The sequence below is a fragment of the Kitasatospora sp. Root107 genome, from assembly GCF_001424875.1.
GTDB lineage: Bacteria > Actinomycetota > Actinomycetes > Streptomycetales > Streptomycetaceae > Kitasatospora.
On record NZ_LMCT01000021.1, the window covers coordinates 1 to 55,281 of the forward strand.

Consider the following 55,281-nt stretch of genomic DNA (forward strand, 5'->3'; position numbering starts at 1 on the left):
TCCTCCGGGTTGAACTCGGGCATGGTCCAGGTGCCAGTGCCCCGGTCCCGCAGCCACAGGTCCCCGTCACCGTCGACCACAGTCGGCGGGACCGGTACAGGCTCGGCCTGATCGGTGGGATCCCAGGTGACCCGGCCCGGGTGGGAAACGCGGCGCAGCTCGGTGGTGGCCAGCCGCGCGGCCAAGTCACGGGTGGACTCTTCGGCGTCCTTGACCGATGCGAGTCGGAATGCGTCGTCAAGTACGGGAAGGGCTGGATTCTTGCTGCGCTTTGAACTCATACGCTGACGACCTCCGGTGGGGGCGTCACATCCGTTATGGCACCCCGTAGAGGAACACGGTATCCGAGGCGGGAGCCGGGCCGGCTACGACCACTGTGCAGGTGGAGGCGCTGGAAGACACCGGGCGGTAGGGCTAGTGGCTCGTCTCGGGTCCTTGTCCAGGTAACTCGGTAGGCTGCCCGGGTTGCGGCCGTGTGGGAGGGGTCGCGAGTGAGCGAGTCGGATGCTTTCGGCCGGCACGGGTGCCGCGGTGGGGCGGGCAGGGAGGTTGCGCCCGCCCGCGTTGCTACGACTCGAGGCCTTGGTCCAGCGCCAGGCGCAGCAGGGTGATGGGTCGGTGGGGTGGGCGGAGAGCAGGGGCTGGTGGTCGGCGGCGTCGACGACGACGGGGCGGGCGTTGATGAGGGTGAGCCTGCGGGTGGGGCGTTGATCGCACGAATGTGCCCGAAGCTTCCCCGGCGCTTGAACGCAGAGGAATTCAGCTGCAGCGTGAAGGGCCATTGTCTAGCCTCGGGCTCCATGAACCGTCCCGCTGCGCCCCTCCAAAGAACCCCTGCTGCTGGACGACGGCACCACCGTCCAGGTCAGCCTCGGCCTGTTCATCACCAACAGCCGCACCCGCCGCGCCGACATCCCCACCGCCCGCGCCACACGCCTCACCCAGCTCGGCATCCGCTGGCAACAGCCGGTCCCCCGGGGGCGGCAGGCAGACGGCCTACCGCCCCGCTGGTCGTTCGACGGCAGCACCTTCGCCCTTCACTCACACGCTGTCAGGGCCCCTCAGTGAACCGGTTGGTCCAGACCGTCGACCAGCCCGACGGGCTGTCCGCGTCACGCCGGAAAGTGGGGCCGGACGGCGAGCACCTGCGCCTCCGGTGGTTCCTCCAGGGCATGGAGCCGGGCCAGCGCAACGCCGAGTTCCGAACCGGCTGGCGTTGGCCGGTGGTGCTACAGCCAGACGGCCCAGTCCTGGACAGCGGGCCAGGACGAGTTGCAGGTCCACAGGGTCATCTGGGTGCCGTTCGCGAAGCTGTTGCCCTCGTTGGTGATGCACTGGCCCGAGTTGAACAGCGGAGTCGTCCGGTTGTTACCCCGGTCGTAGTGGCTGCCGACGTTCCACTTCTGGACGCTGGCGCCGGTGCAGTCCCAAAGGGTCAGGACAGTGCCATTGGAGTAGCTGTTGCCCCGAGGAGTGATGCACCTGCCGCTCTGGACGTGCTTGACCTCGCCCGAGCTGAAGAACTGGAACTTCTGGACGCTGGAGCCAGTGCAGTCCCAGAGCGTCAGCGTCGTGCCGTTGGCCGTTCCGTTGCCGTAGGGCGTGGCGCACTTGGGAGTTGCGCCGTACACGATGAAGTCTTGAGTGCCGGAGACGGCCTGCGAGGACCCGGTGTTCGCCAGGCTGAGAGCCAGGGTGGCTGCGGCGACCGCCGCTGTGCGACGCACGGTGTTCTTCATGACAACCTTTCAGACAACAATGGACTGGGAACGGGCGGCTCGCCCGAGAGGAACGGCAGCCGACATCACCTGTCGACAGGGGGATGCGGGTCGGTCCGGTTCCTGGTCGTTGTGGTACCGACTCGGCTCTGACCGCGCCGTGGGCGTGTACGAGCGTTGACGCTCTCCCCGTGATCCCGTCGGCCCCGACGGCAGTGACCCACTCAGCACCATGTCCGAGGTCGGCCACAGCAGCCGGACGCGCGCGGCCCTCAGCTTCCCCATCTCCCCCGGTGCTGCGCCAGGCCGCCAAAGCACCCGCGGAGGTGACGTGCAACCGGACGTATTTGATCATGAGCGGTGCAGCATCATCAACTCCCCGTGCGGCTGCGCTGCGACAGTGGGCGCTGCCGGATCTGCTCCACTCACAGCGAGCCGGCAACGATGACGACCCGCGTTCCCATCGCTCGACCGCGGTCAGCACACCAGCCTGAGCGCAGACGATTTCGGCCGTGCACCGGTAGTTGTCATCTTCAAGCCCCCGTAGGCCACCTCCCGGATGCGCTCGCTGATCCCGGGGATCGGTCCGCTAACAGTCCTCCAACTGCCCCACAGCGACCTTCCCCGCCGACCAGCCCCGGTGCGGACCGGTGGCCGTGGCCGGTGTGGGGGCGGTATCACGGCCGGCCCATCCGTCCCGCGTCTCCAGCGGCCGCCCGGGGTCGGCGGGCAGGACCAGGGCCGGACGATGACCGGGCATCAGCTCGGGCCAAGGCCTGCCCAGCAGGCCCGGCCCGCTGATCGTTTCCACGCCCACACCCTCCCCCCGAGCCGGCCCGTTCCGAATCCGCCCCCTCCCGGCCTGACCCACCGCCGAGCAGCCCCGGGTCCTGCCACCCTCGAGGCCGAGCACACGGCCGGCAACTGCCGGCCCGGCACCACCGATGCTGAAGGTGGTCGGGTACTCAGCCGTACCCCTATGCCGCAGCGGCTGGTGTAGAGGCGGAAGCTAACGCGAAGCAGCGGATCCTGCGGTGACCAGACGCTGTGCAGGGGGTTCTGCACGGCGTCCGGCTCGGCGGCAACCAGTGCCGAGCCGGACGCCATCTCCTGTCTGACCGTCTGCTGGAAGAGCTCCCAGCGGCTGCCCCGCGGCCCGCTACCGAGCCTGTGGCCGGGTGTTACGTCCGTGATACCAGGGCTCGCCACGATGGCGCCAGGGGTGCCGAGGCTGGCGGTCATGCCGTTAGCGGCTGCGACTCCTCAGTTCGTCTGGTGAGTAACGGGAATGGAGTAGGACAGATCATGAGGAAGCTCTTCAAGCGCATCGCCATGAGCGCAGCGGTCACCGCGATGGCGGCGGGCGGTGTCGCGGTCATGCCGAGCGTGGCCGAGGCAGCCAGTTACAACGGCGCATGCGGCAGCGGGTACTCCGTTATCGACTCGCTGCCGCTGGCGGAGGGGACCGTATTCCTCACCTACAACAGCTCCAACGGCTACAACTGCGTGGTGACCGTCCGCAGCAACCCGAGCTCGTACCTGAAGTCGATGGACGCGGGCATCCGGCTCTCCGGCGGCACCTGGATAGAGGACGGCGGCTTCTACACGACCTACGCCGGCCCGGTGCGCCTCCACGCGCCGCACTCGTGCATCGACTGGCGGGGCACCATCAACGGCGAGGTCAACTACCAGTACAACTCGCACTGCGGCTGACTACGCTCGTGACCGCTTGCGGTAGCTGTCCAGGATGTCCTGCCGTGCAGCGCATGCCGTCCCCGTCGTACAGCGCGTTGTCCCGCTGCACGGGAGGTTGTCCCTGAGGTCCGGTCATGGTGTCCCGCCGAGACGGCGGTGCGCGGCGGCGAGCGGCAGCCACACCACCGGGCCTGGCCGGGGCCGTCCTGCCCGGTGCGGGCGACCGAGCGGTGAAGGGAAAGAGCGGCCGTTCCCGGTGCGGGCGACGGCCCGGTGGAGGACGTCCGGCAGGTGGGTGTCACCAACAGCCGGTGACACCGCCACCCGGCCTGGGCGGACAGGCCCGAGGCCCGCGCCTCGGGTCGTGGACCCATGTACGGCGTAACCGGTGCGGACACCCGACGAGTTCATCTTCAAGCTGACCGACGACGCCAAGATCGAGGAGGCCCGCAAGATCCTCAGCGGCGACGAGCAGAACAAGGCCCACGTGATGGGCCGGATCATCAAGCGAGCTGTCCCCTACAACCCGGGCTGGAGCTACCACCTGGACCCGAACACCGTCGGCTGGCCGGGCCTGAAGGGCACCGCCTTCGCCTCCGGCATCGACGCCGTGTGCGGTGTGCCGGACAACGCCACCGACCTGTACCTGTTCAAGGGTGACCAGTACCTGCGCTACAAGGTCGGCGACGAGAAGATCGCATCCGGGCCCAAGAGCCTGGCGTCGGTCTGGGGAGTCGACGGCGTCTTCGCCAAGGGCGTCGACGACGCCTGCTGCGTTCCCGGCGGCACCGGCGACCTGTACTTCTTCAAGGGCGACCAGTACGTCCGGGTGCGCTAAATCCTTTCCTGGTGCGGGCGGCGACGGTGTCGGCGGGGTTCTCCCGCACGGTGAGCAGCGCGCGGGTCGCCACGAGACGGGCGCCGGGCGGGGCGACGTACCGGTCGGTAGGTGCCGGTGGCGGCGATGTCCTGGACGAAGGGGAGCACCGGCCAGGCGGGCAGGTCGTCCAGGTCGACGCCGAGTTCCTCAAGGAGCTCGCGGCGCAGCGCGGCCGTCTCGTCCTCTCCGGGCTGGACCAGGCCTGGCCGGTCTCGGCGGATCAGGCGCAGGTGGCCGTCGTGGACCAGGACGGCGCACATCCGCACTGGCACCGGCGCCGCGGCTGTCACCGCAGGGCCTCGGCGGGGACGTGTTCGGCGTCGGCGGGGAGTTCGGGCAGTGGCCAGGCCGGGTGCGGGGTCCAGGTGGGCCAGCCGCCGGCGAACGGGCCGGTGCGGTTGTCGAGCATGGTGATCGCCCGGCCCTGGGCCTGCTCGACCTGGCGGTGCAGGTAGTCGTCGATCACACCGAGGCGGCGCAGCTGGGCGTACTCCGCGCGGTCCTTCCAGTGGTGGCCGGACAGGTCGGGGGTGACGACCAGGTCCAGGCACAGGTCCATGGTGTCGATGCCGACCCCTGGCCGACGGAGGTACGGCTTCTCGAAGTTGACGTACCAACGCAGCGGCTCGCCCGAGGCGTCCTGGAAGCAGTGGACGGAGAACCACTCGCCGTTCAGGAAGTGGCTCAGCAGGGTGGTGCCGGTCCAGCGGTAGCGGTCCAGGGCCCAGGTGCCGGCCGCCAGGTCAGCCAGCATTCGCTCGCGCTGGGCTTGGTCGCCGGTGCGGGTGGAGGTGATCCAGGTCGTGGGGGCGAGGCTCTCGATCCCCGGCCAGTAGGCCAGGGTGAGCACGTGGCCGGTGTCGGCGACCACCCGCTGCGGCATCGCGGTCCACACCCGCCCCGCGTGGACGTCGCGGCGCACCGCCGTGGTGCCGGGCAGAAACAGGTCGGTGTCAGTCACCGCAGGATCCTGCCCGTTCGCAGGGCCGGGAAGTCCACTCGATGGTGTGAGCGCGGGCCTGGGCCGGGAGGCCGGGGCGGCTGCTCCCGGCCCCGGATCAGCGGTTGTACGCCAGAGCGGCCGTGCGCAGCCGGGCGAGGATCGGCAGGACCCGCTCGGGGTCGCCGTCGGGGGTGAACGCCAGGATCACGCTGATCACGACGTGGGTCAGTTCAGGTCGAAGTCGTCGGGGTCGAAGGTGAAGTCGTCCGTGGTGAAGCCGCCGTAGGCGCCGCCGTTGAAGTAGTCGGCGAGGGCTTCGCCGATCACCTGGCGCACGTCCTCCTCGTTCTCGGCGCGGGCCAGGGCGGCGGCCTGCTCGCCCGTGAGGTTGAGGTGGATGTCGCGGGCCCGGACTGCGTCGGAGCCCTGGATCTCGAACGTCATCGTGCGTCCGACCCGGGCGTTGATGCCGGAGATCGTGCCGCGCTGCGCCAGTTGGCGGGCCTTGCGTTCCCGGCCGCGCTCGGTGGTCTGCACCTCGAGAGCCTCGCGCTGCAGCCGGTCGACGTGCTTGGTGGGATGGCGGGTGCCGTCGATCCAGCGCTGCACGGTGCGCGGCGCGACGCCGTAGGCGGCGGCCATCGCCTTGGTGCTGCCGCCGTACTTGCGCTCGCGCACATGCCCGGCCTGCGTGGTGGCCTGCACGGGGGCCTGGCGAGAGGGGAACAGCGCCTCGCGCACCCGCCCGAACATTCCCCGGATCCCGGAGCTGGCCATCAGCTGGTGCCTTCCTCATCGTCATCGCCGGTACCGGCCGGAGCCGCCTCGGTGCCGGGCTCGGCATGGTCGACCGGGGTGCCGTCGGTGGCGTACTGGTGGGTCAGCTTGGAGGGGTGCTCACGGCGGCCCATCGCCTCGATGGCGGCCTGCAGCGGGACCGAGGACTCGTGCTTGTGGCTGCCCGGGGCGATGCCCAGGCGCAGCGCTCCGGGGACGGGGGTGCCGTCGTCCTTGACCGGCAGGAACTCGATGGGTGACGGCTGGTCGGCGGCGTAGAGGTAGGAGTCGACGTTGACCGCGAACGGGGCGCGGCCGGTGAGCTGGAGGGTCTTGCGCAGACGGCGGTGGGCGGCGATGCGGGCGGCGGCGATGATGTGGAAGCGGATCTCCGGTCGGTAGGACCAGGAGGCGGCGACCTTCGCCTGCCACGTCTGGTCGTCCAGGTGGCGGGCGGAGTCGGCCCACTTGCCGATGCCACCCTTGTAGATCGACTTGTAGAGCCCGGCGAGGACCAAGGCGTCCGCGCGGACCGGGTCGATGCCGACGTCCTTGTGCACGGCGTACGCGTTGAGGAACTCGGTCGGGCTCTGGCCATCGGTCAGGCCGAGGTCGGCATAGGCGCGCTTGTACCCGGCGCGGATGCGGCCGGTCCACTCCTTGAGCAGCGGGACGGTGTGGCTGGACAGCAGGGCGTCGGTGATGGTGGCCGGGTCGAAGCCGTAAGTGGTGGCCATGTAGGCGACGGTGGGGGTGGCATACCAGCCCGGCCCGGTGGGCGGCCGGCCGTGGAAGGTGGCCGGGTGCGGCAGCAGCTCGTCGACCGCCGTGGTGGTGAAGTCGCACCACCACAGGCCAGCGGTCTTGCCGCCGTCCCAGGCCGGGTTCTTCACCGGCTCCAGCGGGCCCGACGGCAGGCGCAGGGAGTCGGTGACGGACAGGTAGGACGCGCAGACGTCGACCGCGACCGCGAAGGCACGGCCGGTCTCCTCGGTGGTGAGCTCGCGGGCCCACCACTTGTAGTCCTCCTCCTCGCACACCGTCCCACCCTCGGAAAGCAGCTCGCGCGTGAGCAGGTGGCGGGCCCCGGCCGCCGGCGGCACGCAAAGGTCGCCCTTGGGGAGGGCGCCCTCGCGCGGGTGGGAGGACCGCTCCCCCGTCGCCACGTCCTTCACCCACTCCTCGCGCGGACGCACCGCCTCCAGCAGGCCCATTCCGGTGGTGGCGGTCGTCGCGCCGGGCGCGACGCCGAGGTCGGTGGTGAAGGCCCGGAAGCGCCGCGCGAACGTCGCCCCGTCCTTCGTGCCGTCGGGGGCGGTGGCCAACGGGACGGCCAGCGCGCTGGTGGCCTGCTGCCGGGCGTCGCCCTGCCCGAGCCACGGCGCCACCGTGATACGCACCGAGGTCTTCTGGCCGCCGACCGAACCCTTGCGGCGGAAAGCGTGGAACGTCGGCCCGACCTGCTCGGAGACCTCCATCCCGACGCTCGCGGCAGCCTTCGCCAGCTTCGCCTGGAGCGCGGTCAGAGCCTTCTCCGTCGCGGGGAGGGCGGCGGGCAGGCCCAGCTGCTTGAGCGCGGCGGCGGTCAGGCACACCGTCCCGTCCCCGCCGCGCCCCGAAGGGTGGGCCCGCTCGACGCGCAGCGGCAGGCCGGTGCCCAGCCACGCGAACCAGTCGCCCGGCTTCGGCCCGGCCGGAGCCGGGAACTGCGGCACATCCAGCGCCCAGGTACCGTCCTCAGCGGCGTCCAGCGCGACCACCGGCCACCACCTGGCGGCAGCAGCCGAGACAGCGGGAGCCGCGGGCCGCGCCACGGCGGGACGGCTCGGGGTACGGGCCACAGTGGGGCGCTGGCCCGAGCGTGCCGGGGCCGACGGCGCGGCGGGCGCGGGCCAAGACGGCGGTGCGGTGACCGGAGCCGGGGCAGCCGCAGCGGCCGCAGCGGGCGCGGGGGGTGCGGGCGGTGCGGGCGGTGTGCTCGACGCGGGCTGGACGACCGGGGCGGGGGTGAGCTGCTCGGGCTGCGGCGCGATGGCCACCGGCACCTGGGGGGCGGGGCGGCACAGGCCGCCGAGGTGCATCGGGCGGCCCTGGGCGCGGTAGACCGAGGGACGTCCGCACTGCGCGCACGGCGCCGCCTCGAACAGCACCGGGGAGCCGTCCGGGTTCTGATCCGGCGTCACCTGCTGCTGCGGCGCCGGGTCGGCGGAGGCCTGCGGCGCGGAAGCCGCCGGGGCCTGCACCGGAGCGGTGGGCTGCTCGAGGGCGGGGAAACGTGCGGCCAGGCCGTCGAGGAGCCGGGCGTAGGCCGGGGTGATGTCCGGCCCCGGAACGGCGCTGCCGTCCTCCCAGCCCCGCACCAGGGTCGAGTCCACCCGCAGCGCGACCGCGATCTGAGTGATCGTCAGCCCGGCCGCCAGGCGCAGCCGCTGCCGCTCCGCCGGGTCCGGCAGGCCCGTGCGCACGGTCGAGAGCAGGGCGTCGACCGAGTTCAGCAGTTCGTCGGACATCGGGCGTCGCTCCTCAGCGTCCGTTGGAACGGGTCGGGTCAAGGCGTCGGTCGCCGAACAGCGCGTCGAAGACCGGCTCGGTGACGCAGGCGATCAGGCCCAGCCCGTCGGGGCGCAGGGTGTGGCCGGCGCTGCGGCCGAGGTCGGCCCGCGCGATCGGAACCTGCGGGCGGTAGTAGAAGATCAGCTCCCGACCGGCGAACTCGCGCGGTGCGGTCTCCGTCGGCGCGGGGTCGACCGGCAGCGTGAACGAGTTCAGGTCGGCCACGTCCGTCTCGTCGGCCAGGTGGAGCGTGCCGTCGTCGGTGGTGCGGAAGGCGACGACCAGGTCGACGCCGCCGCTGCGCCGGTCGCGCGGGAGGCCGTGGCCCTCCAGGACCCGGCCCAGCTGCGAGGGGGACATGCCGGCCGCGTCGCCCAGGGCGCGGCGGTTGGAGTAGCCGCCGGTGGCGTCCGCACGGGACAGCGCCAACTCCTTCACCGTGTTCAGGTGCCGGGTCACGCCACCGATCCGCTCGACCAGGCCGGTGAGTTCCTCGAACGTCGAGGCCTTCGGCGGCTCCACCGGCTGCTCCTGCAGGGCCGCCAGTAGCGCCCGGCCCAAGTCGTCGGGCACGTCGACCCGTTCACCGCCGAAGCTGATCCTCACCACAGAACCCCTAAACAGTAGACCCTACCCAAATACTACACCTGTCTACTGTGGGTGGCGCAGAAGGAAGGGACGCGCGGCAGTGCGGTGTCGGTGCCTGCCGTGCCTGGTCAGGCCGCTTGCTGGTCGAGTGCTCAGGTCACGGTGCCGGACAGGCCGAGAGCGGGATGGCCGCACTGTCCGGAGATCGGCGCGGTGACGCGGAGAGCCCGCACGGGCAACCGGCTGCCGCAAGGACTCACCCGGTGGGGCCGGTCAACACGGACCACCCGATCCCGGACTCCCGGCTTCCTGAGCGGTTCAGTTCGCACTGGTGCAGGCGGTGGCCCAGCCGGCTGTGGTGCGGTCGCCTCGGGTGAAGACGGCGGCTCCGGTGCGTCCTGCTGACGGGTCGTCGGGCCGCGGGGACGGGTAGGGGGCTTCGACAAACCCGTCGGCGGTGGTGTGCCGGGCGGTGGCGGCGCCGTTCCAGGTGATCAAGGTGGCCGAGCGCGGTGCGCGGATGTGCGCCCGGTCGGGGTGCAGGGTGATGGCCGTGCCGGTGGTGCGGGTGTTGAGGAGGGCGCGGTAGTCGGCCGGGTGGAGGCGGCAGACGCTGGGTGGTGTGGTGCCGGGCCAGTCCGGGGAGTCGATGCCGCGGGCCCGGGCTGCCTGCCACATGCCGGGGACCAGCTGGTGGGTGTGGGCGGGGGTGGCCATCTGCTCGCACATCCACAGCAGCCGGCCGGCGCCTCGTGTGGGGGCGAGAGTGCGCCGGCGGATGCGCTGGGCGAGGTCGGCGGCGGTGACGGCGGTCCAGGGGTGGACGGTGGCGAGGGGGCCTTGTGCGCCGAGCCAGGCGAGGTAGCGCTGGGCGTCGTCGAGGACGGGTGCCATGGAGTCGGCGGGGATGCCGCGGATGTAGGCGGGCCTGCCGCGGAAGGCCCGGGGCGCGCGGACGACCAGAAGCAGGACGGCGCGGGCCAGGTCGCCCGCGACCGGCTGCCACTCCTCTTCCTCCTCGTCTTCCTGGCCTTGGCCGTCGGGGTCGGCCGCCAGGCCGGCCCAGGGTGGGTTGTGTCGGTTCAGGGGTGTCCAGCACGTCGAGTTGGTCGTGTGGGCAGACCTTTTGGTCGCACTGCCCGACCAAGCCGGTGCCGGCGGCGGGCAGCGCGGTCGACTGGAGGCCGTCGGACGGAACCAGGTGGTGAGGTGGGACCGGCTGCCTTGGGCAGGGCGCGCGAACCGCGCTGCGAAGTCCTCCGGCATCTACCGGGTGGTGAATATGTATCGCGCATCAGACATGTACCGGCCGAGAGGGTTTCGGGCCGTGGGGTCAGAAGCGGGTCAGCCGAGCCGGACGATCTCGATGACGTACAGCCGCCCGGCTAGGGCCTGTCTCACAAGTCGCGTCGGATCAGGCCGGGTCGTTCGGTGCGTGCGATCGGCGTGCGGCCGGGACGCCCTCGTAGCGGAGCTACTTGGGTGTTTCGGCCGTGCGGCGAGCGTGCGTGCCGGGCGGGCCGGACCCGACGGGACTTGTGAGACAGGCCCTAGGCCTGTCCGGACGAAATTTCTGGACGCACGCAACCGGCACCTCGTCGGAGCTCACCGACCGCCCGGGACTGTTAGAGGCGGTTGACGGCCCGTTCGACGGTGTTGCGCTTCTTGTAGCGGTCTTCGTCGAAGCCGGGTGGCCGTCCGCCGCGTGAGCCTCTGTGCAGGCGGGCGGCCTGGCTGTCGGTCTTTCAGGCTTCGTCGCGGTGGGGCGAGATCTTGTCGATGAAGCCCGCCGTCGCGCGTAGCCTGAGATCGGGCGATATATCCGGTTTCGGGCCAGCGACGAGGGAAGACCGTGATGAGCCAGGTCATCCGCCATCCTGAGGGAAAATCCCGACCACCGAGCGCGCCGCGCCAGGTGCGCGGCAGGCGCCTCTGGTCCCGGGCGACGGCCGCGGTCCGCCGGATGTCACGGATGCGGCGGGTGCGGCGGGAGGCGCGCCGGCGAGTCGCCCCCACCCAGAAGTGGCGCCGCAGGTGGACCCCCGGCACCTACGTCTGGCTGTTATCGATCGTCGGCACGGTGCTGTTCCTGTCCTGGATCGGCCTCGCCGTGTACGTCATCGTCGACGGGAGGCCCGGCATCGTCGAGCGGACCTGCCGGACCACGGGCACCTCCTGCAGCACCGTCATCAGCTTCTCCACCCCGTTCCTCGCCCTCGCGCTGAGCACGCTGGTCTTTCTCGTGGTGCGGCGCTGGAAGATCGTCCGTCCGGTCCGGCGGACCGCGAAACGGGCCCCACGGGAGCTGGTCCCCACCGCCGGGTCGATCATCGAGGAGGTGGTCGGCCGCCAGGAGCTGTGCACGGTGATCGCACAGGCGCTGCGGGACCGCCGCAGCCGGCGGCCGTACATCCTGGTCGGCAGCGTCGGGAGCGGGAAGACGGCCGTGCTGGTACAGCTGACCCAACTGCTGGCTGAGAAGGGGGCGGTCCCCGTCCCGATCCACCTCCGGGCTGCCGACCTCGACCGGGACGACTTCAACTTCGGTGAGCTGGCCAAGCGGCGGTTCTGCGACGAGGTGGACCCCGGAGTGATCTCCCGGGCACAGGCGGAACGGGTGTGGCGGCAGATCTGCATGGACGACAAGGCCGTGGTCATCGCGGACGGCCTCGAAGAGGCGTTCATCGAAGGGGACCAGCAGCGGAACCGCGACAGCGTGATCCGCCGCGCCATCAAGCGTGCGGAGAAGCAGAAGCTCCCGCTGGTGATCGCCTCGCGCCCGCACGCCGCGCTCGAAGGCACCCAGGCGGCAGTCATCGACCTGGAGCCCCTGAGCGAGGAGGCCGCGCTGGTCTACCTGGAGCAGAACGACCCCGGGGTGGACGGTCGGCGGCTCGACTGGATCGTCGAGACGGCCGCCGTCACGGAGTCCCCGCTGTACCTGCAGATCGCTCGCCAGCTGAGGAAGCATCAACTCCTGGAGCACTTCGAGAACACCAAGGAGTGGGACCAGATCGAGACCCGGGACAGCGACCGGTCGGGCATCCGGCGGAGCCTGCTGGCGTCCTGGCTGAAGGCCATCGTCGAGGGGCATCTGCGGGCCCAGTTCGACCTCACCGAGCAGGAGCGGCGCAGAACGGTCTCGGTGATCTCGGCCCTGGCCTGCATCGGCCTGCTCAATGACCGGCTGGAGGTCAGGTTCGACGAACTGATCGACCGGGCGTCATCGGTGGCCTGCCCACGTATCCTCGCGGAGCTGCGGGAGCGCATCCCCGACCTGCCGAACGACGACGAGCAGGGCTGCTGGTCCACCAGACTGTCGCGCTACGCCGCGCAGGGCGAGCAGCTGGGCCTGGTCGAGGCCCACAGCAGCAAGGTCAGATTCCCGCACAGCATTCTCCAGGCCTTCCTGGGGTCGCACTTCCTCGACGCGGTCCAGGGGAGCTGCACCGGCGACCTCGAGAAGGCGCTCGCCGAGCCCGGCCGGGAACTCCTCATCGCCTTGATCATGCGCTCCCGGTCCAGGCGCGCCACGACCCCTCAGCGCGCCACCGTGCGACTGCTGCTGGACAAGGCCGAGGAACGCCAGGACGACAAGGCGCTCGATCTGTTCGCCGCCGCGCTGGAGATCGACACCGGCCGGGCCGGTGACTCGCTCCACGCGGAGGCCGCCGACCGCATCCTGCAGCGATGGCCGGAGATCACCGCCGGGGACCGGCGGACAAGGGACGAGGCGAAGCTGCGGCTGGTGCACCGCTTCGGCGAGGCGCTGCGCCTTCTCGACCGGTCGAGAAAGCACGACCCCGACGCCTGGGAGGCACCGGCATACGGCGAGCTGATGCGGATCAGCTGGATCGAACCCAGCTATCCGATCCGGCTGGCCATTGCGCAGGAGATCGGCGCGGGTGGTGACACCGCCTTCGACGAACTGCGCAAGCTCTTCCCGTGGCCGACCGAGCGGGACGACCCGGAGGCCGGCCAGTACGACCCCTGGGAGCAGTACGAGAAGGCCATCGCGGACCAGCAGTACGCGGAGAACACGGAGCGCGAGAAGCGGATCCTCCGGCCTGACGAGGCGGCCTCGGCCCGGCGGGCGGAGACGGCCAGGAGTGAGATCTGGCGGCAGTTCGTCACGAGAGCCTGGCTGGTCCCGATGATCGTGGGCTCGGTCGGCAGCGACCGGCGCAGCCAGGCCCGGGAGCGGCTGGACCTCTGGCTCCGGCACCTGATGCCCAACCCCGCGACCGGGCGGGCGGACCTGCCCATCTCGCTGGAGATCGCCCTCGCCCAGGGCTTCAAGAGCGCCGCCAACCGCCGAAGGCGGCACCCCGCAACCTCCAGCGAGGCCCGCGAGTACCTGATCGAGCGCGCCGAGCACATGCTCGCCCATGCCCGCTACTGGTACTCCCAGCTCACGCTCATCCACGCCCTCTGTCTCTGGGAGCTGCCGGACAGCACCAACGAGGGGCCGGACGGCGGCGACGGCGGTGACCCGCTGCAGGCGGTGGAGCGCTGGCTCACCATGGCCGGCAGCGAGCAGGCTCCTGCCGACCGGCCCGCCGACGAACTGACGGTGGAGGGCCTGCGCAGGCTGCACCCCTTCGTCGCGGAGGCCGGGGATCTCGCGGCGCTCGCGCTGGAGACCCGGCACCCCGAGCGGTTCATCTGGATCGACGAGAAGGGAGCCACCGTCAACATCGGCTCCAGCCCCGCCGATCCCACCCTCTACCGCAAGCACAACCTCTGGATCCCGCCCTCGGTGGGCTGGAGCACGCTGCACCCGCGGGCCCAGCAACTCCTCGCCGACGTCCTGTTGCTGCTCAACCTGACGGAACGTGACGGACTGCTGGTCGACGACCGCCTGCACCGCACCAACCGCACCACCCTGCCCCCGTGTCTGACCACGGACCGCACCTCGCTCCACCCCGAACGCACCGTCGGCATGCCCGGCGCCGCCGAGCCCGGCATCACCTGCCTGCGCAACTGCCGCTTCGAGCTGTGCCCCTACCCCGCGAAGGGAGAACAGCCGGGCGCCGAACTGCGGGAGTCTTTCTGCCGCCAGCAGCAGGCCCTGCTCAAGAGCCGTACCTTCCGCCGCCGGGCCGCCCCCTGGCAGGGCATGACCCGCACCGAACTCGACCGCTTCTGGGCCGCGCTGGCGGAGCGGACCCGCACCCCGAAGGTGTGAGCCGGGGCCGGCGCGGGCGGGCGCCCCATCCCGCGCGGGGCGTACGCGAGTTGACACCGCGTACGCCCCACTGCGGTTGTGCCGCCGTGCGCCTCACTCGTTCCGGGTGTGGCGGGTGTCGGTCCGCGCCGGGCGGTGGGATCGGGACATAGCCTCCGTGCGTAGGCGAACCGCCATCCCGGTTCGCATCCTCTCCCCGTTGGAGGCATCGCTTCATGCTCGACGAGGTCGTCCGTGCCGCAATCCATCCCGCGATCGGAGTCGCCCGGGTGGGCAACTCGCCCGAGGAGTACTACCTCGGGCCCGAGGTACCCGACCCGCTCCCGGCCGAGCCGGGCTTCTACAAGGACCCGGCCGGGGCGATCAAACGCGAGGTGGCCCGGTTCCGGCTCTACGGGTACAACGCGCAGGGCGAGGCCGTCGTCGAACTCACCCCGGACAACGCCGACATCACCTGGTCCGCGCAGCTGGCCAACCAGAAGGCCGCCTGGTACCAGTTCCAGCTGGCCCTGGACATCCCGGACGCCGCCGACGCCAAGGAGTCCGCGCTGCGCAACGGGGACATCACCGGGGACCGCCGCAAGGACCTGGTGATCGCCCCCGAACCGGTCAGTATCGGCGGCCGGGAGGTCTCCGGCCCGGCCTACCACTTCAGCGGCGGCACCTTCGTGGGCAAGGAGGTCTACCTCGGCGAGCTGCGCACCGACCGGGACGGGCACCTGCTGGTCTTCGGCGGCTTCGGCGACTCCGCCTCCTATGACGGCCGGCCGGTCAACACCTTTGCCAACAACGACGGTTGGCACGACGACACGGCGGACGGCCCGGTCACCGCCGTGGTCAGGATCGACGGCCGTACGGTACCGGTGGACCCGGCCTGGGTGATGGTCGCGCCGCCGAACTACGCACCGGCGGTCAAGGGCATCCGCACCCTCCACGACCTGCTGTACGACGTGTTCGTGACCGACGGTCAACTGCCCTTCCCCGACCGGGTCTCCTTCACCCGTCACATCGCGCCGGTGCTGCAACGCTTCGCCGACCACCAGTGGGTCAACCACGGCTTCGCGGGCTTCTACGGCCACCAAGGGCTGGCCGACTTCACCACCCCTGAGGGGATGAAGCGGCTCAGCAGCACCTCCCCCGGCCGCAAGGCACTGCGCCGTCAGGTCTTCAACGCGCTGCGCGACTTCACCCGGGACGGCGCCTCCCCGGTGCCCTGGCCCTGGCTGTACGGGGACGGCATGGCGATCCCGCCGCGCACCCCGCTCCAGCACCTGGCCTTCTCCCCCACCCAGTACAAGATGTTCCAGCTCTGGGCCGACGGCACCTTCGTGGACGACTGGGGCACCATCCCCCCGGTGCACGAGCTGGCCGGCCTCCCGCTCGCCGAACGGCCCGCCGCGCTGGACCGGGCGGCGCTGGACTTCTGCCTCGCCGACGCCTTCCACCCCGGCACCGAGGTCACCTGGCCGATCCGGCACCTGACGATGTACCAGGCGCCGTTCCGGATCAAGCACCGCCCGTCCGGGCAGCCCGAGCCCGACTACGGCCCGGTGCTCACCCCGGAACGCGCACTCGGCCCGGACGGCCCGCTGCACGCCCAGGGCCCCGGCGACCTGACCCGGTGGATGGCGGTGCCCTGGCAGACCGACACCGCGAGCTGCCGCTCCGGGTACGAGCTCTCGCTCAGCCCGCGCAACGACCCGTACCTGCCCACCTTCTGGCCCGCCCGGGTGCCCAACCACGTGCTCGCCGAGGAGGACTACCAGGTGGTGGTGGACACCGGCCGACCGCTCGCCGAGCGGACCGAGGCGTTCGAGCGGCGGGCGGTGTGGCTGCGCGGCCTCAAGGGGAACAACTCCGAGCAGATGAACCAGATGGTCGACGACTGGTACCGGCTCGGCATCGTCGAAGTCCGGGACGGCGCCCAGGACTTCCCGGCCCGGCTCCAGGTCGAGTCCACCCCCGGCATCGACCTGACCGGCATCGGCCACACCAACAACCTGGTCACCCTGCACGTCCCGCAGGCCGCCGACCTCACCCTCGCCGCCGACGCGATCGCCCAGGCCGTCGCCGCCAGTGGGTACACCGAGGACGAGGTGACGGCGGGCTTCATCGACAAGGTCTCGCCCTACCGCGACGAAGCCTGATGCCGGGCCCGCACCGCGACCACTACGACGTGGTGGTCGCGGGCGGCGGCCCGGCCGGGGCCGCCGCCGCGCTGGCCCTGGCGCGGGCCGGCCGCTCCGTGCTGCTCGCGGACACCGGGGCGGGCCCGGCCAAGCTCGGCGAGGCGCTGCCCGCAGTGGCCAAGGTGCTGCTGCGTGATCTCGGGGCAGGTGAACAGCCGCTCTTGGAGGGGCACTTGACCTGCTACGCGAACCAGTCCGGCTGGGGGTCGGCGGCGCTCGGCTCCACCGACTTCATCCGCGACCCGAACGGGCCCGGCTGGCACCTGGACCGGGCCCGGTTCGACCAGGGCCTGCGGGAGGCCGCCCACCGGGCCGGGGCCGAACCCGCCGCGCACACCACCGTCCGGGGCGCCGCCCGGCAGGCCGGCGGCTGGTCGGTCACCCTGCGGGAGCGGGGCGCGGCGGCCCGGCAGGTGCGGTGCCGGTGGCTGGTCGACGCCACCGGCCGCCGCCGGGCGGTCACCGCCCGCCTTCCGGCCGCGCACCGGCGGACCGACCAACTGGTCGCCAGCTGCCTGGAGTTGGCCCCCGCCCCGGCGGGCCTGGCCACCTCGGGCAGCTCTCTGGTGGAGGCCGTCGCGGACGGCTGGTGGTACACCGCCCCGCTGCCCGGCGGCCGGCGCCTGCTGGCCTACTTCACCGACGCCGACCTCACCGGCCCGCTCGGCCCCGCCGAGTTCCGCCGCCTGCTCGGCCGCACCCGGCACGTGGCACCCCGGGCCGCGGCCCACCCGCTGCCCGAGGGTGCGGCACCCCGGCGGGCACCCGCCCACTCCGCCCACCTGGACACCCCGGTCGGCGCGGGCTGGCTCGCGGTCGGCGACGCCGCCACCGCCTTCGACCCTGTCTCCTCCCAGGGCGTCCTCACCGCCCTGCACACCGGTATGACCGGCGGCCTCGCCCTCCACGCCCACCTGGACGGCGACCCCGCCGCCCTCGACTCCTACCGCACCAACGTCCGCGCGCTGCTCGCGGCGTACCGGCGCAACCACCACGCGGTGTACGCGCTGGAACGCCGCTGGGCCGACCGGCCCTTCTGGCAGCGCCGGCACATCCCGTCCACCGAAAGGAACCCCGGATGACCACCCGTCACGAAGAGCACGAGGACCCGTCGGTCCACTCCTTCATCCTGTCCGGCCGGGAAGCCGTCTTCGGCTACCACCTGGCGATGTTCGGCATGGCCGAGCACCGCTACCAGGTGGTGCTCGAGTACAGCCTGCCCGCCGACATCGTCGACACCTACCTCAAGGACCAGGCCGACCACCCGGAGAGCTGGCACGCGGTCCGCAACACCCAGGACATGGTGCTGCCACCGATCGGGGACGGCACAGTCACCGAGTACCCGGCCCGGCTGGACCGGGTCACCCAGACCGGCAACGGCGAGGACCGGATCTGGGAGCCGATCTCCGGCGGCTTCACCGCACGGATCTCACGGGTGCTCACCTTCCGCCGCTTCAGCGCGGAGGACTTCCCCGCCCACGTCACCTACCTGCTCTACGGTCGGGGCGAGGAGGCCCACATCGCCCACCGCCTGGTCGGCCGGCCGCACTACGAGCAGATCCTGACGCTGCGCCACCTCCCCGACGGCGTCACCCAGCAAGACCTGGCGAACGCCGTCGAACTGACCATCCCCACCGTCCCCGACGCCGGCCACAACGGCCGGCCCTGGACCACCCGCCCCCTCCCCGACCCCAGCTACCCCGCCCTCCTCCACCGCACCCCGGGCGCCCCGCCCCTCCCGATCACCCTCGACCTGGCCGAAGAACGCTGGTGGAACATCACCACCCTGAACCTCTGACCACCCCGCTCAACCTGGCCACAGCCCCCACCACTTGAGTGGTGGGGGCTCCGCCGTGCGAGAGCGGCGCCCTGCGAACCATAGGATGATCGGCTCGATGAGCTGGGCGGGCTGCACTCCGCCAAGTGCGTGCTGTACTCGGTGGACTTCGCCGAGATCGAAGAGCTCCAGGTGGCCGGGCGCTGGCGCACCCCGGGTCGGCCTCGCCTGTCGTCCCCAGGTCGCCGCCGTCTCACCGACGAGCACCTGCGCTAGATCGCCTTCACGTACCGTTCGGTGACGGTGTCCCCGTCCTGGATGGCGGCTTCGCGGGCGAGGGTCAGGACCCGGCGGAACTTCTCCAGCAGGCTCTCACTCGCACCGGAGGTCCAGGCCTCGGTGATGTGCGGAGCCGAGGTGAGGCCGAGCTTGTGACAGCGGATCAGCAGCCGCACAGTGGCGTCGTCCAGGAGCACCGGACCAGGGCGCCGATCGGCAGATGCGTCTTGAGGTACCGGCGTTGAGTTCGAGCGTCGGCGAAGACGGCTCCTGGGTCATTTCCACAGCCTCGCCTATGTGTCAAGTCGTAGATTTCTACGACTAGTTGGCGTTTGGGCTGTGGTGGAGGATCTTCTCAGGCCCGAAAGGCGGGCCCAGACTGAGGGAGATCAGAATGACTGAGAACATCGCTGCCGCGAACGTCGCGCTCGACGCCGAGGTCGAGCTGGAGGCCGCGGACACCTCGTTCACCTACGGCGAGCCGCGCGCCCTCGCGCTCGACGCCGAGGTCGAGCTGGAGGTCGCCGAGACCTCGTTCACCTACGGCGAGCCGCGCTTCTAAGAAGCCGGCTCCCGAACGGCCCTGGTCGTCGGCTGCTGAAGCAGCCGACACAAGCGACCTTCGGCCGTCGAGACCGGCTGGGGCAGCCCCGGCTGTCTGCCGCGTACAGCACGGGCTGCCTGGATAACAGCCAGCCGCACCGGGGCGGGACCTCAGGGTCCCGCCCCAGCTCTGCACGTGCTGCAACGCATCGCTCAGTAGCCGAATCATGCAGGAGGAGCAGTGAAGGCCATACCCGCTGACCTTGCCGAGCAGGTCTGCTCGGTCGGTATCGACGTGACCGCGACCAGCAGGATCGCAGCTATCTACCACCGCAGCCTCGCCCGCCGCGCGGTGAACCAGCTAGGTGAGGCCCAGCGGCCGGAGTTGGAAGATCTCGTCCGTCAGACCCGGCGTCTCACACCGGCCGCTGTGCACTCGGTTTACAAGGACGCCGGCAGCGCTGACCTCAACGACATCAAGCACCAGCTCCTGAAGGCCTGCGCGCCAGCGCCGGCAGCGGTCTACACCGGTATGCACGAACAGTCTTGGCTGCGCGAGGGGCTCCAGGAAGTGCTGCGCTCCCTTCACTGGGACGAGGAGAACGCGGCGACTGTGGCCACGGTCCTGCCCCCTGAGGTGCAGAGGTCGCTGGTGCTGGCCCGCCAGGCCCTTCGCGCTTCCTGGCCCGAAGCGTGGAGCGAGCACAACACACTCGTGGAGTACCTCGTCTTCGTTCAGGGCCCTATGCGTTCAGCGACCCTCCAGAGCACCTTCGGTGTCATCTACGCCGAGCTGCAGGAGGCCGGCGACCCGCTTCGCATGTTCGAACTGCTCCTGCACGAGTCGGCGCATCATGCCCTCGCCCTGCGAGAGCAGTTCACGCGCTTCATCGACAACCCCGACGCGGTCGGTACTCATGCACTGCGCCCCGATCCCCGGCCGCTGCGCGGGGTCCTGCATGCCGCCTTCGTCATGTGCCGCATCGCCGAAGGTATCCGCCGCTACCAGCACGGCCACCCGCACGGCGGTCCGCTGGACGGATGCCCCCTTGATGAGCGGCGGGCCTTCGCGCTTCAGTCGCTGCGCTCGGCGCTGGCGCTTCTGGACGAAGCGGCTCGGTGGACCGAAGACGGAGCTGTCCTGAGGACGGCCTTGAAAGCATGCGCAGAGCACGAGGAGATGCAGCCGTGACCACCACTGCTACAGCAGTCGGCGCCCGCTTCGGCGTCGTCGGGCGCAGCACTGCGGAGCGTGCGGTCGTCGAGAGCCGGCCCGGGCAGCGATGGCAGTTCAGCACCCAGTGGGAAATGCTCGAACTGGCCGACGGGTCGCTGTTTTTCGACAGTACTTACGCCGACCATCGGGTGATCTCCGCACCGCCGGAGGCCCTGCGCTTCATCCTGCGGATCATCGAGGACAGCAGGCCGACGCTCGAGGCCGTGGCCGAGCAGGTCGTCGGTGATAGGACGCCTGCCACGGTCGCCCGCATCGAACGGCTCCTGTCGCCGCTGACCAAGGCGGGAATCGTGGTGCCGCTGCGCGATGAGCAGCGTCCCGGCTGGGCGGACGATGCCTTGGTCGAGCGGTTCTCCACCCAGATCGAGTGGCTGGGCACTCTCTCCGCGACGCCGCACGGGCATTGGGACTATCTGGCCCGGCTTCGGGGTGCCTCAGTGGCTGTGATTGGTCTTGGAGGAGCGGGGAGCCTGCTGGCGCTTGCCCTGGCGGCTGCGGGTGTCGGCCGGCTGACGCTGGTGGACGGCGACACGGTGGAGGTCTCCAATCTGACGCGTCAAGTCCTCTACAGCCCTGACCAGTCTGGGCTCAGCAAGGCGGACTGCCTGGCCGAGCGGCTCGAGCGGTTCTCGCCGTACACCCAGTACATGATCCGCCGTCAGTACGTCAGCAGCCCCGAGGACGTACGGGATTGCGTTGAGGGGGCCGACTTCGTGGCCGTGTGCGCGGATGCGCCGCGGTTCACCCTGAATCGGTGGATCGACGCGGTCTGCAAGAAGAGCGCCGTGCCTTACCTGGGGGCGTTCGCGGGATCGGTGGGCCCTATGTACCGGCCGAAGTCGCCGGGGTGCTTCAGCTGTTTCGAGCAGCAGTTGCGCGATGAACTGGGTGGGCGTCACGACATGGTCGTGGACGCGTTGGCCGCCAAGCGCTCCTGGCGCTACCCTGCGTTCGTTTCTGGGCCGCTGACGGTTGCTCACTTGATGACGACGGAGATCGTGCTGCAGTTGACGGGCATCGCGCAGCCGTCGTCGGCCGGAGGTGTCATGCGCTACCAGCATCCGACCACTGTGGTGGAGCCGTTCCCGGGCCACCCCGCCTGTGACTGCTCGGCAACGGCAGGTGCTGCGGGGATGCCGTCCTGACTTGGGCTGACCTTGTCGCGTGTACCCGGTGCGCGGCGCCGTCCGTCGGGCACATTGCTCAGGCGCCTAACGGATGGTGCCGCCCGGCGGGCAGCCGATCCCTTTCGACAGAGCGAGGACACCTTTGAAGACCGCCCTGGTGAAGTACAAGAACGTCGTCGGCCTTTCTGGTGCGCGGAGGCTGCTTGCCGCGGATGCCATCTCCAAGGCCGGTGACTGGGTTCTCTTCGTCGCGATGAGCGCCCTTGTGTTCGAGGCGGGAGGGGCCAGTGCCCTGGCCCTTTTCAGCCTTGCCCGGGTTCTGATCCCCGCGCTCCTGGGCCCCTGGGCCGGCAGCTGGGGGATGGCGCTGGCACCACGCACCCTGATGATCTATGTCGATGTCGCCCGGGCCGTGCTGCTCGTACTTGCCGCGGTCGCCGCGCACACTCATCAGTCGGTGTGGCTGTTGGAGGCCCTCGTGGTGGGTTGCGCTGTCCTGACCGCCTTTCACGGGCCGGCCGAACGGCGCTTTCAGCGCGACGTGATCGCCGCGGATCAGCGTGCCGACTTCAACGCCGTCATCGGCGTTACGGCCACCACCGTCATGGTGGTGGCACCGGCCTTCGGTGCCTTGATGGCGATCACGTTCGGCAATGTCGGAGTGCTGGTCGTCGATGCCGCCAGCTTCATCGCCTCGGCGTTCGTCGTCGCCGGCATCCGCTCGGCCGTGTCGGTGACGGCCGGCGAGCCCCCTCAGCAGCAGAAGCTGCCGGGGGCCGGCCGCCGAAAGGGAGCTCTGGCGACGGTGCGGCGGGTGCTGAAGGAGCAGCCGTTGGTCACCGCCTGCTTCCTCACCCAGGTGACGGCGTGCACGGTCGCCGGCGGTTCGATGGTGCTCCTGCCTCCGCTCAGCAGTGAGCTTCAGGCGGGCAACGGCGGGATCGGGTGGCTGACCACCGCGATCGGTGTCGGTTCCGTGCTCGGTGTGCTGGTCGGCGGCGCGATCGCCCGCCAGGGTCGGATCCTGGTCTGTGTGGGGAGCATCGTGGTGATGGGCGTGATCCTTGGCCTGCTCGGCTCCAGCCCGAGCCTTCCGCTCGCGCTGGGCTGCGCAGCCCTGGTGGGTGTGGCCGCGAACCTGCCGGAGCCGATGTACTGGACCTCGTACGCCAACCAGATCGACGAGTCCGACTCGGGGCCGGTGTACGGGCTGGTCGAGTCGGGGATCACGGGAGGCTTTTCGGTGGGTGGGACGGTTGTGGGGGCAGCTGTGGCCGCCTTCGGTACGTCTACGGCCGCCTGGGCCGTGGGTGGCGCCGCCAGCGTGGTTGCCGCTTCCGCGTTCGTGCCGGCTCTGCGCCACCGTCGGGTCAGCGTGCCGGTGCCGGAGCGGGAGAGTGCCGGGGCCGCGACGTGAGGGCGACGACCGCCTCACGCCCTGCCTCCGGTCCGGTCGGGGCCGGGGTCGGGGTCCCTGTTGTAGAGGGTCGCGGCTGCGTCACCTCGCGGAGCTATCAGCGTGTCGCAGTAGTGGGCACCCGTTCTGGCGGTGCGCTCCGCATCCAACCGAGCCGCAGTCATGCCGAGGAGACCACCGCTTGCTCTGCTGCTCGACGAGGGCGCGCAGTCAGGTGAGAGCGCGGTGGCGCATGCTGCCGTGCATGGCAGCGGCGCCCACGCCGTGCAGGCGGCCGTACGGATTGCTGGCCGACGGCAGCGCGGGCGCGTTCCTGCACGAGGTGTGCGGTCATCTGCTGGAGAGTTCGCGTCAGCGTCCATCGCTGCTGGTCCAGCACCAGGCGCGGCAGGTAGCGCACCATCAGCTGAACCTCGAAGACAATCCGCGTCATGAAGCGGGCTTCGGCTCGCATCGGTACACGGTGCTCGGGGTCGACACGCGCCGCCGCTCGTTGCTCCGCCAAGGGCGGCTTACCGGGTTGCTGGACGACTGCCCCGATGGGCCCTGGCGTGTGGAGGACGCCCGTCACGTTCCTCAGCCGCGGATGAGTCATCTCGAGCTGGCGCCCGCGCCTTCCTCCGCCGCCCTGGACCAGGTTTTGGGAAGGGCTGGTGTGCCGGTCGTACGTGTTCATCGCCTCGGGTTCGGGTCCCTGGACCACCGTGACGGCACCGTTGTCCTGGAGGTGAAGGACGCCACCTGCCCCGGCCGCAAAGCATCGGTCGAGCTCGTTGTCAGTCGATGGCCTGGTAGAGCGTGGTCCAGAAGTCGTTCATGGCACGCGGCGAATCCGGGGTGGACAGTCCGACCTGGGTGAGCAGGACTCCGGTGAGCTGGTTGGTCCTGTCTGCGTAGGCGGTGGTGCCAGTTCCGCCGAACCAGCCGAACTGGCCGATGGGCGCGTAGTCGCCGCGATAGGTGCGCACCGCCATCCCGAAGCCCCAGCCGCCGTTCGACCCCTGGCCGGACGACAGGTGGGCGACGTTGCTGAACATGGCCTCCCGGGCGGCTAGTTGCTCAGGCGAGAGACGGTTGGTGGTCATCAACTCGACGGCGGCCCGGGACAAGATCCGTTCACTCCCGTGCATCCCGTGGTTCAGCAGCATCTGGAAGTAGGCGTGGTAGTCGTCGGCGGTGGAGACCAGCCCGCCGCCGGCGCCCTGGAACGCGGGAGGCACGCTGGACCTTCCCCCTGCCGCCTCGTCCCACACGAGGAACTCGCCGGTCTGCGGGTCGGGCCCGTACAGCGGCGGCAGTCGGTCGATCTTGCTGGTGGGCACGTGGAAGGCGGTGTCCTTCATCCCCAGCGGATCGAGGATGCGTGTTCGCAGGAACGTCTCCAACGACTGTCCCGTGACCCTGGAGACGAGCACACCGACCACCTCGTTGCTGAGGTCGTACTGCCACCGCACTCCGGGCTGGTACTGCAGCGGCAGTTCGCCGAGGCGGCGCATCCACTCGTCCGGCTCGGGCGCCGGCCCGGATGCCACGCTGTAGTCGAGACGCTCGAAGGTCGCGGCCCTGATCGGGGAAGCCATCGACTCGAAGTCCACCCCGAGTCCGAACGTGGAGGTCAGCAGGTCCCGTACGGTGATCGGCCGGTGTGCCGGCACGGTGTCGTCCAGGGGTCCGTCGGGCCGCTTCAGCACCTGCCGGTTGGCGAGTTCGGGCAGCCACTGGTCCACGGGGTCGTCCAGCCGCAGCCGACACTCGTCGAGCAGGACCATCGCCGCCGCCATCGTGACCGGCTTGGACGTGGACGCCATCCGGAAGATCGTGTCCCGGCGCATCGGCGCGCCACCGTCATGACGCATCGTCCCGATCGCTTCGACGTGCGTCCGGCCGCCGCGGCTGACGAGGACGACAAGGCCGGGAATCTTCTTGGACTCGACGTGCTGTGCCAGCACCTCCCGCAGTCGGCGCAGCCCTGCGTCGGAGAAGCCGCTGCTGCTTGTTCCCATGATGAATCTCCTGTTCCCGGTGTGGTTCTCACGGCGGCCCTGGTGGCTGCCTGGCCCTTCGAACGGCCATGTGCAGAGCCTGCAGCCTTGACCCAAGGTCAAGGTCAACCCCCTGTACCGATCAAGGGGTGACCGGCACCGATCGCAGGCGTTGCGGTCCCTCCCGGCAGCAGGGGGTGGGCTGGGAACTGGTGCGCGCTATCCTCACCCCGGTGATCATCCGGACTTCCCGGCCGTCACCGACGCGGTGCGCGAGACCGCAGCCGCCCACGATCCGGAGGTGCGCCGAGCCGATGACAGACGGGCTCACGATCGGTCAGGCGGCGGCGTTCGTCGGTGTCACGATCAAAACCGTGCGGCACTATCACCGGCTCGGCCTGGTCGCCGAGCCGGAACGCGACGGCTCCGGCTACCGCCGTTACCGATCGGACGAGCTGTACCGGCTGGTCCAGGTCCGGACCCTGGCCGCGGCAGGCGTGCCGCTGGCCGAGATCGGTGACCTGCTCGACGCCGATCCCACGACGTTCGCCGCCACCCTGGACGTCGTCCACCACCAACTCACCGAACGGATCGAAGACCTGATCGCGCGCCGCGACAGGCTGCACCGTCTCGACCACGGTGACCGCGCCCTGCTGCCCGACCGGGCCTGCGCGGTCTTGGAGCGGCTCGCCGAACTCGGCTTCGGTCCCGACTACGTGGCCGGTCAGCGGGAGGCTCTGGTGCTGGCCCGGGCACTGGTCCCGGAGATCTTCGACAGCTTCCTGGCCCGGCTCGAACACTCCCTGGACGACCCCGAGTCCGTCGAGCTGACCAAGCGCGGTTGGGATGCGAGGGCCTGGGATCCGGACGACCCGCGGATCGAGGAGTTGGCGTCGACACTGGCCGGCAAACTGCTGACCCAACGGGCGCTGCTGGCGATGCCGACCGGGTTTCAAGACCAGTCCGACGCCGCCGCCCGGTACGCAATGGTCAACCACCACCGGGAAGACCAGTCACCGTCCATCGCCCGGTTGAACACGCTGGTCGAGGCGAACCTGCGCGCGGCCGGCATCACCGTTCCGAGTCAGTGACGGCCGCCCAGCAGATCCGGCACTGCGGCGAGACGCCCGCCTCATCCCGCCGCGTCCGAACCGGGATCTGCCCGGCGGACGGCCACGCGTACAACCATTGACCTGCACGGCCGTCACGGATGCCGACGTATGGCATCCCCCGTACAGTCGTGGCGGCCTCACCGCAGATGTGCTGCCACTGCTGGTAGATGACCGCGGCGTGAGCACGAAGCCGAGCACGCGACGGGGACGGCGAGGGCGGCAATGGCCCAGGCGGAGACTGCGCTGGCCGCCGCCCAGGAGCAGCGCCAGGTCGCGGAGCAGGCGGTGGGCCCGGCTCGGGGTCGTGCCCAGGCCACTGCCAAGACCGCACGGGCAAAACGGGCCGATACGGAGAACCTGCGTTCTGACGCCCCCTCAGTGCGGTTCGCACCCACAGCCTGCGTCGTTGATGTACTGACCCACGGCAAGGGCGTGGTGGCCCGGGCTATGAGGTCAGGTGTCCGGGGTGAGGGCGCGAACTGGCGCCGGACGGCACACCCCGTACCAAGGCGAAGAGGCCGGACTAGGTCTTGCAGCCCCTCCTGACAGGCCGTCAGTGGTGGGTCTCATACTCGGTCTATGCCGGAACAAGGGCTCGATGCCGCCGCCCATTCCCTGCGCGCCTGGCTCAACCGCCAGCGGTTCACCGACCTGTCCACAGCCGAGGTGACGACCTTCTTCACGGACTCGGTGGCCGACTGGGCTACCGGACTCGGCTACCAGGTCCGGCGGGAGGTCGACTTGCCCACCGCTAGCCGTCTGGGCCGGACCGGCCGCCTCGATCTCCAGCTCCAGCACCGCTCGGGAAAGGGGCGGCTGATCAGCGTCGAGGTGGACCGGGGGACCAAGTTGTGGTCCCTGGAGAAGCTTGCCCAGGCTGCCGAACTCGGCCACCTGGCGCTGTGGCTGCGGTGGAGTCGCGCTCCCGTGTCCGTGGCGATCCCGCCCAGTGTCCGGCTCATCCGGGCCCAGGTCAGTCGGTACGACACGCTCACTCGGGCGAAGCTCCACTCGCTTCAGCCGGACAACTGCGGGTAGCAGCCTGCCGGGCCCTGGTCCGGCCTGGACAGGCGCAGCCCGGCTCTGGGGGCGTTCTGGGCGTTGGTGGGGCTGTGGGGAGCAAATGCTCAAGACCTGTGTATCGGTTACTGGAAATGCGTTACGGCTCTACGCCGCCCCACTGACACTATCCATGCCTTTCCAGTAACTCGTATAAGCGTGGCGGGGCTGGCGCCTCGCAGCAGCCGCCGGCTGCCTGCCGGCGGCACCACCTGCACTGCCTCGTGCGGGCTACTCACCGCAGCTGGTGGCGAGCGCCTCCGGTGAAGGGAGCAAAGCCCGCAGGCTGCCGCCGCGTTGATGCGGCCCGCGGTCACGGCGCCGAATCAGTCCTGCAGGACAGTGGCGGTGCGCGGCTCGCCCTGCCAGGCTCCAGGTCCGCCCGCCAACTACTCACCAGCGCTCGCCGGCCAGCCACGGCCCATGACGGGCTGTTGCCGGGTCCGGCAAGCACCTCCGGCTGTCGCGCACCGTGAACCCCGCCAAGGCGACGATCACGGGAATCGCCGACAGCATCGCCTGCAACACGGCCCGGCTCTGGGCAAACACGGAACCTCCACGCGGCCGAGCATCGCCGCCCACCGCCCACCGCCCGCCGCCCGCAGCCCTCCAACCGAGTCCCGCCCGCTCCCCCACGGTCAGGTCCCGCCGGATCACCCGGCGCAGCGTCGTCAGGGACGGCGCACCCGTCGTCAGAGCTGGGGCCGGGCGGAGGTACTGGCTGGTTCGGTGCTGGACTCGGTGAGAGGCTCCGGGGTTGGTGAGGTGTCGTCAGCTGGGGCAGTCGGCTTGGTGGCGCGGGCGGCGAGTTCGCGCTGGACGGCAGCGACGTTGCCGCCCCACAGGGCCAGGAGCTGACGGACCTGCGCTGTGACGGTGAACCTCGTCGTGGTCGGGGCCCGGCCACCAGGAGCCCGAACGGTGCTGGCGTCCTGCTTCGGCTGCGGCCGGCCACCGCCACACCGTCCGCCGCGGACACCTCCAGGCAGGAACAGCCGGGAAACAAAGCCCGCACCCACGGGGCGGGGGGCGGTAGCCGGGGCGGTCAGTGTTCGAGGTCGGCGCGCATGGCGGTGAAGAGGCGGGCAGCATCGGCCGGTGTGGTGCGGGGGAAGAGTGCGACGGCGGCGGTGGTGGTGTCGGCCCAGCCGCAGATGACGTCGGTGGCGTTGGCGGACTCGGGCAGGCTGAGGCACTCGAGGGATCCGCCGAGCGGGCCGGGCTGGTACGGCTCGGCGGTGGTGGGAGTGCCGGTGGAGCCGTTCTGCAGGGCGTAGTCGATCAGGCCGCGCCAGAGGTGCTCTCGGCGCTTGCTCGGGTCCTCGGGAACGTTGTCGACGCCGACGAAAAGGATGCGGCTGCCGGAGGTCTGCCCGGCGCGGTGGTAGTCGGCGACCACCAGGTGCATGTCGTCACGCATCTCACCCGGGTCGACCGGGACGTCGGACACCGCGTCGGCACCGGTGTCCCTGGTGAGCCCGCCGGCAGTGGCGGCCTCGCCAAGCGTGTGCTTGCCCGAACCGGCGGGCGAGGAGAAGGACTCTGCGGGCACTGAGGCAAGGGGGGATGCGGCGGACGCGCTGGGGTCGGCTTCGGCCACAGGGTCGCAGGCGGTCAGCGTCAGCGTGGCGGCGAGGACGACCGTGGTCAGGAAGGTGCGGGGGCCGAGGATGGGCATGGGCGGAGTCTCCCGGTGGTGTGGCGATCGGCTGGACTGCTGGACTCGACGGCCGCACGCTACTGGTTGGAGGGGTGGGCGGGTGACCCGAGCTCAGTTCCCGTACCGCACTGGGACATGGTGGTGACGTGAGCGGAGCAGATCGACAGGCCGGCTTCGACCTCAGCGATGACTCCGCAACCCGTATGCCACCGAGCTGCCGAGGTTGGCGATGGGTGAGCGGATCGCGGTCTGCGCGGTGGCCGCCTCGATGCCCGTCTTGGTGCTGAACGAGCTGGAGCGCGAGCTGCCCGCCCTCGCCGCCACGGCGAACGCGGCCACCACCGCCGGGCTCGGAGCCGCCGGCACCGACCCGCAGTAGCCGCTCAACCCGTCGCCGTGTCCTGCGGAGGGAAGGCACGGTGACGGGCCGTCAGAGGGAAATTCCGGGCCCCGGTGCGGAGCGAAGAGCGCACCACCGGGCCACGGCCGGGGCAGCGGCCCGGCGACGCCCTGGCGGCAGAGCCGGCGGCAGGGGCTCAGTGCCAGACGGTGTTCAAGTTCCAGCCACCGTCTGCGGGCTCAGGCGAGGGCGGTGGCCAGCAGGGCGAAGGCGGCGACGATGACGGCGACGCGGCCGTAGTGGTAGCGGTCCCAGCGGTCGCTCTGCTCCCTCCAGTCCGCGGGCCGGTTCTCGGGGGTCCACGTCTTGCTCCGGTTGTTGATCGGGACGAGCAGCAGGATCGACATGGCCACGCTGAGGACCAGCAGCCCGGCGGCGGTGACGACCAGGCCGGCGCCGGGGCGGTGCCATCCGGCTATGGCCCACACGGTGCTCAGGGCGAGGGAGGTGAAGTACCAGACCGGCATCAGGGCGCCGAGCATCCGGCCCCCGTGGGCGCGGCCGAGCTGGTAGCTGTCTTCAGGCAGTGCGCCGAGGATCCGGTTGACGACGAAGGCGACCGAGAACTCCACCCCCACCATCAGGCCGACGACCACGACGGTGAACACCTCGAGTGCGTTGAGCATGATGACCCCTCCTGGGATCTAGCGCTGCTAGATGACGTGGTAACGCTAGCTCTACTGACGCTCTCTTGTCTAGCACTGCTAGGATCGGGTCATGTCGGTACAGGAACGCAAGGAACGCGAACGGGCGGCCCGCGAACGCCTCATCGTGGCAACAGCCCGCGAACTCGCCGAGCAGCAGGGCTGGGACGCGGTCACCACCCGCCGGCTCGCCGAGCGCATCGAGTACAGCCAGCCCGTCCTCTACAGCCACTTCCGCGGCAAACGCGAGATCATCGGCGCCGTCGCCCTCGACGGCGCCACGGAGCTGGCCGCGGCGCTGCGGGCCGCGACCGCCGCCGCAGACGGCCCGCGCGAGCGGGTGTACGCCCTCGCCCGCGCCTACCTCGACTACGCCGAGCGCCACCCGGCGGTCTACGACGCCATCTTCCAGCTCGACGGCGGCCTCCCGTACGCGCAGGAGGACACCCCTGCGCCACTGAAGGACGCCTTCGCCGCCCTCCTGGAGTCCCTCGGCGAGGTCGCCGGGGACGGCGTGCACCCGGGACTGTTCACCGAGACGTTCTGGGCGGCCCTGCACGGACTGGCCACCCTGACCCGGGCAGGACGGCTCCCGCCACAGCACACCGAATGGAGGCTGGAACTCCTGGTGAACCGGCTCGCCGTGCTCTGACACACATTGGGACGGACGGGCAGCCGAAGGCCTTCCGGCCCGGCTGCCTGCCCGCCTACGCATCCCCGCCCCCGACACGACCCCGAACCCGCCCTGGTCAAAGTCCGATGAGACGAAGCCCGACCGTCAAACCTCGCTGAGACGGGTCGCCCCGGAGCAGCAGCCCGGCGGGCAACGGCCAGGACAAGGCCGCGGCCTGACGGACCGCCACCTCACCCGGCGTGCCCGCCGCCTCCTCGCGCCTTCGGCCGCGTCGCCGATGCGTGCCGCCCCGTCCGGCGAGGTACGAGCAGCGGCGGGCAGGCGGAGCGGCGCGGCAGGCGGAGTACGTGAGCCCCGGCGCAAGGGCTCGGCCAGGGCCTCCTCGAGGCTGGCGACGTACGGGGGCGGGGCCGCACACCGCAGCCGCAGTGGTGGTGAAGAGCCAGCCGGTGCCGACTCGTTGAGCGTGGGTCAGCAGTCGTCGGGCTCCAGGGCACCGAGGGCGCCGGGGAGGATCGGGGCGACGGTGTGGGGCACGTCGGTGTTCACCGCGTAGCCCTGGCCCCCGAGCGTGTTGGAGAAGTGATACTGCAGGTGCGGGTCGGCGACCAGCGGCTTCACCAGCGAGACGAACTGGTAGGCGTCCGTGTGCCCGGCCGCCTGCAGAATGCTGTAAGCCTCGGTCGGCTCCATGGTGACCGGCGGGATGATCGGCAGGACTCCGCCCCACCGCTGCGCGTTCGTCGTCATGCCGGAGATCGTGCCGTCGAGATCAGCCAGCACATCCACGCTGCCGACTGCGCCCTCGGCGGAGTTGTTGATCACGAACTCCCAGTGGGTCACATCCGTCATCACGGTGGTGGGGCCGGTCGGCGACTCACCGCTGGCCAGCATGAGCGTGGTCACCGAGGGGTACTGTGCCTGCACCTCTGCCATGACCTTGCTCGTGAGCTGTGCCAGCGTCAGCTGGCAGGCCGCAACAGCCGCCCGGCCGGACGAGGGTGCCGTCCCGGACGGCCCGGCGGCGTGGGCAACGCTCACCCCTCCTGTACCCAGCACCGCGAGGCTGACGGCGGCGACGACGCTGACGAGACCGTTTCGAACTCTCACTGCAGATCCTCCATGACGATGTCGGTGCCCCCAGACGCAGTGTCGATCACGCAGATCGTCCCGGCTCGCTCACGAGGCATCCGGTGGAACAAGGAGGTCGAACGTGCTCGGACAGGACGAGGGTGGCGCTGCTCCGCCACGTCGTCGCACACCTGGCCGGCGTCTCGCCGGCCCGGGCGCAGCCGGCTGCCCGGCCACGGGGTGGGCCGGCGTGACGGGCCCTCAGGCGGTGCCGGGCAGGGCGTGGCAGGTGCACTGTTGCAGGACTAGCCCTGGTGCCACAGTTGCGCCGAGAGGTGGTGCTGGAGCGGTTGGCCGACTGCCGCGAGGTCGTGGACGAAAGTGAGCGTGCCGTCGCCGGCCAGGGTGTAGCACCGACGTGTGGCGCTGACCTCTTTGGCCGTGGGCGCGAGCGCCACCTGGTGGGTGGCGAGGTCGACTGCGGTGCCGTCCGCCCGGCCGACCAGGATCTCCGCGATGCCGGTGGGTTGGGTGATCAGGGCCTCCACCCTGCCGTCAGGCTGGAGCCGCCACCAGCCGCTCTCCCGGGCCGACGGGCGCAGCGGCACATTGTCGGCGTCGAGCAGCCAGGCCCGGGTCTCGTAGTGGAGGAAAGGCCGGCCGTCGTGGCTGAAGGTGATCTCCTGCGCGTAGGTGAACTCGCCGGCGAGCGTCGGGTACCCGCCGCGTCCCCGGCCGCGCCAGGTTCCCAGGAGCCCGAGCACCGGTTTCAGCAGTGCGTGCGGCGCGGGCGCCTCGTCCGGTCGGTGGGCGTCGGGGTACGGGTGCTCCGGTGCGAGGTCGAACACTGTGCGCGCTCCTCAAGTGGGGTCTGCGGTCCGGCCTGCTGACGGTCCGGGTGGTTTTGGAAGCCTAGGCCTCCCAGTCCACACGGTGACACCAGCAATGATCGAAGGTGAACTACAGCCGGGCACAGCACAGCCCCGGCAAGCGACACGGGCGGTGAAGTCCGTAGCGCCCCAGCGAAAGCACGGTGACGGGCCATCAGAAAAACCCGCGGCCCGGCCGGAGCGGAGAGCACACCACCGGGCCACGAGGGAGCCGCCCGGCGACGAGCAGGCAGCAGGCCCGGACGGGTCGGACAGCCGTCATCCACCTCCCACGACACTGGTGGCGCTGGTGGCCCCAGCCGCCCCCGCGGCCCGACGAGGACTCCTCCGTCGACGGCCCGCTACCCGAGCCTTGGGTGCCCGCCCACCACCTGGGCGTCCTGGACTCGCTGGCCGCACTGTTCGCCGCCATCGCCGATCCCCGGGCCGCCGAGGGCACGGCAGCGGTGCTCGCGGAGACGCGAGCAGGCATCGGCTGACACGAAGCCGGCCGATCCCGCCGCGTGAGAGCGCGTCAGCCCGGTCGAACGCCTCGTCCGGCCGGGCCCGCAGGACGACGGAGCGGGTGGTGTCATCGGCCTGCACCTGGACCGGCTCTCGAGACGAACCGGTCGCCGTCCCGGACAGGGTGATGGTCCGCCTGGACACCGGGGGTACGCCCTGGTGACCGGCGCCTTCGCCGCCCCGTGCGCTCGACCGATCCCTCGGCACAGTGGTGATCGCTGATGTCGGCCCTCTGTCCGGCACTGACGCGGAGCAGGGCTGCTGTCTCTCGTGACCGCTCCGCACCGGCCGCGCCTGTTCGCCGCGGTGTCCTGAGCGTCCGGTCCGCGTTCCTTGAACCCGAGAACTGACTCGCGCCAGGAACGTTGGTGACGGGTCGTCAAGGTCCGTTACCGACCTGGGTCACCGCACGCATCAGCCGTCGCCGGTTGTCGCCACCTTCCACGCGGCCCCACCCGGGACGGCGGCCTGCCCGGGGTGTTCTCCGGTCAGGGCCGGGGCGGGACGAGCAGGCGGCGGCCGGCGCTTGCGCCGCCGTCGACGAAGACGCTGGCCCCGGTCATGTAGGCGAAGTCGTCCGCCGCCAGGCCCAGGACCGCTTGGGCGATGTCCTCGGGCGAGGCGATGCGGTGCAGCCCGTCGATGTTCTGCTCGCCCAGCCAGGCCCTCGCGGTGGCCCAGGTCGCGTCGTCCATACCCGGCGGCCGTACCAGCGCGGTGTCCGTGGTGCCCGGCATGATGGCGTTGACCCGGATGCCGTCCCGGCCGTAGTCGAGCGCGGCGGCCTGCACCAGGCCCTGGACCGCGCGCTTGGCGGCCGAGTAGGCGGCGCCCTGCGGCCGGGCCACCTCGACGGCGGAGGACGAGGTCACGATCACCACCCCGCCACCGCGGGCGATCAGGTGGGGGATCTGGTACTTCATCGACAGGAACACGCCCCGCGCGTTGGTGGCCATCACGTCGTCGAAGGTGTCGGTGCCCAGTTCGTGCAGCCGGGCGGTGCGGCTGATGCCCGCGTTGTTGAAGGCGATGTCCAGGCCGCCGAAGGAGTTGACGGTCTGTTCGACGAAGTTCTCCACGTCCTTCTCGACCCGGACGTCGGCCCGGATGTAGCGGGCGCTGCCGCCGGCCAGGCGGATCTCGCGCTCCACCTGGGCCCCGAGCTCGGCCCGCCGCCCGCAGAAGCCGACCGCGGCGCCCTGGGCGGCGAAGGCCAGTGCGGTGGCGCGGCCGATTCCCGAGGTGGCCCCGGTGACGGCCACCACCTTCCCGGCGAAACGGCCTCGCGGCGCGGGACGCGCCGGGGAGGCGGCGGCGGCCGGTGCGGCGGCCAGGCCTGCCATGCCGAGCAGGCCGGCCGCGCCGGCGAGCACGGCGCGGCGCCCGGGGCCGCCCGGGGACTGTGCCGACGAGGCGTCAGAAGGCCGGCTGGGGCTGCCGTTGGGCTGTGTGTGCTGGTGGTTGGTCATGCCTCGAAGCCTGGCGGACGGCCGCTGCCCGCCGGATCACTCTGCCGGGCGGGGGTTTCGACCGATCGGTCGCGGCGCTCTCCTCCTCGGGTAGGAGGCCGCGTCGTCGGCCTCGGCTACTGTCGGGACGTGGACTTCGAGATCACCGGGCCCGAGCGCCGCCGCACGCTGCTCGCCCGTAGTGCTCTGGTGGTCTGCGCGGTGGGCTGGTTGTGGCTCGGGCGGCCGGGGCCGGCACCGTCCGCTGCCGACTGGGCCTGCGCCCTGGCCGGCCTGGCCCTGGGCTTCGCCGCCACCGCCCGCCCGTTCGCCGTGCTGGCCGGCCAGTCGGTTCTCCTGCTGGCGGCGGAACGCTTCGGCGCGACCACCCCGGTCTGCGCGAAGGTCCTGGTCGCGGTCGCGCTGCTGGAGTTGGCCGCCCGCCGTCGCGGCCGGGCGGTCGCCGCCGGGGTCCTGACGGTGCTGGCCGTCTACACCGTGATCGCGGCGCAGCGGCCGGCCGCGGATGCGGCGGGCATGGCCTACCGGACCGCCGTGGTGGTGCTGGTGCCGCTGCTGCTGGGCGCCTACCTGCATGCCGTGCGGCGGCTCGTGCACGAGTCCCGCGAGCGTGCCGCCGAGGCGGAGCTGCGCCGCCGGCTCGCCGGGCAGGCGGTCCGCGCCGCCGAGCGCACCGCGATCTCGCGGGAGGTGCACGACCTGGTGGCGCATCACATCGCCGCGATCGTGCTGCGGGTGGGGGTGGCGCGGCATGTGGCTCCCGCCGGGGCCGGCCCGGTCGCCGAGGTACTGGAGGACGTGCACGAGAGCGCGCTGCGTGCCATGGACGACCTCAAGCGGCTGGTGGGGATGCTCCGGGACCCGCAGGCCGGCGCCGCGGCGGAGGTCTGGCCGCTGGGCCCGGAGGAACTCCTCCCGGCGCTGCGGGCGCTCGTGCGCGACAGCGTGGCGGCGGGGCTCCTGGTCGAGGCCGAGCTCGATCCGGAGCTGGGCGGGCTGGACCCGCTGCAGGCGCTCGCCGTCCTGCGCGTCGTGCAGGAGGGCCTGACCAATGTCGCCAAACACGCCGGGCCGGGCGCCTGGGTCCGGATCGGGGTGCGGCGGCCGGCGTCGGGGCAGACGGTCGTGGAGCTGGTCGACGGCGGCGGACCCCGGACCGCCGCACGTACGGGCGGGCTGCAGGCGGGCCCCGGTCACGGTCTGGTGGGCCTGCGCGAACGGATGGTCCTGGCCGGCGGTGTCCTGAGCGCCGGGCCCGCGCCCGGCGGCGGTTGGTGCCTGACGGCCACCCTGCCGCTGCCGCCGCCCCGGCCGGCGGGCGTACGCGCCGTCGCGGCGGCGGCCGGCAGCGGGCGGTCGGAGCGGCACCGGTGATCCGGGTGCTGCTGGTCGACGACCAGCGCCTGGTCCGGGCCGGGCTGCGGATGCTGTGCGGATCCGCCGCGGACCTGGAGGTGGTGGCCGAGGCCGGTCACGGTGAGGACGCCGTACGTTTCGCTGCCGAACTGCGCCCGGACGTCGTCCTGATGGACCTGCGGATGCCCGGTGTGGACGGCGCCACCGCGACCCGCCGCATCCTTCAGGAGCGGCCGGACACCCGCGTCGTGGTGCTCACCACTTTCGACGACGACGATCACCTCTACCCCGCCCTGTCCGCGGGTGCCTGCGGCTTTCTCGCCAAGGACGTCACGCCCGACGAACTGCTCGACGGGATCCGCCGCGCCGCTGCGGGCGGCCACCCGTTCAGCCCGGACGTCCTGCGGCGGGTCGTCGTCCGGGCGTCGCGCTCCGCCTCCGGGTCCGGGCCCGTTCCCGGCGCGGACCTCGGCGCGGGCGTGTCCGGACGCGAACGCGAGATTCTCGGCCTGCTCGCCCAGGGGCTGTCCAACGCCGAGATCGCCACCCGCCTGCGTCTCGGCGCCACCACCGTCAAGGCCCACATCTCGGCCCTGATGGACCGGACCGGCTCCCCCAACCGCGTCCGCCTCGCCGTCCTGGCAGCCCAGAGCGGCCTGCTGCCCGGCGGGTGAGGGCGGGCCCGGGAGGCGGCCAGGGCGGGGCTCGGCCGGGCTCGGGTCAGGCGTTGGCGAGGCTGATCTGGTCGTTGAAGACCACCCAGTGCTGGCCCGGGTCCTTGGGGTCGCACGGCTTGGTCGAGATGTCCGGGGTGCCCCACGCGTTGGCGAGGCAGTACGCCGGCGCGAAGGTGAGGGAGATCTGCTGACCCGAGACGGTCCAGTACTGGCCCTGGTCCTTCGGGTTGCACGGCTTGGTGGAGACGTCCTGGGCGTTCCACGTGTTGGCGAGGCAGTAGGCCCTCGCGTTGGTGAGGGAGATCTGCTGGCCGGACAGAGTCCAGTGCTGGCCCTGGTCCTTGGTGTCACAGGGCTTCGTGGAGTCCTTCGGGCTGTCCCAGGTGTTGGCGAGACAGTACAGGCCGGGAGTACGCAGGGACGGGGTGGCGGCCTCCGCGGCCCCGGCCCCCGTAGTGGGCAGGAAAGCGGCACTGAGGGCCAGTGCGGCGACGGCCGGCGTCTTGCGGAATGCGAGTGCCATGGGTGGATCCGTCCTTGCTGCAGGCGTGCGATGCGCGCACGGCCTTGAGGTGCGTTCCCGGTACGTGAGCGGGCGCAAGGCCATTGGTAGCAGCGATGGTTGGTCAACCAACAGTTCCGCCGGGCACGTTCATTCGAACGGGTAACCACAAGTGATGATCCGACCGGCAGCCCCCTGCCGGCAGGACAGCACGACAGCCACCCCCCGGAACCTGACTGCGCCGCACCGGCCACCGGCGGCGACCGGGCGCAGCGGACCGGGGGCGAGGGACGAGGCGGGGCAGGCGGCGGCCTCGGGCGAGCGGACGGACCGCGCCTCCGCCTGCGGGCCCTTGGTGCCGTGCGTGATCGCATCGGCTGCCTTGGTGGCTGCTCTGAGCTGCGCGGATGCCACTGCTGGGCCGGGGTTGGGCTTCTGGCGACAGATCCGCCCGGTGATTCTGAAGGCTTGCGCCGAGCCGACCGGTATCTCCTTGGACCCGCCCTCTTCCGAACGATTGACTGGGGCGCGGCATCACACCAGCCCACCCCCGGAGGAGACCAGTGGAGGACCCGCAGTTCACCGTCCTGCTGACCGACGCCACGCCACGCGGGCCGGCGGCCCTTCGAGCAGTCCGTGCGGTCACCAACCTCAGCCTGTGGCACAGCAGGCAGCTCCTGGACAGCGCACCCGCAACCGCACGCGAGGACATCCCCTTCGACACCGCCATCGCCGCGGCCCGACAGCTCCGCCAGGCCGGCGTACCCGCCGCCGTCCAGTGCGGCTGGTGCCGACGCACTCTCCCCGACGACGGCACCTTGGTGGACCCCGGCCCCTGCACCTCCCGGTACTGGCCCACCGCCCACTGCCAAGCCAATACCCTCACCACCTGCGACTGCCACTGGTGCACCACCCTCGGCCCCTACCCCGGCCACACCACCCACCCGGACGCCTGAGACCAGAGCGGCCAGGCCGGCGTCGGGGCGCAGCACGGCGGCCAGGCGGCAGGCGGACCGGCAGGGCATCCCGCAGTGATTCCGGCGGCAATCGAACCGGCGGCCGGAGCGTCAGTACTTTTCGGTCTGCACCCCGTGCTTCCAGAAGGTGAAGGTCCAGGTGTCATCCGGTGGGGCGGGCGAGGGCCACCATGCCCTCGGCGTCCGAGATCTCGCCCTGGTAGAAGCTGTAGCTGTCGAAATCGGCCATGAGGGTCTTGGCCGGTGCGGTCTCGGCGCAGGGGGGGCTCTCCACCTGCTTCAAGTACCCCTTCAGGTAGACCAGGTAGCCCTTCTTGCCGAAGCTGGTCCGCTGCAGCCGGTGGGCGTCGACCAGGTTGATCACCTGCCTCGCCCCGGGATCGGCCTCCTCGATGTCCTCGGCATCCCCACGCCCGGCGTCGGCGCCGATGTCGACCTTGACCGCCATGCATCGGCCGGCCGCGGCCGAGTGCGAACGGCAGCGGACCGCGAGAATGGACCCGTGTCTGCCGTGCCCATCGAACCTCGTCCCCTGAACGACTCCGAGCGAGCCGTGCTGGAACACCTCCTGGAAGCGGACTTCGCCGGCGCCCCGGCGCTGCGCGGCCAACTGGACCGCACCGAGGTGGTGGCCACCTGGGGAACCGGGTCGGTGAGCGTCCTGCCGGCCGGCGCAGGCGTCTACGACCGCTGCGGCGAGTACATCGGCGAACTACTGCTCTGGGCCGAGGGCGGCACGACCCTGTCGGCCCTGGAGTACGCCTGGGTCACCGCCGAGATGCCGACCTCCCTGCCGTCCGTCGACCAGCTCCAGTGAACAGCTGACGGCTGCTCAGAAGCGGGACGCTGCGCAGCGGGCGGGGTGCTGGGTCGGGCCGGGGCCCGACTGGGGGTGTCGGGGCGGCCGCCGCCCGGTGTGTCGTGGTCGGTGGTCGGGGTGGGCGTGTCCGGGGCCCTGCCGCGTGCTCGGCCCGGCCCCGCTCCGCGGTGGGTGACTCGTGTCGGCTACTGTCTGCTGTCATGCACAAGATCATGCAGGTTGCGGTGGCGATTGCTGTCGTCGGTTCATCGGCCCTGGTGGCGGGGTGCTCTTCCGCCGGGTCCGGGACTGCCGGGCCTGCGCCGTCGATGCCCGCATCGGCATCGTCGTCACCGTCCGTGGCGGACAAGCCGGTGGTAGCCGACTGGGCTCAGTCGGCCGGCGCCGGCGCCGGCGCTGTCCTGAATATCGTGCACCGGGGCGGCGAGCCGTCGGCTGAGACGTGCGCCACCCAGTGGAACGAACTGTCGCCGTCGAAGCAGGCGAGCCTGGACCGCGCCGGCTTCGACGCGGGCTGCTACGGCGCTGCCAAGCCCGACATCGTCACCTTCGGCCCCGACAGCACGCCGAGCCCCACCACGGCTCCCTGACCACCGAGACGCGGCACACTGCTCGCGGCAGCAGGCGGACAGGGAGCCGTGGTGGGGCAGCGGCCTGACGGTCCGGCGGCCCCGGCCCTGAAACCGAAGCGCCCGCCGCTCGCCCGCCGGGGGACCTGGAGCCGGAGGGCAGCACTGCGCCCCGGGCGCCGGGCGGGACGGTTCGCGCGATGCCGATCCGATCAGTGCCGCACGAACGCCAGATCCCCCGGCCGCACGTGCTCGCGCGGCCCCGCCGCCCGCAGGACCACGTCCAGCACCCGCGCCGGGTCGGCGGCGTACGCGTGCGAGAACCATGCCATGTTGGCTTCCACCACGGCCCAGCGGTGGCCCGGGCGGTAGGGGTCGAGCAGCTGTCCGACGTCGACGACAACGGCGCTCGGCATGGTGTGGCCGGCCGCGGCTACCAACCGGTCGGCGAACTCCGTGATCTCCGCTGCCGTTGCCCGGTCGGCGGGATCGGTTCCGAGCGGGCGCGGGTCGAGGCGGCCGAACACCGCGTACCGGCTCGCCGTGGCGATCCGGCCGTCCAGCAGGAACAGCCGGTACTCGGCCGCGAAGGTCACCACCTCGGACAACAGAACCGGTGTCGCCGGATCCAGTCCGGAGGGCAGCCGGGAACCGTCGGCGTGGACATCCGGCGGGAAGGACTTGTCGCGGGGCGGCTTGACGAACGTCGGCCCCTGGAGCGCCCACGCGTCCGCGACAGTCGCCGCCCGGATCTGACGGCCGGTGAACTCCTGCGGCAGCTCGGCCAGCCAGCTGTCCACCGGCTCGAGCAGCGCGAACCCGAGCCGGTCCGCCAGCCTCGCACCCGCCAGGGGCCCGCCGTACCAGCACGCAGGACCCGCCAGGTCGGGCTCGTCCGCCGCCCGCACTGCCATCCCACGGCCCGCCGCCTCGACGGCCAGCAGCTCCATCGTCGACGTCCGCCGCCCCGGCATCACCAGCACCGCGTCCCTCCCCCGCTCCGCAAAACCGCCATGCTAGCCCCGCCGTCCCGGCAGCCGCACCCGGGTATCCGACGGCGCGGGCCACCGACGGCAGCAGGCCAGGGCACCGGCCGGACCAGGTGGGTGGCAAGGTGGCGGTCCGGCCGGCAGCGGGTGCGGAGCCGGGCCTACGGCACCGGCGCGGGCGGCGCGCCCGGAGGCGGAGGCGGGTGGGCTGACGGCCCGTGTCCTGTGACAGCCGGCCTCGGCCGACTGCCGGGTGACTTCGACCGCTGGGAAGGCGGCGGACCTGCCGGGTTCAGCGGCAGAGTAGTCGGGGAACTCGGCAACGGCCTGCTCGGTCACGGCAGTTGCAGGCCGGCGCCGGTCGGGTCACCACGTGCGGCGACGCCAGTCCCGTGCACCGACGAAACCGGCATCCCCATGAACGCGCAGGCCCGACCGGCAACAGCAGCTCAGAGTCTCGGCCGAGGGCCGGGCGCTTCCCGTCAGGCCTCGGTGCAGTGCCGGGAAGTCGCGGTCAGCGATGCCGGCCGGCGAGGAGCTCGTCCAGCGGGACCAGGGCGGCGTCGGCGCCGTCGGCGGTACGCCGCCACAGTTGGACGCCGTCGCCGGGGCGCAGCTGGTGGCTGTTCTCCCAGCCGGTGATGGTGAGTTCGGCCAGGCGTAGGGCGTTGGCGCGGTTGCGGCCCAGGGTGGGGCCGGCGGGGTCGGGGTGGGGCCGGCCGTGGCCGTCGTCGGCGTGGAGGTACCAGCGTTCGTAGGGGCTGTAGCGGCCCTGGTCGTCCGGTGGGCTGAGGTGCTTGGACAGGTGCCAGGTGCGGCCCTGGTGGACGGTCGTGGCGGTGCCGGCGGTGTGGCCGGTCCAGGTGAGCTGGGACTTCCAGGGCACTGTGGGGTCTCCTTCGGGGGTGCCGTCCGGGCCTTGGGGCCGGGCCGGCGCGGGTGGCGCTTGGTGGACAGCGGGCGGTGGTGCGGGTGGCTGGGCGCGGATACGGCCGGTGGGTCGGACAGGCCGGTTTCGCGGCCGGCGGGTCGGTGAGGTGCGGGCCACGTCGGCGTTGCGGCCTGATCGGCACCGGACTCACCTGCAGTCTTTCCCTTTACCGCCACCGATACGAAATCCGTGCCCGCCGCCGGCACCGGAGCCGGGCATCACCGAGGGGAGCGGCTCGGCCGCCGGTCGTGGCCGTACCCGGTACGGCGGGCCGCACCCGGGAGATGATCGTCGGTGAGAATGGTCCGGGTGCCGGCTGCACCCGGCGAAACGGGTATCTGGTGCGAGGAGGGGCCGTGCAGTCGTTGCTCGCCGAGGTGGACCGGGCCGCGGTGGAGCGTTTCCTGTCGGCTGTCGACGTGGTGATGAACAGCAACACCGTTCTGCTCAAGGTCGGTGCCGCGCAGTTTCTGACCGTGGACGACAGGCAGGAGGTGCTGCGCGCGTACCTGCGCAGCGATCTGTTCGAGCAGATGATGTTCGAAGTCGACTGCCGACGGCAGTGGTACTTGCTGAGTAATCCGTACGCGCCGCAGGAGGAGGATCACGTACCGGTCAGGCTGCTGCGCGACGGGTTCGGGGCGGTGCTCGCACCGCTGGGCTATGAGGAGTTCGCCGGGCGGCTGCGCTGGATGCTGCGTGAGGCGTACTCCCCCTACGGCTGCCACAAGCCGGCGCGGGAGGCCGACGTGCTGGTCGCGGACTTCGTCCGCGAGATGCTGGCACCGCGGGGGGGCGGCTCGCGTTCCGCCGTCCAGGAATGGGAGTTCGCGTCCGTGGAGCCCGACTTCCTGCGCTGCACGGAGTACTACACGCAGGAGGTGCCGCTGCACCCTGTGTACTTCGACGGGTCCGCCAGCGACACTGCCACGCTCTTCCACCGCGGTCGGGTGTTCTACCTGCTGCTGACCAACGGTTCGCCCTGAGGGCCGTGCCGGCGCCCGGTAACCCAATCCCGTGCGCCGGCGGAGCCGGCGGAGCGTCACTCCTGGGCGGTCCAGGTGTTCAGGGCGCGGTCGCGGACGTCGGCCTGCGGGTGTCGGCGCAGGGCGTGCAGGGCCGTCCGCCACTGGGCCGGCCACTGCCGGCCGGGGCCGTACAGAGCCACCAGCCTGGCCGCGAACAGTCCGGTGGCCAGGCCGCCGTCCTGCGTCAACCGGCGGACGACCGCCGGCAGGTGCTCCCCCGGCGGCGTCCGGTCGTCGTCCGGGCGCAGTGCCTCGGCCACCTTGCCGGCGAGGAGCGGGCGGTCCGTCAACACGGCTGCCAGGTCGATGAGTTCGTCACCGAGGGTCGCTGAGTTCAGGTCGATGGCGTAGCACAACCGAGGGACGGCCTGCGGGACCAGGGACGGCTCGGCCATCAGCAGGGCGGCCACCGCACGGGCCCTCGCCCGGCCGTCGGCCGTCACGTCCAGGCTGTAGAAGTACCCGCTGCTGAACTGCTCGATCCGCTGCCGGGCCGCTTCGTCCCGGTCCTCGTCCCCCGCTTGCCCGCCGGTCCGGACGGCCTCGATCAGGCGGCTCAGGGTCTGTTCCAGCAGGCTTCCCGGGGCGACGCCGCCGAACGGGTGCGGCGCATCCGACCAGGCGATCGCACTCACCACCCGTGCGGCCGGCCGCCACCGCTCCCGCTCGGCCAGGTCCGTGACCACGGGAACCATCGCGGCCACCGTCTCCGGGGCGTAACGGCCCCACACCGCGAGCCTCCCCGCGCCCATGGCCGAGACCAGGCTGTCCTCGGAAAGGGCCAGCCGGCCGACCAGTTCCGCGTAGCGGCGGCGGTCGTCCGCCGGCAGTGCGTGCGGGCGGAGCTCCCCGGCGAGCACCGTCCGCAGCTCGGAGGTGCCCTGGGCGATCTCCGTCAGCACGTCCCAGAGCGGGAGTTCGGCGGGCCGGGCCACGACCTGCTCGACCACCACCCGCCGCACGTCCTGGTGCTGCTCCGGGGCCCGGTAGGCCGCCTCCAGCAGTGCGGCCGCCTCGGGCAGCGGCAGGTGGGCGGCGGCCAGCCGGACGGCCTGCTTGCGGCAGGTGACCTTGGCCGTCGGGTCGGTCACGATCCGGGCCAGGGCCGGGCCGAGCTCGTCCGCCGGGGTGAACCGGGCGGCGCGGCCGGCCGCGTACACCGCGACCCGGGCGCGCTCGCCGCCGGCGTACCCGAGCAGCACCGGCAGCGCCTCGGCGGGACGGGTGGTCCACGGCAGCGCGGCGAGGGCGGCCTCGGAGAGCACCACGTCGGTGGAGCCGGCACAGCGCAGCAGCAGTTCCCGGCCGTGGCCGGGCAGGTGCGCGGCGGCCCGTAGGGCGGTGGTGCGCTGCTCGGGTGTCGCGGTGGTGTCGTCCACCGTGCGGGCCGCCGCCGCGGCGGCGGCCCGGACCTGACGGTCCGTCCAGCGATCGGCGGCGGTGAGGTCGAGCGGCACCGGGGCGAGCCGGCCCGGCCTGCTGGTCCCGGTGGCGAGCAGCGGGGCGAGCAGGTCGGTACGGACCCGGGTCAGTACTGCCTGCACGGCCGGGAGTGCGGTGGCGGAGGGCTCGGTCTCGACCAGGCGGGCCACTCGTTGCCCACGGGTGGCGGTGTCGGCGAGCAGGTGGGTCACCGCCCGTCCGTACTCCTGGTCGTCGGCCGTCACCCGCTCCAGCAGGGCGGTCAGTGACGGGAGTTGACGTGAAGAGGGGTGCAGTGCGTCGACGAACGCGAGCAGCAGGCGGGTCGACCGTTCGAGCGCCGGCCGCAGCTCGGCCGCCACTGCCGCCTGCCGTTCCCGGGGGAAGGCAGGTGCGGCCGGGGCGGTCCGTTCGATCGTGCGGACGGCCCAGCCGGCCAGGTCCCGGGCGGTGCCGCCGGCGTGTTCGGCCAGCACAGAGCAGGCCAGCAGGGCGAGTTGGGTGCGGGTGTACGGCGAGCAGTCGCGGGCGGTCAGTGCGTCCTCGGTGAGGCGCGCCAGGAGTTCGGCCGTGTCGGCTTCGAAGAGCTTCGGCGGTAGGTCCGCGACCGCCGCCAGGGCCTCGGCCCGTACCGGGTCTTGTTCGTTGCGCAGGCGCTGGAGCAGGACCAGGGCCTCCCGGACCGCGCTCGGCCCGCCGGACTGTCCGGCCTGCCGCACCACTTGGCCCCAGGCATGGCCCCGGTCCCAGGACTCTGCCGTCCTGGTCTGCGCCAACAGCAGGGGCAGCGCCTCGGCGGTCGGGAGGTGGACGAGCAGGCCCAGCGCCTCGGGGTCCTCGGCCAGCCGGGCCCGGGCCCGGGCGGTCCGTTCCGGCGCCGGCATGGTGGCCAGCTCCGCTGCGGAGTACCCACGAAGGTAGGACTTCGGTACGGCCACCACCGCGTCGTGCAGCACCAGCCGGGCGGCCGGCGGTAGTTGGCGCAGCAGCGCCGCATGGTCGGCGGGGCTGCGGTGGGCCAGTTCGGTGAGGAGCGGCAGCGGAGCGGCCGCCAGCCGGCGGGCGAGCGCGGGGCGCAGCACCGGATCGTGCCGGTGGTGCCCGGCGGCCACCAGTACCCGGGCGGTCCGCTCCGGGTCGTGGGCAGCCAGGACCGTGAACCTGTCGAGCAACGGCGCGGGGAAGGTCGGCCGGTACTGCGCGGCGGGGTGCTGCTCCAGCAGATCCAGTGCCCTCCCGGGCAGCCGGGCGGCGGCGGCGCCCAGCCCGACGGCGTTCTGCCGCCAGAATCCCGCCCGCTCCCCGCGGGGCAGCTCGGTGAGCCGGCGTTGTGCCTCGTCCAGCACCGCCGCCGGGTGACGCTCCCCGAGCGACCGGGTGAAGGTGACGGCATGGGCCAGGCCGGGCAGTTCGCGCGTCACGAACGCGGGTGAGCAGACCGGCAGCAGCCGCCCCGCCTCGGCGGCTCCCCACCGTTCCCGGACGACGGGCACCAGCCGCTCGGCCGCCGCTGTCCGGCCGGCCTTCAGGACGGCGCGGATCAGCTCGTCCCGGATCGCGGTCGGGGCAGTGCGGACGGCCTGCTCCACCGCCTGGTCCGGCAGCGGGAGTTCACGCACGGCCCGGTGGGCGTAGCGGCGTACCACCGGATCGGGGTCGGTCAACCTGCCGATGAGATAAGGGAGTTGTTTTCCGGTCAGGGCTGCGAGCGCGGCGATCCGCTGCTCGTACGGGCCGCCGGTGGCCAGCTCGTCCAGAAGGGCGGTGAGTTGGCCCTGTTCGGCGAGGCGGTGGGCGGTGCGGGCGATCTCGCGCAGACGCAGGGCATGGGGCAAGGGCTCGACGTCGGCCAGCAGCCGGTCGGCGGTGAGTTGAAGCATCGCCGTCGATTCTTCCCGCCCGGGCGCCGGCCCGCACCCGATTTTCTGCGAGTGTCCGCGGCAGCCGGCCCAGGGCACGGGCGCGGTGGCCGACCGGAGTGGGGCGGCCGGGTACGCAGTGGTGTGGGGCAGCACCGGTGGGTCCCCGTTCGTGTCGTGCCGCGGTCTGTGTGGTGCTGTCGGTGCGGCGGCCGTCCGCTGGGCGCTGAAGGCTCTGGTGACCGTGGAAACCGGGGCGCACTATCGTTGCTGGCGAACCGCTCGTTCCAGCAGGCCGGAGGGGAAGTTGTGGACGCCGCCAGGACGGAACGGATCGCTGCGATGACGGAGGACGCCCGTCCGGTGTGGGACGCAAGCCATGACCCGCACGTCCTCCAGCAGTTCCTCAAGGATCACGGCTGCCACGGCATCGACGCGGTCCTGACGACCAGGAACCTTCTGGAGTGCAGCATGCGCGATGCGCAGATCGCGTTCTTCACGGCGCCCTGTCGGGCGGCAGAGCTGGATTTCCAGAACCAGTTCTTGGATGCGCTCGAAAGCATCGCTGACGACGTGGTCGTCCACGACTGATCCTGGCCGCTGCGTTGAGCGGCCCGTGTCGTACGGCGCGGGAGTGGTGGGTGGATCCCGTAGAGTCGGCCAATGGCGAAGTACTTCGACGTGCACCCGCAGAGTCCCCAGGCCCGCACCATCGGCACGGTGGCCGACAGCCTCCGTTCCGGGGCCCTCATCGCGTACCCGACCGACTCCTGCTTTGCTCTGGGCTGCCGGATGGGCAATCCGGAGGGCCTCGAACGGATCCGGTCGATCCGGCGTCTGGACGACCACCACCACTTCACCCTGATGTGTGAGAACTTCGCCCAGCTGGGGCAGTTCGTCCACATCGACAACTCCGTCTTCCGGGCCATCAAGGCGGCGACACCGGGTAGTTACACCTTCATCCTCCCCGCCACCAAGGAGGTCCCGCGCCGTCTGATGCACCCGAAGAAGAAGACCGTGGGGGTCAGGATCCCCGACCACGTCGTCACGCGGGCCCTGCTCGCCGAACTGGGCGAGCCCCTCGTCTCCAGCACCCTGCTCCTGCCCGGGGAGGACGAGCCGATGACCCAGGGGTGGGAGATCAAGGAGCGGCTCGACCACGTGCTGGACGCCGTGATGGACTCCGGTGACTGCGGTACGGTCCCGACGACGGTCGTCGACTTCTCCGGCGGCGCAGCGGAGATCGTCCGGCGCGGGGCCGGTGACCCCGCGCCCTTCGAGTGACGGCACCGCCGGGCTGACAGGCCGTCAAGGTGTGCCCGTGGCATCACCTCGGCGGCCGGGACCGGCAGGGCCGCTCTCGCGCCGCAGGCTGGTGACGGACTCTCAGCTCGGGGTTGCCGGACGGGCCGGTGACGTCGTCTGCGTGCCGGCCGATGACGGCCAGAGCGGTGATCGCCGGCGCGATGTCATCAAGGTTCCAGAGCGTGACGGTGCCGCTGCCTTCGAAGAAGCAGTGCTCGCGCACTCCCGTCCAGCCGTGGGCGGCGCTCTTTGGGCCGGGTAGAACCTCGTGGAGGTACTCGGCGAGATGGTCGCCGTGGCTGATGAAGATCCAGCCGGTGCGCCGCCGTCGGCCGACGATGGTGTGGGGGTAGGGGTGGAGGGCTTCCACCGGGACGGGGCGGCGCCGGCGTCCGGTGCGGGCGTCGATCACGGCCACCTGGCCGGCGGGCAGGAAGTCCTGGACCTGGATCACCGCCGGCCGGACACCGTCCCGCAGCCGTGCCTCCCGGTAGGTCTGACCGCGCGCGATGTGATGTGTCGGGTTACGGCGGAAGATCTGATCCCGTCTCAGCTCAGGCAGCAGGTCCCGGAGGCCGGGCCGGCGCCATGCTAGTGCCGCGCCCGGATGTGGTCGAGCCGTTCAGGGGGTCCGGGCGGGCGACTGCGCGCGGGCGGTGCGTCGCACCGCTGCGGCGGCGGAGACGGCGCAGGTGGCGGCGGTGAGCGCGAGGACGCCCGCCGTCGGGTTGACGTACCCGGGCACGGCGACGGTGTAGCCGCCCCCGGTGCTGCGGACGCAGGTGAAGCGCAGCGGCAGGTAGCTCACGCGGTAGTCCACGACCTTTTCCGCCCGCTCGATGCCGCCCTCGCGGCACGGGCGGATCGGGAAGGCATCGGTTCCGCTGTCGTCGGCCGTCAGGACGGCGACGGACAGGAGCAGCGCCCCCCACACGTACACGGCGACAGCGCCCGCGGCGGACAGCAGCGCCGCCGCGCGCCGCCGGTCGGGCCGGCCGTCGCCGCGCCCGCTCCGGACGAGCGTCCTGATCCCGAGGATCGTGAGGACCGGCGCGGCGACAAGGCCGGCCAGCAGGACGAAGATGAACGCGAAGAGCTCGAGCACGGTGTTTCCCCCAGGGTCGTACGGGTACGACGGTGCACCGTCGGGGAGCGGTTCCGCGCCGCCCGTCCCCCGACGGCCGGGGCATCCGGTCCGACCAGGCCGGGCGGGCGGGCGAATTGCGTTCGCCGGCCGGACCCGCCGTCGTTAGGCTTCGCGCTGTGACCTGGGAGCTTGGGCTGCGTACGTTCGGGGTGGGAGCGATCCGCGCCGAGTTGCGCGAGCTGCGCATGTGGGACGACCTCGAAGGGATGCTCGAGGGGACGCCCCACCTGCACCGCCGGTTCAGGATCGGGCAGTTGGAGAAGCAGCTCGCGGGTGCCGCCGCTCTGTACGTCCACGACCTGGACGGCATGCGGGCCGACGCGGCCGCGCGGGCCGGCACCTGGCTGCCACGGGCCCAGGTGTATGCCCGGCTGACTGCGTCCTGGTGCCCCGACGAGGCGGCCGGGCCCGGCGGTAGTGAGCTGTCGGTGCTGTGGTTCCAGCAGCCCGGCGAGGATCCCTTCGGCCGGCTGGCCGACATCGTGCGGCCGTTGGACTGGACCGCCCTGGCACGGTTCGAACCGGCCTGCGACTAGCGTGCCCGAGAACGCCCTGCGGAGTCTTCCCCTGCGCTGACGCACTCTCAACTCCCCTTCCGCCCGGACCTGCCGGCGGGCCGGCGGGCGGCCGGTTCGGCCGGTGAACCGCTGGGCGGCTACGGCCCGGCGGGACCGGTGGCGGCGCCGAGTCGCCACGCCTCGATGTCGCGGTAGCGGACCGGCCCGGGGCCCGGGGCGAGGGCGCCGCCGACCAGGTGGAGGCGTTCGGCGCGCCAGGGCCGGCCCACGAACGCGGTGAGGGCGGCGGCGGCCTGCGGCACGCTGGCGGGGTCGTCGCGCCGGGACCGTGCCAGGGTCAGATGGGGGCGCAGCGGGCGCTCGTTGAACTCGATCCCGCAGGACCTGACCGCGTTCCGGACGTCGGTGGCGAGCTGGTGCAGTGCGTCCAGGTCTCCGTCGATGCCGCTCCACAGCAGTCGCTCGTCGAAGTGGCCGCCGCCGCGCAGGCCCAGGTGCGGGGCGGGGTGCGAGGCTGCCAGGGCGGCGAGCGCCGGTTGCAGTGTCAGGGCTGCGGTGGCGGGCAGTTCGCCGAGGAACGCCAGGGTGATGTGCCAGTCCTCGATCCGGTTCCACCGCAGCCGCGGGTACGTGGCGTAGGCGCTCTGCAGGGCCTGGGCCAGTTCGTCCTTGGCGTCGTCGGGCGGGGCCAGTGCCACGAAGACGCGCAGGGCCGAGGGCTGGGGGTGATCGTTCACGAGGGATTTCTAGCATCTCGCCGATGCCCCTCGGGGCGCCCGTTGCGCAGGCGGGCACCGCGCTGTGGGTGGGGGGCGTGCCTTGGTGACGGCGTGGCCGGGAACTGCGGTGCGGCTGCCCGGGGTTGCGTCGCGGGCGGGTCCGGGACCGGGCTGTGTCCGCCGTCGGGTTCCGGCACCGGAAGGACGCTGTGAGATCAGCCACATCCCGGCCGCCGGATATGGGGCAACTCCTACCAGTAGTTCCCAAACGTGCGGGGCGCAGCGGCAGCTGACGTCCCGAAGGGTCCTTGGGAGGTTGGAAACGTTCTGGCGGTGTGCGGAGGGTTGGGCCTAGCCTGCCCGCCATGTCCCAGAACACGAACACCCCGGGTATCCCCGGGCAGTCGGCCGCCCCGGCCGGCGACCCCGCCAAGGTGCAGCGCCAGGTCCAGCAGCAGGCGGGCGTCGGGCCGGTCTCCGGTGGTGGCGGCACGCTCTTCTCCGAGCCGGTCCTGGTGGTGAACCAGAAGGCCAAGCTGATCGAGCTGACCAACGAGTACGCGGTCTTCGACCAGCAGGGTGCCGCGCTGGGTTCGGTGGTGCAGGTGGGCCAGAGTGGTCTGCGCAAGCTGGTGCGGCTGTTCCTGTCCATCGACCAGTACCTGACCCACAAGCTGGAGATCCGCGACGCGCAGGGGGTCGCGGTGCTGCGGCTGACGCGCCCGGCGAAGTTCATCAAGTCGCGGGTGATCGTGCAGCGTTCGGACGGTCAGGAGGTCGGCCAGATCGTCCAGCAGAACGCCATCGGGAAGATCAACTTCGCGTTGGAGGTCGGCGGGCAGAAGGTCGGCGCCGTCAAGGCGGAGAACTGGCGGGCCTGGAACTTCTCCATCGTCGACGAGACGGACACCGAGATCGCCCGGGTCACCAAGACCTGGGAGGGCCTGGCGAAGACGATGTTCACCACGGCCGACAACTACGTGCTGCAGATCCACCGCCCGCTCGCCGACCCGCTGCTGAGCCTGGTGGTGGCGACCGCGCTGACGGTGGACACCGCGCTGAAGCAGGACGCCCGCGGCTTCGGCTAGACGCCTCCCGCGCGGGCGTCACGCGCGCGCTGCTGCGAGCCCCGCCCCCGGGCGTCCGGGAGGCGGGGCTCGCGCGTCTTTCGCCGGCGCTGGCGGCCGGCGGCGGGTGTCGTCGCGGGGCGGGCGCGCGGCCCTCGGCCGGCGCTGTGCCGGACTCGTGGCCGCCGTCCCCGCGCCCGCGTCGGCGGAGTGGCGGGGTGCGGTGGGTACTCAGGCGAGGCGGGCCTTCACCGGGCCGCGGACCTTCGAGGCCAGTCGGGAATCGGTGGCCAGGAAGGACTCGAACCCCGCCTGCTGCTCCGGGGTGAAGGCGGCCTTGAGGATGGTTGCGCCCATCGGCACCCGGCCGTCGGTCTTGAGGTTGCTGGCCACCGCCCAGGCCAGCGGGTTGTCCGTCACCCGCGTCACCGAAGTCCAGGGGATCTCGTACCGGGCGGTGCCCGCCGCGTACGCGAGCCCGTCGCCGGTGATCCGCACAGCGGTCTCGCCGCTGAACCGCCGGGCGGCCATCAGCGCCAGCTTGCGGTACGCAACCGGCGCCGACCCGATCATCGCCAGCCCGGCCAGCGCCACCACCGTGAACCCCCACGGGCCGAGCGCACCGAAGACGGCGACCGCCGTCCAGAAGCCGATGAGCAGCCGACGCTGCACCGGGCTCCTCACCACGTTGCTCCGGACCGCCTCGGCGAGGTCCTCCTGCGTCACCACGTAGTCGATCCGGATGTCCACTGTTACCCCCCGTTGATGGCACGTCAGCGCCGGCCGCGGCCGGGCAGACACTACCTCGGCGCGTCAGCAGGATGCCTGCCGGGCCTTCCCGGACGTACCGTCACCCACCGGCCGCCGCACCGTGCTCAGGGCGGAGCGGCCAGTTGTACGAAGACGCGCGTCGAGGCTTTCGAGAACGCTGATACGCAGTGCCGTTGTGGCACCGTGAGCGCTGATCATCACCTGCCCCGATCACCGCTGGAACCTGCAACATCGCAGGTTGACACGGCGCTCCACCAGCACCGCCAGTCCAACGGGCCGCCAGGACACCCCCGGTGCCTCAGCAAGGGAAGCCCTGGGTGGGGCGCGGAGCCCTGCGGGTCAGGGCTGCGGTGCCGTGGCGTAGGTGAGGACATGGTGCGGGGTGCCGTCGGCGCCGGTGACGACCAGGCAGTTCACCCCGTGCGCGGGGCCGTTGGTCCAGGACCGGACCGGCTCGAACCGCTCGGGCGGCACCGCCACCTGGTGGAAGTCGCCGTACTGACCGTCACCGGGCGGCCGCCCGCCCGCCTCAGTGGTGCGTCGCAGTGGTCACTTGCCGGTGTCGAGGGGCTTGAGGAACCGGCGTTCGTACCGCCTGATGCACCCGGTGGTGCGGGCCAGTTCGAAGGCCGCCGCGCACTCGGGATCGGTGGAGCTGGCGATGCGGTACTGCTCGTACTCGGCGAAGCTGCCGAAGGAGAAGAGGGCGTAGGCGATGTCGCTGTCTCCCTCGCTCGGCAGGAAGTAGCCGTGGTGGTCGCCTCCGAAGCGGTCGACGAGCTTGACCCAGCGCCGCCCGTACTCCTCGAAGTCCGCCAGCTTGTCGGGGTCGATCTCGTACTTCAGGTGCACGGTGATCATGTGTGCGCTGCCTTTCGGGGTGTCCGGGGGTGCCCCGGGCCGGCCGGGGGTGGTGGTCTGATCCTGCGGCGGCGGGAGAGCTTCGCACCAGTGAGAAGAGCGCCCGAAATGATCGATATGCCGCCACCTGCCCGGGCGGGCGCGGCAGGCTGACGCCGGGCCGGCCGTTGCGGGGGCCGGCGAGTGCCGCCCGGGGCGGGCGTAGTGCCACCGGACGGGCCCGGGCGGGCTGTACGCGGTGAGCGTTTCGGGTGTTGCCGCCGTAGGCAAAACGTCCGCCGGTACTTCAAGCCCTCCCCGGAGGCCATCGCCGAGCTGACCAGCCTGCTCGCCCCCGGGGGACGCCCGGCGCTGATCCGTCGGCGGCAGGGCTCGGCGCCACGTGTGCCTCGTGGGGATGGCCGTGATCAGTACGCCCCGCAGCCACTGACCTGGGCGCCAGCAGAGTCACCCCGTGCGGTCGCCGCGCGTCATCCGGCTGTGCCGGAGATCTGACGGCAGAATGCGCCTGAGGGGCCAGGTGTAGGCGCTGTCGGAGTCGCATCTCGTTTGGCTGTGTGATCGGCCGGCCGAACAGGCAGGCCCGTGTCGGGTCGCGAGTCCAAGTCTCTCGGGCTGGACGTTCCACGAGGGCGCACCCTGACGTTCCCGTCCGGGCGTCGGACGCCGTGACGGTTCCAACGACGACGGGAGATTCTATGAGCGCCTACCCGGCGATCGCCGATCACGGGATGGTCGGTGACCTCCAGACGGCCGCGCTGGTGTCCTCCGACGGGACGATCGACTGGTGGTGCACGCCCCGGTTCGATTCGCCCAGCGTGTTCGCATCGCTGCTCGACAGCGAACGCGGGGGTTACTGCCGACTGGCCGCGCACCTCCCCGGCGGGCAGGAGCCGGTGGTCCGCCAGCTCTACCTTTCCGATACCGCTGTCCTGGTCACCCGCTTCATGGCGCCGGGCGGCGTCGGAGAGGTCGCCGACTTCATGACTCCCCTGACCACCGGGACCCCGACCGACCGGCACCGCCTGGTGAGGGTGGTGCGGGGCAGCATGGACTTCCGCCTGACCTGCCGGCCGCGGTTCGACTACGGCCGCGCCTCGCACGCCCTGGAGCGGACCGGCGAGGCGGCCGCGGTCTTCCACGGCCCCGGCACCGACCTGCACCTGCAGGTCACCGGCCCCTTCGTGCTCCACCCCGCGTCGCGCGCCTGCGCCCAGCGGGCGGTGTCGGCGGGCCGGGACGAGCAGCTCGACCGGGCGGAACGCGGCGGCACCGATGGCTGACCCCGCCCCGGCCCCGGCCACACCTGCCGCCCTGCGGCGGGTCATCGCCCCGCTCGCCCTCGCCCAGTTCATCTGCAGCTTCGCCGGCTCCAACATGAACGTGATGATCAACGACATCAGCGAGGACCTCGACACCACCGTGCAGGGCGTCCAGGTCGCCATCACGATCTTCCTGCTCGTGATGGCCGCCCTGATGATCCCCGGCGGCAAACTGACCGACCGCTACGGCCGCAAACGGTGCCTGCTCACCGGCCTCGTCATCTACGGCGTCGGCGCACTCCTCAGCGCCGCCGCACCGGGCCTGGGCATGCTCATCCTGGGCAACTCGATCCTCGAAGGCGTCGGCACGGCCCTGCTCATCCCGCCCGTCTACATCCTCACCACGCTGCTCTTCACGGACATGACCTCACGCGCCCGCGCATTCGGAACGATCATGGCGCTCGGAGGCATCGGCGCCGCGGCCGGCCCGCTGATCGGCGGACTCATCACCTCGGCACTCAGCTGGCGGGCCGCCTTCGTGTTCCAGGCCCTCGTGATCGTCGTGATCATCGTCCTCAGCCGCCGCATCGAGGACCCCCTCCCGCCGGACCCGACCCGCCCGTTCGACACCGTCGGCACCGTCCTGTCCGCCGTCGGCCTCGTCCTGATCGTCACCGGCATCCTGGCCGCCGACGACAACGGCTGGCTGATGCTCGCGCTCCTCGTCCTCGGCGCGCTCTTCCTGTTCGCCTTCTTCCGCTGGGTCCGTGCCAGGGAACGCGCAGGCAAGGAACCGCTGCTCTCCACCAGCCTGTTCCGCATCCGCATCTCCAACCTCGGGCTCGTCACCCAGAACACCCAGTGGCTGCTCCTGATGGGGGTGTCCTTCACGGTGGCCTCCTACCTGCAGGTCGTCCGCGGCTACGACGCGATCCAGACCGGAGTGATCTTCACCGCGGCCACCCTCGGAATCCTCGTGTCCTCCCTCGCAGCCGAACGCCTCGCCAAGCGCCGCGCCCAGCGCACCCTCATCCTCACGGGATTCGCCACCACCATCGCCGGCATCATTGTTCTGGTCGTCGTGGTCGGTGGTTCCCCCAGCCCCTGGGCCTTCGCGCCCGGACTGCTGCTGATCGGCCTCGGACTCGGCGTGATGCTCACCCCCTCGGTCAACATCGTCCAGTCGAGCTTCGCCGAGGACCAGCAGGGCGAGATCTCCGGCCTGTCCCGCAGCGTCTCCAACCTCGGCTCCTCCCTCGGCACCGCAATCGCCGGCACCATCCTCGTCGCCGGCCTCACCAGCCACGCCTACGCCGCCGCCATGATCACCCTGGCAGTCGTCGGGCTCATCGGCCTCACCGCCGCCGTGCTCCTGCCTCACCAACCGCCGCACACCCCCGCCCCCACCGGCCGACAGGCCAGCGACGAGTGAGGCAGAGACCGCCTGCGGCGAGACCGCGGGTCAGTCCCCCTACCGGCCGGGCCTACCTCGGCCCGGTCTCCGGTGACGCCGGCCGGCTGGTGTACGTCCTGCGGCTGGGCGCCGGCTCCCGCCCATCAGCCCGACCGTGCTCGTGCAGGCGGGCGGCACCCAGGTCGGCAGCATCCTCACACCGCACCGTGCGGCTCGACGGTCACCGCCGGCTTCTCCGTGAACCGGAGCGGCTGGCCCGCCTCCGCCGCGAGCGTCCCGACCGTGGTGAACTGCTGACCCGCCCCCGGCAACCGCCCGGCCCGCCCGGTGCCCGCAGACCGGGCGAGCCGGGCGAGCCGGGCGAGCCGCCCTGTCCGGGCGGGCGCAGGAGCGCCGCGCGGCCGGCGGTTCCCCGCCGGCGCACGAGCGGCCCCGGGATTCCCCGCTACAGGATGACGAGCAGCTTGGTGCCCGCGACCAGCTTGCGGTTGACGGAGGTCGACTGGACGAACACGGTGTACGCCGGGTTGTCGCCCGGCTTCACCGTGGCCTCCGAGTCCGGCAGGCCGAGCAGCCGACGGGCTGCCGGACCCGAGAACACCCTGCCCGTCATCCGGCCGGTGCCCGGGTCCTTCTCCGCCACCGCGAGCTGCTTACCGCCCTGGATCTTCTCGCGCTTGGACAGCTCGTAGAAGGCGCAGCCGCTCGTGTACGCGTGCCCGGAGCGGGTGACGAAGTCGCGGATCTGCGC

Annotated in this window: 55 protein-coding genes and 3 pseudogenes (1 of these 58 only partly in view); 30 read left to right on the forward strand and 28 right to left on the reverse strand. The window is 71.7% G+C overall.

The window, feature by feature from the left end:
- Positions 1-185 (reverse strand): annotated as a pseudogene (locus ASC99_RS40745) (hypothetical protein); the annotation flags it as partial.
- 1,044 nt (positions 186-1,229) lie between these two features.
- On the reverse strand, positions 1,230-1,739 hold the full coding sequence (locus ASC99_RS19515; protein ID WP_057233795.1) for a ricin-type beta-trefoil lectin domain protein: 510 nt from the start codon (positions 1,737-1,739) through the stop codon (positions 1,230-1,232).
- Between the two features lie 1,284 nt (positions 1,740-3,023).
- Between ASC99_RS19515 and ASC99_RS19520 the strand changes: the two genes are divergently transcribed.
- The gene (locus ASC99_RS19520) at positions 3,024-3,431 is read left to right on the forward strand and encodes a hypothetical protein (protein ID WP_057233797.1); all 408 of its coding nucleotides are present in this window, start codon (positions 3,024-3,026) and stop codon (positions 3,429-3,431) included.
- A 370-nt stretch (positions 3,432-3,801) separates the two neighbouring features.
- Positions 3,802-4,251: a hypothetical protein gene (locus ASC99_RS39760; protein WP_057233798.1), complete on the forward strand. Its 450-nt coding sequence runs from the start codon at positions 3,802-3,804 to the stop codon at positions 4,249-4,251.
- Here ASC99_RS39760 and ASC99_RS19530 read toward each other — a convergent pair.
- From ASC99_RS19530 to ASC99_RS37445, 6 genes are all read right to left on the reverse strand, one after another.
- A complete protein-coding gene (locus tag ASC99_RS19530) occupies positions 4,248-4,553 on the reverse strand; it encodes an NUDIX domain-containing protein (protein ID WP_057233800.1) in 306 nt (101 codons plus the stop codon). The two genes, ASC99_RS39760 and ASC99_RS19530, sit on opposite strands and share 4 nt — an antisense overlap.
- A gap of 26 nt (positions 4,554-4,579) precedes the next feature.
- Positions 4,580-5,254: a DUF402 domain-containing protein gene (locus tag ASC99_RS19535; protein ID WP_063857132.1), complete on the reverse strand. Its 675-nt coding sequence runs from the start codon at positions 5,252-5,254 to the stop codon at positions 4,580-4,582.
- A gap of 207 nt (positions 5,255-5,461) precedes the next feature.
- Complete coding sequence (locus tag ASC99_RS19540) at positions 5,462-6,013, reverse strand: hypothetical protein (RefSeq protein WP_057233802.1); 552 nt, start codon at positions 6,011-6,013, stop codon at positions 5,462-5,464.
- Entirely contained in the window at positions 6,013-8,523 is a 2,511-nt protein-coding gene (locus tag ASC99_RS19545) for a helix-turn-helix transcriptional regulator (protein WP_057233804.1), read from the reverse strand. The genes ASC99_RS19540 and ASC99_RS19545 overlap by 1 nt, the downstream gene beginning before the upstream one ends.
- A gap of 13 nt (positions 8,524-8,536) precedes the next feature.
- Positions 8,537-9,172, reverse strand: coding sequence for a hypothetical protein (locus ASC99_RS19550; RefSeq protein ID WP_057241165.1), 636 nt, complete (start codon positions 9,170-9,172; stop codon positions 8,537-8,539).
- 300 nt (positions 9,173-9,472) lie between these two features.
- Positions 9,473-10,048, reverse strand: a complete 576-nt coding sequence (locus tag ASC99_RS37445) for a hypothetical protein (RefSeq protein ID WP_082598462.1) — start codon at positions 10,046-10,048, stop codon at positions 9,473-9,475.
- A gap of 1,069 nt (positions 10,049-11,117) precedes the next feature.
- On the opposite strand from ASC99_RS37445, the gene ASC99_RS19560 reads away from it, so the two are divergent.
- The 5 genes and pseudogenes from ASC99_RS19560 to ASC99_RS40755 form a co-directional block, all read left to right on the forward strand.
- Positions 11,118-14,342 carry an NACHT domain-containing protein gene (locus ASC99_RS19560; protein ID WP_235502812.1) on the forward strand — a complete coding sequence of 1,075 codons (3,225 nt, stop codon included), beginning with the start codon at positions 11,118-11,120 and terminating at the stop codon, positions 14,340-14,342.
- 215 nt (positions 14,343-14,557) lie between these two features.
- Positions 14,558-16,489, forward strand: coding sequence for a LodA/GoxA family CTQ-dependent oxidase (locus ASC99_RS19565; protein WP_057233812.1), 1,932 nt, complete (start codon positions 14,558-14,560; stop codon positions 16,487-16,489).
- Positions 16,489-17,613 (forward strand): NAD(P)/FAD-dependent oxidoreductase, encoded by a 1,125-nt coding sequence (locus ASC99_RS19570; RefSeq protein WP_057233814.1) that lies wholly within the window; start codon positions 16,489-16,491, stop codon positions 17,611-17,613. Before ASC99_RS19565 ends, ASC99_RS19570 begins: the two co-directional genes overlap by 1 nt.
- Complete coding sequence (locus ASC99_RS19575) at positions 17,610-18,329, forward strand: hypothetical protein (RefSeq protein ID WP_057233816.1); 720 nt, start codon at positions 17,610-17,612, stop codon at positions 18,327-18,329. Before ASC99_RS19570 ends, ASC99_RS19575 begins: the two co-directional genes overlap by 4 nt.
- A 102-nt stretch (positions 18,330-18,431) precedes the next feature.
- Positions 18,432-18,527: pseudogene (locus ASC99_RS40755) on the forward strand (aspartate/glutamate racemase); the annotation flags it as partial.
- 53 nt (positions 18,528-18,580) lie between these two features.
- Here ASC99_RS40755 and ASC99_RS19580 read toward each other — a convergent pair.
- Complete coding sequence (locus ASC99_RS19580; RefSeq protein WP_057233818.1) at positions 18,581-18,784, reverse strand: hypothetical protein; 204 nt, start codon at positions 18,782-18,784, stop codon at positions 18,581-18,583.
- A 197-nt stretch (positions 18,785-18,981) separates the two neighbouring features.
- Here ASC99_RS19580 and ASC99_RS38710 point away from each other — a divergent pair, with 197 nt between their 5' ends.
- From ASC99_RS38710 to ASC99_RS19595, 4 genes are all read left to right on the forward strand, one after another.
- Positions 18,982-19,149 (forward strand): hypothetical protein, encoded by a 168-nt coding sequence (locus ASC99_RS38710; protein WP_157531628.1) that lies wholly within the window; start codon positions 18,982-18,984, stop codon positions 19,147-19,149.
- Positions 19,150-19,371: 222 nt separating this feature from the next.
- The gene (locus ASC99_RS19585; protein WP_057233820.1) at positions 19,372-20,322 is read left to right on the forward strand and encodes an HEXXH motif-containing putative peptide modification protein; all 951 of its coding nucleotides are present in this window, start codon (positions 19,372-19,374) and stop codon (positions 20,320-20,322) included.
- A complete protein-coding gene (locus ASC99_RS19590) occupies positions 20,319-21,512 on the forward strand; it encodes a ThiF family adenylyltransferase (RefSeq protein ID WP_057233822.1) in 1,194 nt (397 codons plus the stop codon). The genes ASC99_RS19585 and ASC99_RS19590 overlap by 4 nt, the downstream gene beginning before the upstream one ends.
- 124 nt (positions 21,513-21,636) lie before the next feature.
- Positions 21,637-22,911: an MFS transporter gene (locus tag ASC99_RS19595; protein ID WP_057233824.1), complete on the forward strand. Its 1,275-nt coding sequence runs from the start codon at positions 21,637-21,639 to the stop codon at positions 22,909-22,911.
- Positions 22,912-23,071: 160 nt separating this feature from the next.
- Here ASC99_RS19595 and ASC99_RS40760 read toward each other — a convergent pair whose 3' ends face one another.
- A complete protein-coding gene (locus ASC99_RS40760) occupies positions 23,072-23,365 on the reverse strand; it encodes a hypothetical protein (protein ID WP_235502811.1) in 294 nt (97 codons plus the stop codon).
- Here ASC99_RS40760 and ASC99_RS42155 point away from each other — a divergent pair.
- Entirely contained in the window at positions 23,249-23,770 is a 522-nt protein-coding gene (locus ASC99_RS42155; protein ID WP_369825133.1) for a metallopeptidase TldD-related protein, read from the forward strand. The genes ASC99_RS40760 and ASC99_RS42155 overlap by 117 nt on opposite strands.
- Here the strand turns inward: ASC99_RS42155 and ASC99_RS19600 are convergent.
- The gene (locus tag ASC99_RS19600; RefSeq protein WP_057233826.1) at positions 23,688-24,914 is read right to left on the reverse strand and encodes a serine hydrolase; all 1,227 of its coding nucleotides are present in this window, start codon (positions 24,912-24,914) and stop codon (positions 23,688-23,690) included. The two genes, ASC99_RS42155 and ASC99_RS19600, sit on opposite strands and share 83 nt — an antisense overlap.
- A 293-nt stretch (positions 24,915-25,207) precedes the next feature.
- Between ASC99_RS19600 and ASC99_RS19605 the strand changes: the two genes are divergently transcribed.
- A complete protein-coding gene (locus tag ASC99_RS19605) occupies positions 25,208-25,984 on the forward strand; it encodes a MerR family transcriptional regulator (RefSeq protein WP_057233828.1) in 777 nt (258 codons plus the stop codon).
- 600 nt (positions 25,985-26,584) lie between these two features.
- Complete coding sequence (locus ASC99_RS19610) at positions 26,585-27,043, forward strand: hypothetical protein (RefSeq protein WP_057233831.1); 459 nt, start codon at positions 26,585-26,587, stop codon at positions 27,041-27,043.
- Positions 27,044-28,109: 1,066 nt separating this feature from the next.
- Here ASC99_RS19610 and ASC99_RS19615 read toward each other — a convergent pair.
- Positions 28,110-28,742 carry a hypothetical protein gene (locus ASC99_RS19615; protein ID WP_057233833.1) on the reverse strand — a complete coding sequence of 211 codons (633 nt, stop codon included), beginning with the start codon at positions 28,740-28,742 and terminating at the stop codon, positions 28,110-28,112.
- A gap of 211 nt (positions 28,743-28,953) precedes the next feature.
- Here ASC99_RS19615 and ASC99_RS38720 point away from each other — a divergent pair, with 211 nt between their 5' ends.
- Positions 28,954-29,103 carry a hypothetical protein gene (locus tag ASC99_RS38720; protein ID WP_157531631.1) on the forward strand — a complete coding sequence of 50 codons (150 nt, stop codon included), beginning with the start codon at positions 28,954-28,956 and terminating at the stop codon, positions 29,101-29,103.
- Between the two features lie 200 nt (positions 29,104-29,303).
- On the opposite strand, the gene ASC99_RS19620 is transcribed toward ASC99_RS38720, so the two are convergent.
- On the reverse strand, positions 29,304-29,750 hold the full coding sequence (locus tag ASC99_RS19620) for a DUF1772 domain-containing protein (RefSeq protein WP_057233835.1): 447 nt from the start codon (positions 29,748-29,750) through the stop codon (positions 29,304-29,306).
- Between the two features lie 91 nt (positions 29,751-29,841).
- On the opposite strand from ASC99_RS19620, the gene ASC99_RS19625 reads away from it, so the two are divergent.
- On the forward strand, positions 29,842-30,420 hold the full coding sequence (locus ASC99_RS19625) for a TetR/AcrR family transcriptional regulator (RefSeq protein WP_057233837.1): 579 nt from the start codon (positions 29,842-29,844) through the stop codon (positions 30,418-30,420).
- 453 nt (positions 30,421-30,873) lie between these two features.
- Here the strand turns inward: ASC99_RS19625 and ASC99_RS19630 are convergent, their stop codons facing one another.
- Both ASC99_RS19630 and ASC99_RS19635 read right to left on the reverse strand, forming a co-directional pair.
- The gene (locus tag ASC99_RS19630; RefSeq protein ID WP_157531632.1) at positions 30,874-31,308 is read right to left on the reverse strand and encodes a hypothetical protein; all 435 of its coding nucleotides are present in this window, start codon (positions 31,306-31,308) and stop codon (positions 30,874-30,876) included.
- A gap of 470 nt (positions 31,309-31,778) precedes the next feature.
- Positions 31,779-32,321: an FABP family protein gene (locus tag ASC99_RS19635; RefSeq protein ID WP_057233841.1), complete on the reverse strand. Its 543-nt coding sequence runs from the start codon at positions 32,319-32,321 to the stop codon at positions 31,779-31,781.
- 398 nt (positions 32,322-32,719) lie between these two features.
- Between ASC99_RS19635 and ASC99_RS41745 the strand changes: the two genes are divergently transcribed.
- The gene (locus ASC99_RS41745; protein WP_255359258.1) at positions 32,720-32,842 is read left to right on the forward strand and encodes a hypothetical protein; all 123 of its coding nucleotides are present in this window, start codon (positions 32,720-32,722) and stop codon (positions 32,840-32,842) included.
- A gap of 513 nt (positions 32,843-33,355) precedes the next feature.
- Here the strand turns inward: ASC99_RS41745 and ASC99_RS19640 are convergent.
- The gene (locus tag ASC99_RS19640) at positions 33,356-34,336 is read right to left on the reverse strand and encodes an SDR family NAD(P)-dependent oxidoreductase (protein WP_082598465.1); all 981 of its coding nucleotides are present in this window, start codon (positions 34,334-34,336) and stop codon (positions 33,356-33,358) included.
- Between the two features lie 129 nt (positions 34,337-34,465).
- Here ASC99_RS19640 and ASC99_RS19645 point away from each other — a divergent pair, with 129 nt between their 5' ends.
- Complete coding sequence (locus tag ASC99_RS19645) at positions 34,466-35,710, forward strand: sensor histidine kinase (RefSeq protein ID WP_057233843.1); 1,245 nt, start codon at positions 34,466-34,468, stop codon at positions 35,708-35,710.
- Positions 35,707-36,366, forward strand: coding sequence for a response regulator transcription factor (locus ASC99_RS19650; protein ID WP_057233893.1), 660 nt, complete (start codon positions 35,707-35,709; stop codon positions 36,364-36,366). The genes ASC99_RS19645 and ASC99_RS19650 overlap by 4 nt, the downstream gene beginning before the upstream one ends.
- Positions 36,367-36,412: 46 nt before the next feature.
- Here the strand turns inward: ASC99_RS19650 and ASC99_RS19655 are convergent, their stop codons facing one another.
- Complete coding sequence (locus ASC99_RS19655) at positions 36,413-36,892, reverse strand: ricin-type beta-trefoil lectin domain protein (protein WP_057233845.1); 480 nt, start codon at positions 36,890-36,892, stop codon at positions 36,413-36,415.
- 542 nt (positions 36,893-37,434) lie between these two features.
- On the opposite strand from ASC99_RS19655, the gene ASC99_RS19660 reads away from it, so the two are divergent.
- Complete coding sequence (locus ASC99_RS19660; RefSeq protein ID WP_057233847.1) at positions 37,435-37,827, forward strand: ribosomal protein L7/L12; 393 nt, start codon at positions 37,435-37,437, stop codon at positions 37,825-37,827.
- Between the two features lie 163 nt (positions 37,828-37,990).
- Here ASC99_RS19660 and ASC99_RS19665 read toward each other — a convergent pair whose 3' ends face one another.
- Positions 37,991-38,413, reverse strand: coding sequence for a hypothetical protein (locus tag ASC99_RS19665; RefSeq protein ID WP_162257900.1), 423 nt, complete (start codon positions 38,411-38,413; stop codon positions 37,991-37,993).
- Between ASC99_RS19665 and ASC99_RS39455 the strand changes: the two genes are divergently transcribed.
- Entirely contained in the window at positions 38,351-38,665 is a 315-nt protein-coding gene (locus ASC99_RS39455; protein WP_063857134.1) for a hypothetical protein, read from the forward strand. The genes ASC99_RS19665 and ASC99_RS39455 overlap by 63 nt on opposite strands.
- A gap of 203 nt (positions 38,666-38,868) precedes the next feature.
- Positions 38,869-39,258: a hypothetical protein gene (locus ASC99_RS38730; protein WP_157531635.1), complete on the forward strand. Its 390-nt coding sequence runs from the start codon at positions 38,869-38,871 to the stop codon at positions 39,256-39,258.
- A 191-nt stretch (positions 39,259-39,449) separates the two neighbouring features.
- On the opposite strand, the gene ASC99_RS19680 is transcribed toward ASC99_RS38730, so the two are convergent.
- Positions 39,450-40,187: an ATP-grasp domain-containing protein gene (locus ASC99_RS19680; RefSeq protein ID WP_057233895.1), complete on the reverse strand. Its 738-nt coding sequence runs from the start codon at positions 40,185-40,187 to the stop codon at positions 39,450-39,452.
- A 553-nt stretch (positions 40,188-40,740) separates the two neighbouring features.
- Positions 40,741-41,112 carry a hypothetical protein gene (locus tag ASC99_RS19685; protein ID WP_057233855.1) on the reverse strand — a complete coding sequence of 124 codons (372 nt, stop codon included), beginning with the start codon at positions 41,110-41,112 and terminating at the stop codon, positions 40,741-40,743.
- Between the two features lie 410 nt (positions 41,113-41,522).
- On the opposite strand from ASC99_RS19685, the gene ASC99_RS19690 reads away from it, so the two are divergent.
- Positions 41,523-42,143: a hypothetical protein gene (locus ASC99_RS19690; protein ID WP_157531636.1), complete on the forward strand. Its 621-nt coding sequence runs from the start codon at positions 41,523-41,525 to the stop codon at positions 42,141-42,143.
- Between the two features lie 56 nt (positions 42,144-42,199).
- On the opposite strand, the gene ASC99_RS19695 is transcribed toward ASC99_RS19690, so the two are convergent.
- A complete protein-coding gene (locus tag ASC99_RS19695) occupies positions 42,200-45,487 on the reverse strand; it encodes a hypothetical protein (protein ID WP_057233858.1) in 3,288 nt (1,095 codons plus the stop codon).
- A 321-nt stretch (positions 45,488-45,808) separates the two neighbouring features.
- Between ASC99_RS19695 and ASC99_RS19700 the strand changes: the two genes are divergently transcribed.
- Positions 45,809-46,057, forward strand: a complete 249-nt coding sequence (locus ASC99_RS19700; protein WP_157543746.1) for a hypothetical protein — start codon at positions 45,809-45,811, stop codon at positions 46,055-46,057.
- Positions 46,058-46,129: 72 nt separating this feature from the next.
- Positions 46,130-46,750, forward strand: a complete 621-nt coding sequence (locus ASC99_RS19705; protein ID WP_057233863.1) for an L-threonylcarbamoyladenylate synthase — start codon at positions 46,130-46,132, stop codon at positions 46,748-46,750.
- 43 nt (positions 46,751-46,793) lie between these two features.
- On the opposite strand, the gene ASC99_RS19710 is transcribed toward ASC99_RS19705, so the two are convergent.
- Positions 46,794-47,225, reverse strand: coding sequence for a hypothetical protein (locus ASC99_RS19710; RefSeq protein WP_057233865.1), 432 nt, complete (start codon positions 47,223-47,225; stop codon positions 46,794-46,796).
- Between the two features lie 168 nt (positions 47,226-47,393).
- A complete protein-coding gene (locus tag ASC99_RS19715; RefSeq protein ID WP_235502809.1) occupies positions 47,394-47,876 on the reverse strand; it encodes a hypothetical protein in 483 nt (160 codons plus the stop codon).
- Between the two features lie 158 nt (positions 47,877-48,034).
- Here ASC99_RS19715 and ASC99_RS19720 point away from each other — a divergent pair, with 158 nt between their 5' ends.
- On the forward strand, positions 48,035-48,454 hold the full coding sequence (locus tag ASC99_RS19720; protein WP_057233867.1) for a hypothetical protein: 420 nt from the start codon (positions 48,035-48,037) through the stop codon (positions 48,452-48,454).
- A 119-nt stretch (positions 48,455-48,573) separates the two neighbouring features.
- Here ASC99_RS19720 and thpR read toward each other — a convergent pair whose 3' ends face one another.
- Entirely contained in the window at positions 48,574-49,173 is a 600-nt protein-coding gene (gene thpR / locus ASC99_RS19725; RefSeq protein ID WP_057233869.1) for an RNA 2',3'-cyclic phosphodiesterase, read from the reverse strand.
- 317 nt (positions 49,174-49,490) lie between these two features.
- On the opposite strand from thpR, the gene ASC99_RS19730 reads away from it, so the two are divergent.
- Positions 49,491-50,243 carry an LURP-one-related/scramblase family protein gene (locus tag ASC99_RS19730; RefSeq protein ID WP_369824330.1) on the forward strand — a complete coding sequence of 251 codons (753 nt, stop codon included), beginning with the start codon at positions 49,491-49,493 and terminating at the stop codon, positions 50,241-50,243.
- A gap of 210 nt (positions 50,244-50,453) precedes the next feature.
- On the opposite strand, the gene ASC99_RS19735 is transcribed toward ASC99_RS19730, so the two are convergent.
- The 3 genes from ASC99_RS19735 to ASC99_RS19740 form a co-directional block, all read right to left on the reverse strand.
- Positions 50,454-50,972, reverse strand: coding sequence for a YcxB family protein (locus tag ASC99_RS19735; RefSeq protein ID WP_057233871.1), 519 nt, complete (start codon positions 50,970-50,972; stop codon positions 50,454-50,456).
- A gap of 360 nt (positions 50,973-51,332) precedes the next feature.
- Positions 51,333-51,473 (reverse strand): hypothetical protein, encoded by a 141-nt coding sequence (locus tag ASC99_RS38735; protein ID WP_157531638.1) that lies wholly within the window; start codon positions 51,471-51,473, stop codon positions 51,333-51,335.
- Between the two features lie 69 nt (positions 51,474-51,542).
- Positions 51,543-51,854: an NIPSNAP family protein gene (locus ASC99_RS19740; RefSeq protein ID WP_057233873.1), complete on the reverse strand. Its 312-nt coding sequence runs from the start codon at positions 51,852-51,854 to the stop codon at positions 51,543-51,545.
- Between the two features lie 258 nt (positions 51,855-52,112).
- On the opposite strand from ASC99_RS19740, the pseudogene ASC99_RS42160 reads away from it, so the two are divergent.
- The 3 genes and pseudogenes from ASC99_RS42160 to ASC99_RS19750 all read left to right on the forward strand — a co-directional run.
- Positions 52,113-52,193, forward strand: a pseudogene (locus ASC99_RS42160) (site-specific integrase); the annotation flags it as partial.
- A gap of 359 nt (positions 52,194-52,552) precedes the next feature.
- Complete coding sequence (locus ASC99_RS19745; protein WP_057233875.1) at positions 52,553-53,137, forward strand: trehalase-like domain-containing protein; 585 nt, start codon at positions 52,553-52,555, stop codon at positions 53,135-53,137.
- A complete protein-coding gene (locus tag ASC99_RS19750) occupies positions 53,130-54,548 on the forward strand; it encodes an MFS transporter (RefSeq protein ID WP_057233877.1) in 1,419 nt (472 codons plus the stop codon). Before ASC99_RS19745 ends, ASC99_RS19750 begins: the two co-directional genes overlap by 8 nt.
- Positions 54,549-54,975: 427 nt before the next feature.
- Here ASC99_RS19750 and ASC99_RS19755 read toward each other — a convergent pair whose 3' ends face one another.
- Positions 54,976-55,281: the 3' portion of a vWA domain-containing protein gene (locus tag ASC99_RS19755; protein WP_057233879.1), read on the reverse strand. It continues 786 nt past the right edge of the window; the window shows 306 of its 1,092 coding nt (coding positions 787-1,092); its start codon lies beyond the right edge, outside the window; the stop codon is at positions 54,976-54,978.

What these genes read in the sequence shown, in the direction of transcription:
- ASC99_RS38720 (WP_157531631.1), top strand. Translation starts at nt 28,954, where the DNA reads ATGGGTGAGCGGATCGCGGTCTGCGCGGTGGCCGCCTCGATGCCCGTC.
- ASC99_RS19605 (WP_057233828.1), top strand. Translation starts at nt 25,208, where the DNA reads ATGACAGACGGGCTCACGATCGGTCAGGCGGCGGCGTTCGTCGGTGTC.
- ASC99_RS19750 (WP_057233877.1), top strand. Translation starts at nt 53,130, where the DNA reads ATGGCTGACCCCGCCCCGGCCCCGGCCACACCTGCCGCCCTGCGGCGG.
- ASC99_RS19515 (WP_057233795.1), bottom strand. Translation starts at nt 1,739, where the DNA reads ATGAAGAACACCGTGCGTCGCACAGCGGCGGTCGCCGCAGCCACCCTG.
- ASC99_RS19520 (WP_057233797.1), top strand. Translation starts at nt 3,024, where the DNA reads ATGAGGAAGCTCTTCAAGCGCATCGCCATGAGCGCAGCGGTCACCGCG.
- ASC99_RS19530 (WP_057233800.1), bottom strand. Translation starts at nt 4,553, where the DNA reads ATGTGCGCCGTCCTGGTCCACGACGGCCACCTGCGCCTGATCCGCCGA.
- ASC99_RS38730 (WP_157531635.1), top strand. Translation starts at nt 38,869, where the DNA reads ATGCACAAGATCATGCAGGTTGCGGTGGCGATTGCTGTCGTCGGTTCA.
- ASC99_RS40760 (WP_235502811.1), bottom strand. Translation starts at nt 23,365, where the DNA reads ATGCGAGCCGAAGCCCGCTTCATGACGCGGATTGTCTTCGAGGTTCAG.
- ASC99_RS19575 (WP_057233816.1), top strand. Translation starts at nt 17,610, where the DNA reads ATGACCACCCGTCACGAAGAGCACGAGGACCCGTCGGTCCACTCCTTC.
- ASC99_RS19655 (WP_057233845.1), bottom strand. Translation starts at nt 36,892, where the DNA reads ATGGCACTCGCATTCCGCAAGACGCCGGCCGTCGCCGCACTGGCCCTC.
- ASC99_RS19680 (WP_057233895.1), bottom strand. Translation starts at nt 40,187, where the DNA reads ATGGAGCTGCTGGCCGTCGAGGCGGCGGGCCGTGGGATGGCAGTGCGG.
- ASC99_RS38710 (WP_157531628.1), top strand. Translation starts at nt 18,982, where the DNA reads ATGACTGAGAACATCGCTGCCGCGAACGTCGCGCTCGACGCCGAGGTC.
- ASC99_RS19705 (WP_057233863.1), top strand. Translation starts at nt 46,130, where the DNA reads ATGGCGAAGTACTTCGACGTGCACCCGCAGAGTCCCCAGGCCCGCACC.
- ASC99_RS37445 (WP_082598462.1), bottom strand. Translation starts at nt 10,048, where the DNA reads ATGGCACCCGTCCTCGACGACGCCCAGCGCTACCTCGCCTGGCTCGGC.
- ASC99_RS19700 (WP_157543746.1), top strand. Translation starts at nt 45,809, where the DNA reads ATGACGGAGGACGCCCGTCCGGTGTGGGACGCAAGCCATGACCCGCAC.
- ASC99_RS19625 (WP_057233837.1), top strand. Translation starts at nt 29,842, where the DNA reads ATGTCGGTACAGGAACGCAAGGAACGCGAACGGGCGGCCCGCGAACGC.
- ASC99_RS19545 (WP_057233804.1), bottom strand. Translation starts at nt 8,523, where the DNA reads ATGTCCGACGAACTGCTGAACTCGGTCGACGCCCTGCTCTCGACCGTG.
- ASC99_RS19610 (WP_057233831.1), top strand. Translation starts at nt 26,585, where the DNA reads ATGCCGGAACAAGGGCTCGATGCCGCCGCCCATTCCCTGCGCGCCTGG.
- ASC99_RS19695 (WP_057233858.1), bottom strand. Translation starts at nt 45,487, where the DNA reads ATGCTTCAACTCACCGCCGACCGGCTGCTGGCCGACGTCGAGCCCTTG.
- ASC99_RS19560 (WP_235502812.1), top strand. Translation starts at nt 11,118, where the DNA reads ATGTCACGGATGCGGCGGGTGCGGCGGGAGGCGCGCCGGCGAGTCGCC.
- ASC99_RS19640 (WP_082598465.1), bottom strand. Translation starts at nt 34,336, where the DNA reads ATGACCAACCACCAGCACACACAGCCCAACGGCAGCCCCAGCCGGCCT.
- ASC99_RS19620 (WP_057233835.1), bottom strand. Translation starts at nt 29,750, where the DNA reads ATGCTCAACGCACTCGAGGTGTTCACCGTCGTGGTCGTCGGCCTGATG.
- ASC99_RS19565 (WP_057233812.1), top strand. Translation starts at nt 14,558, where the DNA reads ATGCTCGACGAGGTCGTCCGTGCCGCAATCCATCCCGCGATCGGAGTC.
- ASC99_RS19615 (WP_057233833.1), bottom strand. Translation starts at nt 28,742, where the DNA reads ATGCCCATCCTCGGCCCCCGCACCTTCCTGACCACGGTCGTCCTCGCC.
- ASC99_RS19600 (WP_057233826.1), bottom strand. Translation starts at nt 24,914, where the DNA reads ATGGGAACAAGCAGCAGCGGCTTCTCCGACGCAGGGCTGCGCCGACTG.
- ASC99_RS19540 (WP_057233802.1), bottom strand. Translation starts at nt 6,013, where the DNA reads ATGGCCAGCTCCGGGATCCGGGGAATGTTCGGGCGGGTGCGCGAGGCG.
- ASC99_RS19745 (WP_057233875.1), top strand. Translation starts at nt 52,553, where the DNA reads ATGAGCGCCTACCCGGCGATCGCCGATCACGGGATGGTCGGTGACCTC.
- ASC99_RS19570 (WP_057233814.1), top strand. Translation starts at nt 16,489, where the DNA reads ATGCCGGGCCCGCACCGCGACCACTACGACGTGGTGGTCGCGGGCGGC.
- ASC99_RS19740 (WP_057233873.1), bottom strand. Translation starts at nt 51,854, where the DNA reads ATGATCACCGTGCACCTGAAGTACGAGATCGACCCCGACAAGCTGGCG.